Below are 55678 nucleotides of genomic sequence, written 5' to 3'. Positions count from 1 at the left end.
TGTTTAGCTAACAGTGAATCGTCGTAACGCACGTGTTGCTCAGCCGGGTTGAGTAGCGAAATTTGCGTGGTATCGCCGTCTTTTGCGAGCGCGGCAAAAATCACCCGATAGGCTAGAACGGCCTGAACGTAATCGCGGGTTTCGCGATAAGGAATGCGTTCGACAAAAAGGTCAAAGGCTTCCACACCTTGCTCTTCGAGCCACCGGTCGACACGGCTCGGCCCCGCGTTGTAGGCAGCGGTAGCGGCCAAACGGTTTCCGCCATAACGCTTAAGTTTGTCGCGCAAGTAAGTGCTGCCCAGGCGAATATTGAGCTCGGGGTCTAACACGCCATACGGGCCAGGGTCGGAGAGCCCAATTTCTCGACTGACTTGCGCCGCAGTACCAGGCATCAGCTGCATTAGCCCTCGTGCGCCAGACGGGGATAGTGCTTGGGGGTTATACGCGCTCTCGCGGCGCGCAATCGCCATCAATAAGTAGGGATCGACGCCACTTAAACGCCCCCAGTGTAAGAACTGATCCGCATAAGCTTGGGGGAAACGCCACTCAAGGGCATCCCATAGGCCCCCGGCGATAGTCGTTTGCACGAGCAGCGCGTGCCACTGCTGATGGTCGGCATAGTCTGCGAGGGCAAGAGCCTGCTCACGCGTGGCATTGCGTACGGTGTGTAGCCACTCGCTATAAGCTAAGCCTTTTTCACCGATACGCATTAGCGCCTCGGCGCGCTTGATGGCAGGAATAGCTGCCACGTTTTCGCGCGACGCGTTATCAAAACGGTGCTGCGCTAAATTCAAGCTAAATGGCTGACCTATGCGCTCGGCGGCGGCAAAACCGTAAAAGCTGCGGTCGCTCGCGGCGTTTTGATAATGCGCTTGTGCTGCGTCATGGTTATTGAGCTGCTCGTTGGCACGGGCAAGCCAGTACTGCCAACGGCTGGAAGTTTGCTGCTCGCTCTGCATGGCGGCAATCCAGTGCAGTGCATCAGCCCATTGGTGCTGGCCTAGCGCCCGGCGTACCCGCAGCTCGAGAACGCGCTCGCTATCAAGCTGGGCAAGCTGGCGGTCGACCCACGCTAGTGAGTCGGGTATTTCTCTTACCAGGGCGTAAAACGCAAGCTCTTCTTCTATGGCGTGCTGTACGTCATAGGGCAACGTAAGCGCTGGGGCAATCTCGCGCCACGTCTCAAAGGCGGAAGCGGTGTCGTCGCGAGTGAAACGCCACATGGCCGCGCGGTAAAAACTGGGTGTGGCGGCGCAGCGGGGGCCAAGACAGGCTGGCGCTTCGCGCAGCGCCTCGGCATCATTCACATCGCTTACGGTTTCTTTGGCTGTGTGCCAGTCACCATCGAGTAAGCCGCCCAGATACACTTTTAAGCGCGTCTCGCCAGCCTGCCAAGCGAGCATCTTGCGCTCCCAAATGGCGGTGGCGTCAATATCGCCGCTAGCACGTAGCCGGTTGAAAAGCGTGTCACAGGCGCTGGGCTGTGAATGGCCAACCTGCCATAGCGCTTGGCCACCCTCAGAAGCGCGCGCGGGGTTGGTTTCCAAAAGCGCGGTGTAGTAGTAACACTGACGTTCGCTGCCGCTGGGTTCGCCGTCTGCAACGGCACGCAGATCAGCCCACTGTTCGGCCTCTCCGTACTGGGAAATTGCTTGGCCGCGGAGCCACTCGCTTAAGGGGGAATCGCGGTGGGTGTCGATATAGGCGTTAACGCGTTTGGGGGATACCTCGGGAAGTTGCCCGCGTAGGCGGTGGTAGTGGATGTAGCCGCTTAAGATATGCTCGTCGACCGCTTCAAGGTCAATACGCTCCCAGCGCTGATCGCGGGCATTGGCGAGGGCCTTGCGCATATCGTCATCAGAGAGTGCAATAGCGCTGGCGGGCGCGCTTAAGGCCACAATGCTTAGCACCGTGGTTGCCCGCAGTACCCAGCGATCAAGCGTGAACAGAGAAACTAAACGTGAGCTGCGCATTAAAGTGACCTCAACATGGCGAATAGATAATCAGACTGAACGAAAATAGCCGCAGCGTTTCTCATCCGTAAATGACAGAGCGTAAAGAGAGACTATGAACCCATTATCAAGCTGGTGGCTAGTGCGTCGAATAAAATCTCGTGGCTGGGTTTTAAAACGTGTCATCCGCGCATTGAAGTGGTTTATGCCTATGACGCGCGATGTGATTCGTGGGGACTTTCGCCCTGTCCCTTGGCGTGCGTTTGGGCTGATGGCATTGGCACTAGGCTACCTGATTATGCCGTTTGATCTCATCCCGGATTTTCTTGTTCTAGTGGGAGTTCTCGATGACGTCATGATTGTCGGCTGGTTGCTTAATCGTGTTGATGGGCAGCTGGAAGCGTACCGTTTGTGGAAACAGAATAAAGACAAGCAAGACACACCGCCCTCTGCCGCTTGAAAAGCGCTGACTTAGCCCCATATTGGTTTTCACTTAACCCATTTAGCGGCGCGTGAGGCCCAGCTTTCACGCGTCGCATGTGAAAACACCCATTTAACACTCCATTTGATCGTTGAGGGCTAAGAGAATGACCACCGCGACCCACGAAGAAACGCTAGGTTTTCAAACGGAAGTGAAGCAGCTTCTTAATTTGATGATCAACTCGTTGTACTCCAACCGGGAAATCTTTCTGCGCGAGCTGATCTCTAACGGTGCGGATGCCTGCGACAAGCTGCGCTATGCCGCCCTTGATAATGATGCGCTGTATGAAGGCGACAGCGAGCTGCGCATTGAGATCGAGCACGATACGGAAGCGGGCACGGTGACGGTACGCGACAACGGTATCGGCATGGATCGCGACGATGTGATCGCCAACCTAGGGACGATTGCGCGCAGTGGCACGGCAGAGTTTCTTAATCAGCTCTCCGGCGAGCAGCAAAAAGACGCCAAGCTAATCGGCCAGTTCGGCGTGGGCTTTTATTCTGGCTTTATCGTCGCCGACGAAGTCACGGTACGCACCCGCAAGGCAGGCACCGCCGCTGATGCTGCCGTAGAGTGGCATTCTAAAGGCGAAGGCGAGTTTACCGTCGCCGATATCGAGCGTGACAAGCACGGTACAGAAATCGTTTTGCACCTCAAAGAGGATGCCAAAGAGTTTGCCGACGATTTCCGTCTGCAAAACCTCGTGCGCAAGTACTCTGATCACATCGAAGTGCCGGTACGCATGCCCAAGACTGAAACCGCTAAGGATGACGAGGGCAACGAGATCGAAGGTAGCGAAGTCACGACCTGGGAGACCGTCAACGAAGCGACAGCGCTGTGGGTGCGCCCCAAAAGCGAGATTTCCGACGACGAGTATAAGGCGTTCTACAAGCACGTCGCCCACGATTTCACCGACCCGCTGACATGGAGCCACAACAAGGTAGAAGGCAAGCTGGAGTATACGAGCCTTCTTTATGTGCCCAGCCGGGCGCCGTTTGACCTTTATGAGCGCGACGGGTCGCGCGGGGTAAAACTCTACGTTCAGCGCGTTTTCATCATGGATGACGCGGAACAATTCCTGCCGCTTTACCTGCGCTTTATTAAGGGTGTGCTAGACACGCGTGATCTGTCGCTTAACGTCTCGCGCGAGATTTTGCAGCAGGACCCGAAAGTCGACAAGATCAAGTCCGCGCTCACCAAGCGCGCGCTGGATATGCTCAAAAAGCTCGCCAAGGACAACGAGCAGTACCAGACCTTCTGGAACAACTTTGGCAGTGTGCTGAAAGAAGGCTCGGGCGAAGACGTTGCTAACCGCGAGAAAATCGCCGGGCTTCTGCGCTTCTCGACGACCCACACTGACAGCACGACCCAAGATCAGTCGCTGGCTGAGTATGTCGAGCGCATGAAAGAGGGTCAGCAGAAGATTTACTACATTGTCGCCGAAAGCTTTAACGCGGCGAAAAACAGCCCACATCTGGAAATCTTCCGCAAGAAAGGCATCGAAGTGCTGCTGCTCAATGACCGTGTCGATGAGTGGTTGATGAGCCACCTTACCGAGTTCGACGGCAAGGCATTTGCTGATGTCGCCAAGGGCGAGCTTGACCTGGGCGATGTGGAAGATGAAGAGGAAAAGAAAGCCCAAGAAGAGACCGCTAAAGCGAAAGAAGACCTCGTTAAGCGTGTACAAGAGGCGCTCGGTGATGGCGTGCAAGAAGTGAAGGTGACGCATCGCTTGACCGATTCACCTGCGTGCGTCGTGCTTCCTGAACACGAGATGGGCTTTCAGATGCGCCGTATCATGGAGGCCGCCGGCCAGCCGCTCCCCGAAGTGAAGCCGATTTTAGAGCTTAACCCCGAGCACGCGCTGGTATCACGCTTAGAGAGTGCAGACGGCGATTCCTTTAATGAGCTCGCCCATATCTTGTTGGATCAAGCGATTATCGCCGAAGGCGGGCACCTTGATGACCCAGCGGCATACGTCAAGCGCCTCAATAGTGTTTTGACGGCATAAGCGTATTGGCTTTCCAATCCGGCCCGTCAGGTTGTCCTGGCGGGCCGTTTGTTTTGGTACAGTAGCCGTCAATGAAATAGCAACACACACCAATACACGGCTTGAGTCAGGGCATTTTTATGGCAGAACAACAGATAAAAGTGGCGGTGCTGGGTGGCGGCAGCTTTGGGACGGCGCTAGCAAGTATTGCGGCAGATAACGGCGCAAAAGTGCGCCAGTGGATGCGTGATGAGGTGCTGGTCGAACAGATCAACCACGAGCACCGTAACGGTCGCTACCTGCCGAACTATGCCATTAACCCGGTGGTACAGGCCTCCACCGACATGGCTGAGGTGCTGCAAGAGGCGGAGTTAGTACTCATTGCCATCCCTTCTAAAGCGTTTCGCAGCGTAGTTCAGGCAGCTAAGCCATGGCTCACTTCAGAGCAGATACTGGTGAGTACCACCAAGGGCATTGAGCAGGATAGCTTTATGCTGATGAGCGATGTACTGGCGCAAGAGACCGGTTTCACACATATTGGCGTGATTGCCGGGCCTAACCTAGCCTCGGAAATAGCCGATAAGCAGCTTACTGCGACGGTGGTGGCAAGTGCCGATGCGCTCACCCGTACCCGCGTGCAGCAGGCCCTGGGCTGTCGCTATTTTCGCGTGTATGCCAGTGACGACCGCCACGGCGTCGAGCTTGGCGGTGCGCTGAAAAATATTTACGCCATCGCGGCCGGTATGGCCGCCGCGTTAGGCATGGGCGAAAACACCCGCAGCATGCTGATGACCCGTGCTTTGGCGGAAATGAGCCGCTTCGCCGTTGCCCATGGCGCCAACCCGATGACGTTTCTTGGCCTGGCGGGGGTGGGTGATTTGATCGTTACCTGCTCATCGAATCTTTCCCGTAATTACCGCGTCGGCTTCGCCATGGGCGAAGGGCGCACGCTGGAAGAGGCCGTCGATGCCCTTGGCCAAGTCGCTGAAGGCGTGAACACGGTGAAGCTGGTGTGCGCCAAGGCCGCTGACATTGGCGTTTATATGCCACTGGCCGAAGGACTTTACCACGTGCTCTTTGACGGTGTGCCGGCAAAAGACATGGCGCGCATGCTGATGATGGGAGAGCAAAGCAGCGACGTGGAGTTTGTGCTGCCACGCGAAGCCGTACAGCAAGCCCACCGCGAAACCGGAGGCTGGCATGGCCAATAGCTTGTTCATTATGCGCCACGGTGAGGCAAGCCCAGGCTCGCCCGATAGCGCACGGCGCCTAACCCCACAAGGCGAGCAGGAAGCTATTACCATGGCGAGCTGGCTTGCCAGTCGCCAAAGCCGTGGCCAGCTAGGGGCGCTAAAGGTGGTCGCGAGCCCCTTTACGCGCGCCCAGCAAACCGCCAACACCGTGGCCAAAGCGCTTGGCGCTAGTGTGGAAACTTACCCTAGCATTACCCCGGAGGATTCACCCCAGGCCGTGTGCGATTGGCTGGTAGAGCAAGAAGGTGACATCTTGCTCGTTAGCCATATGCCGCTCGTGGCGGCACTTGCCGGGCTTTTGGTAGAAGGCCGCATGGACCGCGGTATCGGCTTTCCCACTGCTGCCATCGCGGAGTTGGAAGCCGATGTCTGGGCCGCTGGGTGTGCGCGGTTGACCCGCTTTACTGAACCCCGGCAGGTGGTGGGGTGAGGGTTAAACGGATGTGGAAGGAGAAGGCAACCCCCCGCTCATGAAACGCAGCGGGGGGAGGTAACGCTAAAGCGCATTAGAGCTTAGCGTCGAGTTTCTCTTTCAGTAGCTTATTGACCTGCTGCGGGTTGGCGGTGCCGCGGGAGGCTTTCATCACTTGGCCAACGAAGTAGCCGATCATCTTGCCGCGTTTTTCGGGCTCGGCGTCGCAGTATTGCGCGACCTGCGCGGGGCTATCAGCAATGACCTCATCGATCATCGCTTCAATGGCGCCGGTGTCGGTCACCTGTTTTAAGCCTTTGGCCTCGATCACTTCATCCGCGCTTTTGCCCTGGTTGTTCCACAGTGCTTGGAACACTTCCTTGGCGGCCTTGCCGTTGATGGTTTCGTCCATGACGCGGCTAATGAGCTCGCCGAGCTGGCGGGCATTGATTGGGCTCTGTTCGATGCTGAGGTTTTCACGGTTTAGGGCGCCGGAGAACTCGCCCTGTACCCAGTTGGCTGCCTGCTTGGCATCGCCACAGACATCTTTGACTTCTTCAAAGAACTCGGCCATTGAGCGGCTAGCGGATAGCACGTTGGCGTCGTACGCGGAAAGGCCCAGTTCGGACTGGAAGCGCTCGCGCTTATCGGCGGGCAGCTCCGGCAGTGCCTCACGCAGATGGTCGACGTAGGCTTGGTCGAGCACCACCGGGAGTAAATCCGGGCAGGGGAAGTAGCGGTAGTCGTTAGCTTCTTCTTTGGTGCGCATGCTGCGGGTTTCATCGCGCTCAGGGTCGAAAAGTCGCGTTTCTTGGACGACGTTGCTGCCGTCTTCGATCAGCTCGATCTGACGCTCGACTTCAAAGGCAATCGCACGCTCGACAAAGCGGAAAGAGTTGACGTTTTTGATCTCGGCGCGGGTACCGTACTCCGCCTGGCCAACGGGGCGCACCGAAACGTTGACGTCACAGCGCATGGAGCCTTCGGCCATATTGCCGTCGGAAATGCCTAGATAGGTCACTATTGAGTGGATGGCTTTGAGGTAAGCCGCGGCCTCCTTGGCTGAGCGCATATCCGGCTCGGAAACGATCTCTAAAAGCGGTGTGCCGGCGCGGTTTAAATCGATGCCGGTCATGCCGTGATAGTCTTCGTGCAGTGATTTACCCGCATCCTCTTCTAAATGCGCGTGGTGAATGCGCACGTGTTTGACGGTGTCGTCATCCAAGGTGATTTCTACTTCGCCCGGCCCGACAATCGGGTGATACATCTGGCTGGTCTGGTAGCCTTTGGGCAGGTCGGGGTAGAAATAGTTTTTACGGTCGAATACCGATACCTCTGGGATTTCGGCATGCACCGCTAGGCCAAACTGCACGGCCATGGCCACCGCTTGCTCGTTCAAAACGGGCAGTACGCCGGGCATACCCAGGTCAACGGCGCAGGCTTGGCTGTTGGGCTCGGCGCCAAAGGCGGTGGAGGCGCCGGAGAAAATTTTCGATTTGGTGGCAAGCTGAACGTGGACTTCCAGCCCGATCACGGTTTCCCATTGCATTAAGCGGTCTCCTCAGCGAAAGCGGGGCGTTTTTGGTGCCAATCGGTGGCTTGCTGGAACTGGTGCGCCACGTTTAAAAGCTGCGCCTCGGCGAAGTGGGTGCCGAGAATCTGAAGGCCTACCGGGCGGTTGCCGACAAAGCCAGCGGGGACGCTGATACCGGGGATACCCGCAAGGTTCACCGCGATGGTGTAAATATCCTGCAGGTACATCGAGACCGGGTCCTTCTTGGCGCCGAGCTCAAAGGCAGTTGTTGGCGAGGCGGGGCCCATGAGCACGTCCACGTCTTTAAAGGCGTTAAGGAAATCCTGACGAATCAAGCGGCGCACCTGCTGCGCTTTCTTGTAGTAGGCATCAAAAAAGCCCTCGGAAAGCGTGTGGGTGCCGATCAAAATGCGGCGCTTGACCTCGTTGCCAAAGCCTTCGTCACGCGAACGCTTGTACAGATCAATCAAGTCTTCCGGGTTTTCGCAGCGGTGGCCAAAGCGTACACCGTCATAGCGCGAAAGATTCGAGGAAGCCTCTGCGGGGGCAATAACGTAGTAGGCCGGAATCGCGTAGTGGGTATGCGGCAGGCTCACTTCGCGTACGCTCGCGCCTAGTGATTCGTATACTTTGACCGCTTCGCGGACGGCTTTTTCTACGTCAGGGTCAAGACCATCGCCGAAATATTCGACGGGCAGACCGATTTTGAGGCCTGAAAGCGGCGCATTGAGCGCTTCCGCGTAATCTGGGACCACACGCGCCACACTGGTGGAGTCGCGCGCATCATGGCCGGCAATCACATTGAGCAGGTGGGCACAATCTTCGGCGGTGCGTGCCATGGGGCCGGCCTGGTCAAGGCTAGAGGCATAGGCGATAATACCGTAGCGCGAGACACGCCCATACGTTGGTTTTAGCCCCGTAATGCCGCAAAAAGAGGCCGGTTGGCGGATTGAGCCGCCGGTGTCGGTACCGAATGCGGCAGGCGTTAAGCCCGCAGCAACGGCAGCGGCACTGCCACCCGAGCTACCACCGGGAACTGCGCTGAGATCCCAGGGGTTTTTCACCGGACCATAGTGGCTATTTTCGTTGGAAGAGCCCATCGCGAACTCGTCCATGTTGGTTTTACCCAACGTAATACCGCCAGCTTCGTTGAGCTTCTCCACCACGGTGGCGTTATAAGGGGCGACGAAGTTATCCAGCATTTTGGAGCCGCAGCTGGTTTTTATTCCTTGAGTGCAGAAAATATCTTTCAGGGCTAGGGGAATCCCGTTTAGTAAGTTGGTTTTCCCTCTGGCGCGCGCCTGGTCGGCCGCATCGGCTTGGGTCAACGCTTGCTCGGTGGTCACGCTGATAAAGCTATTGAGCGTTGCGTCAGCCTTTTCAATGCGCTGAAGATAATGAGCCGTTAACTCTCGGCTAGAGAGCTCGCTTTTTTGTAGCGCGGCGGCGAGTTGCGTTAGCGTTTTGTCATGCATGACCCGGAAGCTCCGTTCGGGTGATGATTGAAAAGTCAAAAGACGAAATGTGGGCAGGTTTGTTTAGCCACTTTTTATTCGACGACACGAGGCACTAAGTAGAGGCCGTCTTCAACCACCGGGGCGCAGCGTTGGAACGTGTCGCGCTGATTGGTTTCAGTGACTTCATCGGCGCGTAAACGCTGCGTGGCGTCAAGCGGGTGTGCAAGAGGCGCAACACCGTCGGTATCGATACGCTGAAGCTGATCGACCATGTCCAATATTTGGCTTAAGTCATCGACAAAGCGGCTGGCTTGGTCATCGCTAATGGCAAGCCGGGCTAAATGGGCGGCTCTACGCACATGGGTCTCTTCAAGCGCCATGATCGAAAATCCTCTAAAATGAAAAGTGCGCGGGCATCAGCCTGCGCGGTGAACGTAAATAGTCTCAAAAGGTACCATATATTGGCTTGTGCGGGCAGTGTTAAGCGCGACTCGTGCTTGCTGCCAAGGGGTTGCGGTGATACCGTTTGCACCCGCACAGGGTTCCCGGTCTGCACTAGGTAACAACATCCATGTTCAAACGTTTGAGGGGGCTGTTTTCCAGCGATCTGTCGATCGATCTGGGTACGGCCAACACGCTAATTTATGTCCGCGGTCGCGGTATCGTTCTCGACGAGCCGTCGGTAGTGGCTATTCGCCAGTCAGGCAATATGCGTAGTGTTGCCTCTGTTGGGGCCGATGCTAAGCGAATGCTTGGCCGCACGCCTGGCAATATTACTGCGATTCGTCCGATGAAAGATGGCGTCATTGCCGATTTCACCGTCACCGAGCAGATGCTTCAGCACTTTATCCGAAAAGTGCACCAGAGCACCTTCTTAACACCTAGCCCGCGCGTGTTGGTGTGTGTTCCTTGCATGTCAACGCAAGTGGAGCGCCGAGCGATTCGCGAATCGGCGGAAGGCGCCGGGGCTCGCGAGGTCTTCTTGATTGAAGAACCGATGGCTGCCGCCATTGGCGCTGGCCTACCGGTGGAAGAAGCGCAGGGCTCGATGGTGGTCGATATCGGTGGTGGTACTAGCGAAATTGCGATTATCTCGCTCAATGGGGTGGTCTACTCCGAATCCATTCGCGTGGGAGGGGATCGCTTCGATGAGGCGATTACCGCCTACGTTCGCCGCCATTATGGCAGCCTAATCGGTGAGGCGACTGCCGAGCGCATCAAAGAAGAGATTGGCTGCGCCTACCCCGGTGGTGAGCTGCGCGAGATTGATGTGCGCGGGCGTAACCTAGCCGAGGGTATTCCCCGTAGCTTTACGCTCAACTCCCACGAGATTTTGGACGCTCTTCAAGACACATTGGGCGCCATTGTGGCCGCCATTAAAAGTGCGCTGGAGCAGTCTCCGCCGGAGTTAGCGTCAGATATTGCCGAGCGTGGACTCGTGCTAACCGGCGGTGGGGCGCTTCTTCGCGATCTGGATAAGTTGATTTCAGAAGAGACAGGCTTACCCGTGATTGTGGCAGAAGACCCGCTGACGTGCGTAGCGCGCGGGGGCGGGAAAGCGCTGGAAATGATTGATCAGCACACCTTTGAGTTGCTGTCGAGCGACTAACGTCAGCGGTTAATTTGCGGGGTATTGCCTATTAAACCGCTGTTTTCGCACGGTCCGTTGCCAGGGTATCGCCTGTTTTTCTGCGCGGTGGCGGCAAGCATGTTAATGTTTGCCGACCAGCGCTTTACTCGCATGGAAGAGGTGCGTGCGAATCTCTCGATGGTGGTGGCGCCGATCCAGTGGGTGGTAAGTTGGCCCAGTGACTTACTGAGTTGGGGGACCGTCGCGCTCTCTGACCAGCAAGCATTGGTTGACGAAAACCAGCGTCTGCGTGAGCAAATCCTGATGCTCTCGCACCGTGGTCAACGCATCTCCAGTTTAAGGGCGGAAAACGCCGAGTTGCGCGAGCTGCTCAATGCTGCTGCTCGGCGCGACATATCGTTTATTAGCGCCGAGTTACTCTCGCTCGATAACGACCCGTTTAGTCACCAAATGGTGGTGGATCGCGGTCATCGCAACGGTGCCTATGTGGGCCAGCCGGTGATCGACGCGTTCGGCCTTGTCGGGCAAATTACCGCAGTTTCGGCCTATTCTAGTCGTGTGCTCCTGGTGGCGGATGCAAGCCATTCCTTGCCCGTACAAATTAACCGCAACGGCTTACGTTTTATCGCCCAAGGTGCTGGGAATTATCAAACCCTCAACGTGTTACATGTGCCCGATACTGCGGATATTCGCAAAGGCGACTTGTTGATGACGTCAGGTCTCGCCGGGCGTTTCCCGCCAGGATACCCAGTGGCGCAGGTCACTGAGGTTGTGCACGATCCGGGTGAGCCTTTTGCCCGTGTGAGTGCAGAACCACTGGCGCGGTTGCAGCGTTCACGCCACTTTTTGTTGCTTTTCCCTCCTCCGCGAGAAGAAGTCGATGAGAGCGTGTGGGGCGAAAGTTTCGCTCTTTCTTCTAGCGCCTTGCGCAGTGCTGAGCAGCTAACGGCAACCCTGCGCGCCTCTTCGTCGTTTATGCAAGTAACGGAGGCTCCCTGATGGCCCGTGCACCTATTGTGCCGCTATTAGTGGTGTGGCTAACACTTTTGCTTGCCTTGTGCCTGCAGGCAATGCCTCTGGCAGAAGGTTGGCAGGTTTATCGACCTGATTGGTTGGGGTTGATGCTGATCTATTGGTGCATGCGTGTACCTGATCGCGTCGGCGTCCTGCACGGTTTTGTCCTCGGCATACTCCTCGACCTGCTTGAAGGCGTTCCTCTGGGGCAAAACGCGTTGACGCTCTCCTTATTGGCGTTTTTATGTGCCTTAGTGTACCCGCGCTTTCGCGCTTATTCGTTGGTGCAGCAGGCAGTGATCGTGTTGGTGCTACTCGGGATTGTGCAATTATTGGAACAATGGGTGCGCACCTTTTTGGGCAATTTTTCCATTCACTTGGCGTTCTTAATTCCCTCGTTGATCAGCGCGGTGCTATGGCCGTGGCTGGCTACGATGTTTTACGCGCTGGAAAAGCGCTTAGCGGGTTTATAGTGCGTGTATCACTCAGTTGCGCCGCATCTAGCGCTCAACCACACAAACGAATGTCTGTGATAAATCCTTATAAAGACAGTGTGCTATGAAAAAAGCATTGCCACAGTTGTGCTTGGCATCAGCCTCACCGCGTCGGCGGGACTTGCTTGCATCGATTGGAGTAAGCGTAGAGGTTTACCCTTGTGATATTGACGAAACGCCTCACGCGGCCGAATCAGCGCGAGACTACGTTGTGCGCTTGGCACGTGAAAAAGCCCTTACGGTGGCGCCGTTAATATCGTTGCCAACGTTAGGCTCTGATACTGCCGTGGTATTAGACGGTAAGATTTTGGGCAAGCCTACCGATCAGCACCATGCGGCCAGCATGCTCAAGGCGTTATCCGGTCGGACGCATCAAGTACTTACGGGGGTAGCCGTGAGTGGGCCGCATGGCGTTTTGACCCGCTGTGTTGAAACTCGCGTCACCTTGCGCACACTAAGTAATGTAGAAATTTCGGCATATTGGCATACCGGCGAGCCGTTAGATAAAGCCGGGGGTTATGCGATTCAGGGGCTTGCTGCGGTATTTGTTGCCTCCCTACAAGGAAGCTACTCCGCCGTTGTTGGGTTGCCTTTGTATGAAACCGCAGCGCTTTTGCGTCAGCAAGGCGTCGCGCTGTGGGACGGAAAACTCACATAAAGCATCCTCGTACAAATCGATAAGGAAATAGGCATGAGTGGTGAGGTTCTCATCAATTTAACGCCGATGGAAACCCGCGTGGCGCTGGTCGAAAACGGTGTGCTACAGGAAGCGTTGATCGAGCGTTCTCGACGCCGTGGAATCGTAGGCAATATCTACAAAGGCAAGGTGGTGCGCGTTTTGCCTGGCATGCAGGCTGCCTTTGTCGATATTGGCTTGGAGCGCGCTGCGTTTATTCATGCCCATGAAGTCATGCCGTCGGGTACGCCAAGCGAGGACCAGCAGACCATAGGTCAATTGCTGCACGAAGGGCAGGCGCTGGTAGTACAAGTCACCAAAGACCCCATTGGCACCAAAGGTGCCCGGCTGACTACGCATTTGTCGGTACCTTCGCGCTATTTGGTTTATATGCCAGACTCGCCGCATCACGGCGTTTCCCAGCGTATAGAAGATGAAAGCGAGCGTGATCGCCTCCGAGCGCTTTTAGAGCAAGGCGTGACGCAGCAGACGCTCGACGTCACGGGTGGCTTCATTGTACGCACAGCGGCAGAAGGCGTGGGTGACGAAGAGCTTGCCAGCGACATGTATTTTCTGTTGCGCCTCTGGCGCAAAGTCGGCGAGCGTAAAATTACCGCGACTCCGCCAACCGTCATTTACGACGACTTACCGCTATTTATGCGGACACTGCGCGATGTGATGCGTGATGATATCGAAAAGGTGCGTATCGACTCGCGGGAAAACTTCGCCAAGCTCGTCGAGTTTGCCGAGGAGTTTATGCCAAACGCTGTCGAGCGGATTGAGTACTACCCTGGTGAACGGCCGATTTTTGACCTCTACAGCGTAGAAGATGAGATTCAAAAAGCGCTTGGACGCAAAGTGCAGTTGAAATCCGGTGGTTACTTGGTGATTGACCCCACTGAAGCGATGACCACGATTGACGTCAACACTGGTGGCTATGTGGGGCATCGCAACCTAGAAGAGACGATATTTAAAACCAACCTTGAAGCTGCTACGGCCATTGCGCGCCAGCTGCGGTTGCGCAATTTGGGCGGCATTATCATTATCGATTTCATCGATATGGAAGATGCTGAACACCAGCGCCAAGTATTGCGGGTACTGGAAAAAGCGCTGGAGCGCGATCACGCTAAAACCAAATGCACCGGCGTCACTGAACTTGGCTTAGTGCAATTAACCCGCAAGCGTACGCGTGAAAGTTTGGAACAAACGCTGTGTGAAGCGTGCCCCACCTGTTCCGGCCGCGGTACGTTAAAAACGCCGGAAACCGTGTGCTATGAAATTTTCCGTGAAATTCTGCGTGAAGAGCGCGCCTATAGCGCCGAGACGTACATGGTGCTCGCGTCTCAGCCGGTAGTGGACCGGTTGCTTGATGAAGAATCGGCGGCGGTGGCTGATTTGGAGACCTTTATTAACAAAACCATTCGCTTTCAAGTCGAACAGCACTATTCACAAGAACAGTATGACATCGTACTGATGTGACCTCATGACCCTTTCGATGCTGCGTAAATGGTTGCTGTTAGTGCTGGCGCTCGGCTTAGGGGCGCTGGCCGTCATACTACTGCTTTTGCGCCTGCTGATGAGTCAAGCCGACTATCTGACGCCGCGTGTTGAAGCGCTGTTAGAAGCCCGAATAGGTGCGCCGGTCAGTATTGATGGGCTTTCTTTGTCTCTTGCCCGTAACGATCCGCAGTTGCGCCTTACGGGCGTCACGGCCGCCACGGAAGAAGGTGAGCCGCTTTTTACCCTAGAACGGCTGGATCTGCAGCTGGACAGCTGGACCTCCTTTTCAACCCGTACGCCGGTCTTCAGCCATGCTTACGTGCAAGGTTTTGTGGTGCACCTGTATCAAGGTAGTGGTATGCAGTGGCGGTGGCCTGAACCGGCGACACTTCCGATCGCATCTGAGCCAACGGTTGACCTAAATACGCTGGATACCTGGGTGGGCCTTTTGCTGCGTCAGCGATTACAGGTGCAAGAAACCCGCATCGTTCTGCACGGTCGCGAGGAGAGTGTCACCCTCAAGGCGCCTTCGCTTGTGCTGACTGGCGATGAGCGACGTACGCAATTAGAAGGAGAAGTGACCATTGCCTCCGGCGCTGTGGAGGAGGCGTCAGATGCGCTGCCCGCAGCGTATATGCGCGCTGAAGTGCAGCCGGGCAACCAAGGGATGCGGAATTTCTCTGCTGCGTTGCAACTCGATATGCAGCTAGATCACTTGGCGACACTGATGGAAATCATACAGCCGGTGGAAGCACCGCAATTTGCCGAGATCGATGGCGATGTGAGCTTGTGGGGGCGTTGGGGTGAGGGCGTGCTACAGGAGGTACGCCTCGACGCGGATATCCCTGAACTAACGCTGCGCCAATCACATCAGTTAGCGCTGCTGCGCAATATCAGCGCACAAGGAATCTGGCAGCGTCATGGCGATGGTGGACAAGCGTGGCTTAGCGGGGATGCCGAAAACGTCGAGTGGTCGCGCCCGGAGCAAGTGGGGGATCGACCAGCGCTACCACGCCATTGGTACCTCTCTCATCAGCCGGGGGAGTGGGAACTGCGAACCAGTGGGTTTGAGCTAGCTTCATTAGCTGCCTGGCATCGCTATATCACGCTACCCGAATCACTCACTCGCGTGTTAAGAACGCTAAACCCGCGCGGTAACGTCACAGGCTTTAGTTTAGGGCAAAGGGCGGGTGAGTGGCGAGTGGATGCTGCCGTGCGTGATCTTAAAGCGTCGCCTTGGGGAAGAGCTCCCGGGGGCGGGCCGTTTGACGCTTGGGTTCGGGCGCGCGATCAGCGCGGGCGCGTGCTCTTTTCTAGCGCGGGAGAGAGCTCGCTCAATTTCCCCGAGTTGTTTGAGGAGCCGTTGCCGCTAGATCATGCCCAGGGGGAGGTACAGTGGGTATACGACGGCCCGACCGCGCTGGTAAGCGGTAAGCAGCTAGAAATTGAGTGGAACGGCGCCTCGCTGACAGGCGGCTTTGGGCTGGTTAACGCCAAAGGGGGGGGGCGTTTTGGGTTGGATTTGGCATTTAGCGATGTCGATGCGCTAAACCGCCCGTTGAAATCGTGGTTGCCGATGGCGCTATTGGCGCCTGATCTGACCGAATGGCTGAGCCGCGACATTCACGGCTACGTGGATCATGGCAGCCTGACCGTTGGCGTCCCCTATGGTTCGCAAATAGAAGATACGTCCACTACCACTGCGCTGGATCTTGCCATCGAGCAAGGTGCCATCCCCATTGCACCCGGCTGGCCCATGTTGACGGATGTCATAGGGCAGCTGCACTGGGACTCAAGCGAGGGTCTTAGTGCTACGGTAGAGCATGCCTATAGTGAAGGAATGGTGGCGAAAAATACCCAAATTACCTTGCTCGACGAGGCGCTCCGTGTTGATGGCGATGTAGAAGCGACGGGCGCGTCGCTGCTGCGTTTTTTGCAAGCCTCACCGCTGATTTCCTCGACCGTGTTGGAGCAAATCGAGGCGAGTGGCACTATTGATGCCGCGCTGGCACTCTCTTTGCCGCTGAAAAATCCAGAAGCGCTTAGCGTGGATGTTGAAGCAACCCCCCATCTCAATACGTTGCGTTATAAACCTTTAGCGTTGTCGGTTAACGATATCACCGGGGATCTTAGGTGGCGCCAGCAAGGGGCGAGCAGTGATTTACTAGGTAGCGCCACAGGGCGGCTATTCGGAAACCAGCTCAGTGCAACATTCCAGCCGAATAAAAACATCGCCTTCGAGGGTGAAGTGGCCGTTCGCGAATTGTTAGCGGTTGCCGGGACTAACAGTAGCGCATTGCCGTTATCCGGGCAGGCGCCTTGGCAGGGCCAGCTTGATTGGGGAGGCGTGCCGCATTTACACATCGAAAGTGATTGGCACGGCGTGAGCATCGATTTGCCTCCTCCGTTACGTAAAACGGCGGACGAGCGCTGGCCATGGTCGCTCAGCGCGGATCTTTCCCGCGCGCGAATCGAGAGCTATTTGGGGGAGTTCGCTTACTTGCGTGCTCAGTTGCTAGGGGGAAATATTGCGGGTGCACTGCATCTTGGCGATGCGGCCAGCGTCGCGCCGCGATGGCCGGAACAGACGGGATGGCGCATTGACATTTTAACCGACGCGCTCAACGGGCAGCTGCGCTATGATGCCGGTGAGCGCGGTCCTGTCGATATCACGGTCAGCCAGCTCAACTTGGATAAGCTGTTAGCACTTGTTAACCAGCCCAGTCGAATCTCGTCTACGTCGGTTGCTGATGAGCCGAGCGATTGGTTACAAGAAGTGAAAACCCAAGTGCCAGCGCCGGCTTCGCTGCCTGCCTGGCTGGCTGAGCTTCCTGGTGGACGGCTGCGTATCGGGGATATTACCCTCGGCCCCGAGCGTTTTGGCCCGTTGACGGCCTATTGGCAAAGCGATGATAACGGCCTTTCTCTTTCACCGGTGGGGCTCACCCTCGGGCAGATTTCCGCGCGTGGAGAGTTATTTTGGGCCGGCAACTCAGTGACGAGTGACACCCGAGCTGATATTACCCTACAAGGAGCGGATATTGGCACAGCGTTTGAGCGGTTGAATCAACCTGTCGCGCTACGCAGCCAGCGCACTGATATCTCCGCTAATCTCACATGGCCGGGCGCTCCGTGGCAATTTTCTCTTAGCCGCGCTGGCGGCGACATTACCCTTGATCTGCGCGATGGTCGTTTTGTGACCCTCAATTCGACACCGGCACGCCTCGTCGGGCTTTTGAATTTTGACAATATCCTGCGTCGGCTGCGCTTGGATTTTTCCGATGTCACCGGCGAGGGAACCGCCTTCGACTACGTTCAAGGGCAAGCCGATGTGGCCGGAGGCGAGCTCTTGCTTCGCGGACCATTGGAGATAGAGGCGCCTGCGGCTTCCATTCGCCTGAGCGGTAGCGTGGATTTGCTCCAGCGTGAACTTGATCAACACCTTGACGTCTCACTGCCCATCAGCCAAAGCTTACCTTTTGCCGCCATTGCGGCCGGCGCGCCGGTGGTTGGTGGCGCGCTGTTTATTGCACACTCGCTGTTCGGTGATACGCTAAGCCGAGCGACAACGATTCACTATCGTGTGACCGGCCCCTGGGCCGCACCGATTGTTACTTTAGAAGGCTCTCGATGACACAACACACCTCTAATCTTGATCAGGCGGTGGCAACGCTTTTGACGCCTGGCGGCTTAGATCTCAATGGCTTAGAGACCGGCCTTAGCCACGCAATGAGCGCGGGTATTGATTACGCTGACCTCTATTTTCAACGCTCCTGGCAAGAGGGCTGGGTGCTGGAAGATGGTCAAGTCAAAGAAGCCAGCTACAACATAGACGGGGGCGTTGGTGTGCGCGCATTGGCCGGTGAGAAAACCGGGTTTGCCTACTCCAACCAGATCACCGCAGATGCCCTAATGGATACGGGTAAAACGGCGGCGAGTATCGTGCGCAGCGGCAAAAAACTGCCTGGGCAAGCGGTAACGCCGGTGAGTGCGGCAGCGTGTTATGCCAGCGTTGACCCTATTGCTGGACTCTCGGCTGACGAAAAAGTCGCCATGCTGAAGCAGGCGGACCGTGTGGCAAGGGCTTCAGACCCCAGTGTAAGCCAGGTGAGCGCGTCGCTGTCGGGTACCTATGAAGTGGTTCTCGTGCGTGCGAGTGACGGTACGCTTGCGGCGGATATTCGCCCACTGGTGCGCTTTAACGTTAGCGTGATCGCGGTGAAAAACGGCCGTCGCGAGCGCGGCAGCGCCGGCGGCGGTGGGCGCTACTCGATGGCGAAACTGCGAGATGCAGGTGTCGCGGAGCGTTATGCCAAAGAAGCTGTGCGTCAGGCGCTGGTGAACTTGGAAGCTGTTGACGCCCCCGCTGGGCAAATGCCAGTAGTCCTGGCGTCCGGTTGGCCAGGTATTTTGCTGCACGAAGCCGTCGGCCACGGGCTTGAAGGTGATTTTAATCGCAAGGGTAGCTCCGCCTTTGCTGGCAAAATGGGTCAGCGTGTCGCTGCCAAAGGCATCACGGTGGTCGATGATGCCACCATCGCCGATAGTCGTGGCGCCTTGAGCATTGATGATGAAGGCACACCGGGGCAGAACACGCCGCTGATTGAAGATGGCATCTTAACCGGCTACATGCAGGATAAGCTCAACGCACGCTTGATGGGCATGGCGCCGACCGGTAACGCGCGACGTGAGTCGTTTGCCCATTTGCCCATGCCACGCATGACCAACACGGTAATGCTGGCTGGCCAAGATAACCCCGACGATATTATTAAGAGCGTGAAACGGGGAATTTACGCTGTTAGCTTTGGCGGTGGGCAGGTCGACATCACCTCGGGTAAGTTTGTGTTTTCCGCCAGCGAAGCCTATCTGATTGAAGATGGCCGTATTACCGCGCCGGTGAAAGGCGCCACATTGATTGGTAATGGCCCGGATGTAATGGGGCGTGTGTCGATGGTTGGTCATGACATGGCGCTCGACCCCGGTATTGGGGTGTGCGGAAAAGAAGGGCAGGGCGTGCCGGTAGGCGTAGGTCAGCCGACGTTAAAAATCGACGAGCTGACCGTCGGTGGTACGCAGTCGTAAAATCTTGTGCCCTGGCTACAGTGCGGCGCTATCGCGCAGATGTTTAAACAGCTTGCGTGCGCTGGCAGGTGTTTTGCCTTGCTCACGTTCGCGTTGTGCGTTGCGTACCAGTTGGCGCAGGGTTTGGCGGTCGGCATCGGGGTAGTCGGCCATAAAGCGTTCGATACCGTCATCGCCTTCATCGATAAGTCGATCGCGCCACTTTTCCAAGCGGTGGAATGCGTGGTCACGTTGTTCGCGCTCTTGCTCGATGGCATCAAACACGGCATGTATGGCGGGCAAATCCTCTTTGCGCATGAGCTTGCCAACGTATTGCATGTGACGACGACGGCCTTCGTGCGAGCGAATTCGCGCGGTCTCGTCAATGGCGCGTAGTAGGTCATCCGATAGTGGGAAGCGGGCACGCTCGGCAGGCGACATGGCAATCAGGGTTTCGCCTAGCTGCTGCAGTTCGTGCATCTCACGTTTGAGCTGCGATTTACTCGGGCGGATGTCCTGTTCATCCATTTCGATGGGGGTCGGGCGTTTTTTCGGCATGGTGGCTCACAGCAAACAGTTAAATGAAAGGCGGCATTATAGCAGGCCGCCAGAGAATGACAGGGGTATCGCCTAAGAGTGCGGTATCCGTAAAGGAGAGTGAAGTATGGCACAGGCATTCGATGCAAATGCTCAGCAAAGCGTGCTGGCAGCGCGCGCGCAAGAGGCGCTCGCACTGGCAAAGCATTTAGGTGCTGATGCGGCAGAAGTGGGTGCAAGCGTCGATCAAGGTGTCGGCGTGAGCGTGCGTCTCGGGGAGGTTGAAACCGTCGAGCTTTCGCGCGATCAAGGTATTGCGGTAACGGTCTACGTTGGACAGCATAAAGGTAGTGCGTCTTCCACCGATGCGGGAAGCGACTCAATTCGTGCCACCGTTGAAAAGGCCATGGCGATCGCACGCTATACCGGCGAAGACCCGGCAGCGGGGCTGGCCGATGCTGAGCTGATGGCGCGCGACGTACCGGATTTAGACGTTCATCACCCTTGGGCATTAAGCACCGAGGAAGCAACTGAGTTGGCGTTAAGCTGTGAGCGCGCCGGGCGTGAGGTTTCAGGTATTACCCACTCGGACGGCGCGTCGCTATCCACGGGTGAAGGCGTGCGTGTGTATGCCAATAGCCATGGCTTTTGGGGCACGCAAAAAGGCAGCCGACACTCACTTTCCTGCATGTTGATTGCCGAAGATGACAATGGCATGCAGCGCGACTACGACTATACGTCGGTCCGTAATCCTAGCGAGCTTCGTGACCCGGCAGATGTGGGGCGCGAAGCCGCACGGCGCACACTGCGCCGTCTTGGAGCCAAACGACCGGCTACCGGGACCTTTCCGGTGCTTTTTGATCCCTCAATGGCAAGCGGGTTGGTGGGCCATTTAATGGGCGCTCTTGCGGGGGGAGCCCTTTACCGTCAGGCTTCCTTTTTATGTGACCGTCTAGGGACGCCGCTGTTTCCCGAATGGTTCAGCCTGGAAGAGCGGCCTATGGAAATGGGGGCGATGGCGAGTTCGCCGTTCGACGGCGAAGGGGTGAAAACGCGCGACAATCGCTTTATCGAACAGGGCAAGCTAGCCAGCTACATGCTCTCTTCCTATAGCGCTCGCCGCTTAGGTATGCAGACCACGGGGAATGCCGGTGGTGCGCGTAACTTACGCCTTAGGGCGCCGTTAAGCTCGTTCGAGACGCTATTACAGGAGATGGGCCGTGGCATTTGGGTAACCGAGCTAATGGGGCAAGGGGTTAACAGCGTGACCGGGGATTATTCGCGCGGCGCAGCGGGTTTCTGGGTGGAAAATGGTGAGGTGCAATATCCCATTGAGGAGTTCACGATTGCGGGAAACCTGGAGCAAATGTTTGCCGATCTGCGTGCGGTAGGAAACGATACCGATACACGGGGCAGTATCCATACCGGTAGCTGGTTGATTGATAATATGACGGTCGCGGGAAGCTAAGCGAGGCCTGTGCTACTGATCTTCATCAAACCGGGCGTCGAATAGCGCTTCAATGGCATCCAGTGCTTGTTCGGCGTCGTCGCCCTCGGCTGTCACGGTGAGCTCGGTACCACAAGGCGCTGCGAGCATGAGCAGTGCCATAATGTTGGCGGCATCGGCTTCTTTCGTGTCTTTATAAACTTTAATGTGAGCACTAAATTGCTGACCGCAGTTAACCAATTTGGTGGCGGCGCGTGCGTGTAAACCACGTCTATTATTAAGTGTTAGCGTTTTCTTTGGCACCCTGGTTCCTTCTTCCAAGCGGTGTCGTTTTTGATACGAGGCCTGCGTGACGTCGCGGGCGTGGGTGACTCACATCCCTGTTTAATGTTGCTTCTTCATTGTTGAGCAACGCCGCTTTCATTGAGGATGTATTGCAGGCCAAGCTCGCGGTGGCGCAGGTGTGCTTCACCGGTTGTGGTGATGATGCGCTGGGCAAGCTGCTCGACCAAGTAGACCGAACGGTGCTGCCCACCCGTGCAGCCGATGGCAACCGTCATATAGCTGCGTTGGCTGCTTTGGTAAGCCGGTAACCAACGGACTATCCAATCGTGAATATCTTGGCACATTGTCTCTACGATAGGATAAGCGCTTAAAAAGGCTTGAATATCATCGTCGCGCCCGTTTGACTGGCGCAGGGCAGGATCCCAATAGGGATTGGGCAGGCAGCGCACATCAAAAACGAGATCCGCATCGAGTGGAACGCCGCGTTTATAACCAAACGATTCGAACGTAATGGTAAGTTGGTCACGCTGATGATGAGCCACTTGGTCGGTGATTCGACGGCGTAAATCGTGAGCCGAGAGGCGCGATGTATCAATGGTAAGGTCCGCTAAGTCGCGTACCTCGCTTAGCGCCTCTTCCTCTTTTATGATCGCTTCTTCAAGCGTTAGGTCACTATTTCGCGTTAGCGGATGGCGTCGGCGGGTGGCGGAGTAGCGCTCAAGCAAGATTCTGGCATCGGTGGTCAGAAAAACCACTTGAAAGTGAATGTCCCGCTGCTCTAACTCGCTAAGTAAACGCGGGAGCTGCTCCAGCGCACCAGGTAAGTTACGAGCATCAATGCTGACGGCTACACGGGCTTGCTCACCCTGATCGCGGACTTCATCCACTAGCGAACCGAGCAAAACGGCCGGTAGATTATCTATCGCGTAGTAGCCAAGATCTTCCAGTGCCTGAAGGGCAATCGACTTGCCTGAGCCGGAGCGACCACTGATGATGACCAGTTGCATAGGGTGTCCCTTTGTGGGGGGCAGCAAGAACTTTTAGCTGATATGTTGGGCGCTTACACTGAATGAGCGCGTATTTTCTCGCTAATCAAGTCGAGAAGCTCGCGCTGGCTTCCTGCTTTGCGAAGTTGAGCGCGGGTGTCGACGTCGTTCATGATCGTGGCGACTTGACCGAGTAGCGCAAGGTGCGTGTCATCCGCTTCTTCAGGTACAAGCAGAATGAACACAAGGTCTACCGGGTCGCCATCAATGGCATCAAAATCAACCGCTTCGGTCAACTTCAGAAAGCTCGCAATAGGCGACGTGCAGTGAGGGCTGCGTGCGTGTGGGATCGCTACCCCGTTACCAATACCCGTGCTGCCAAGCCGCTCACGGCTTATCAGGCGGCTGAACACTTCTTGGCTATCAAGGCTGGGTGTGTTTTGGGCGATGAAGGTGCTGAAAAACTCCAGCACCCTTTTTTTGCTGCCCCCCGGAACATCGTAAAGTACGCGTTCCGGGGGAAGGATCGTTTCCAATGTCATTGAATTACCGTGCGCCAGCGCCCTGGGCGCGTGCCTGGGCTTTTTCTTTATGCTTGACGAGTTGACGGTCAATTTTATCCGCTAAAGCATCGATAGCAGCATACATGTCGATATCGGTTGCTTCAGCGTGCAAATCTGCACCGGCTGCATGAAGCGTACATGCCGCTTGTTGGCGCTCTTTCTCTACCGACAACGTTACCTGAACGGTCGTAATATTGTCGTAGTGGCGCTCAACGCGAGCCAACTTTTCGTTGACATAGTCACGCAAGGCGTCAGTCAGTTCTACATGATGACCGGTGATATTGACTTGCATTGACGTACTCCTTAATTCGTCGGACTGTCTCTCGATTGTAACCCTTTTTTCTACTAAGCAAAGCCCTTTACGGCAGATTCCGTTTAACTAGCGTAAACGGCGTCGCTCGCTAGATGAAGGAATGCCCATGGCTTCACGGTATTTCGCGACGGTGCGGCGTGCCACGTTAATGTCTTCGTTACCCAGCAGCGTGACCAGGCGGCTATCCGACAGGGGCTTTTTAGCCGGTTCATCCTGTATGAGCTTTTTGATTCGCGCACGTATTGCCGTGCTGGAATGACCGTCGCCATCTTGGCCGTTGACTTGGCTAGAAAAGAAGTACTTTAGTTCAAAAACACCGCGGGGTGTATGCACGTATTTCTGCGTGGTAACGCGTGAGATGGTGGATTCGTGCATCTCAACGGTTTCTGCGATATCGGCCAATATCAACGGTTTCATGGCTTCTTCGCCATGCTCAAGAAAGCCAATTTGGCGTGCGATGATCTCGCGCCCAACGCGCAATAAGGTGTCATTGCGGCTTGTCAGGCTTTTAATGAGCCAGCGAGCCTCTTGTAGGTGTTCTTTAAGAAATTGGTTGTCTTGGCTTTTGTCGGCACGCTTAATCAAACTGGCGTAGTCGGGCTGGACGCGTAGCCGCGGCATGGCATCGGGGTTGAGGGTTAAATGCCAGCCTTGTTCATCATGGTGTACCACAAGGTCGGGTATCACATAACCGCTTTCGGCGTTGCCAAACGTACTCCCCGGACGCGGGTCGAGGCTTCTAATCAGCTGTATCACGTCGTCGAGTTGTTCGTCATCAAGCCCTAAGCGACGTTTTAACAGGCGACGATCATCACGGCCGAGCGCTTCTAAGAATTGCCGCACTAGCCTTCGTGCAGGGATTAAAAGCGGGGTATCGTCGGGTAAGGTGGCAAGCTGAAGCATCAAACATTCGCGTAAGTCGCGGGCAAACACGCCAGTAGGCTCAAACTGCTGGAGGCGGAGGAGCACGCTTTCGATATCACGCTGGTTAAGGCCGTCCAGCTGCTGGTGTCGCAATCCATCGCGCAGCTCGTTAAGAGGCTGCAGTAGATAGCCGTTATCGTCTACAGCATCGATCAACGTTTCCGCGATGAGCTGCTCGCGTGGGCTAAAATCCGTCATTGCCAACTGCCAGATCAAGTGGCTTTGCAGGCTTTGGCTGGGCGTATCGCGCTCAAAATCGTGGGCGTTGCTGCCCACACTTGATGCGCTGCCGACGTCTTGGTAAGTATCCGACCAATCGCTATCCACGGAGAGTTCGCTGGGGATGTTTTCCTCCCAGTCAGCCTCCTTCTGCTCAGTGGTGGCTTGCTCGCTAAACTCCTCCTCTTGCTCGAGCATCGGGTTGGCATCAAGTGCTTGCTGAATTTCCTGGCGAAGTTCCAGCGTCGATAGCTGCAACAGAGCGATGGCCTGTTGCAGTTGGGGGGTCATCGTTAACTGGGTACCGACACGCAGTTGAAGGGACGCTTTCATGACCATTCGCAGGTAACCACTACACTAGAGAAAGCCTTTACCCTAAAGCCAGTTTGATTGGTGTGCAATTAGCAATAAGCATGCCATCGGCAAAAAACGTGCCACGATTGGTATATCGGTTAGTGTATTAGAGGCGGAAGTCCTCACCAAGGTAGACTTCGCGTACTTCTTGGTTATCTAAAATCGTGTGGGGAGAGCCGCTAGCAATAATGTGGCCGTCACTAACGATATAGGCGGTATCGCAAATATCCAGCGTTTCGCGCACGTTGTGATCCGTGATTAACACACCAATGTTGCGTGCTTTCAGGGTGCGAATAATCGACTTGATATCGCCCACCGAAATGGGATCAACCCCGGCGAAGGGTTCATCAAGTAAGATGAAAGCGGGTTCCGTGGCTAGCGAGCGGGCTATTTCAACCCGGCGGCGCTCCCCACCGGAGAGGCTCATCCCTACGTTATCGCGGATATGGTCGATATGAAAATCGTCTAGCAAGTGCTCAAGGCGCTCTTCGCGCGCCGCATGATTGAGGTCTTTGCGGGTCTCTAAAATCGCCATAATGTTATCGGCGACGGAGAGCTTGCGAAAAATTGAGGCTTCTTGGGGGAGGTAGCCAATTCCGGCAATCGCACGTTCGTGCATGGGTGCGCGAGAGAGGTCCAGATTATCAATGCTGACCTTACCTGCATCGGCTTTAACCAGCCCGACGATCATGTAAAACGAGGTGGTTTTGCCCGCACCGTTAGGACCGAGTAGCCCAACAATACTGCCCTGTGCGATATCGAGATTGATATCCTTGACCACACGGCGGCGTTTGTAGCTTTTGGCTAGATGGCGTGCGCTAAGCGTTTTGCCCGGCGTTGGTGTTTGGCTCGTAGCGGTAATATCGTCGAAAGACACCCGGTCGCTTCTCCTATTTAGACGGCTTTTCTGGCTGGAGCGTCATGCGAATACGCTGGTTTTCGCTACCTTCAACGTCAGAGCGGGCCTGGACGACTTCGCGGTCGATAAAGTACTCCAGTCGACCACCGGTAAAGCGATCACCTGCTTGGGTCAATTCGGCGCGGTTGATGAGTTCGACGCGGCGCTCAGCAAGATGATAAATAATCTGCCGTGCCTGGCCTTCCATCAGCTCTTCTTGCCCATCGGGGCGGTGGCGCATGTAGGCGCGATCACCGATGGCGGTGGCACGCGAGAGCTCGCCTGCCTCGTTACGCTCAATTTCGACTTGGTCGCCACGTAGGCGCATTTCCCCTTGGCGGATTTCGACATTGCCGCGATAAACGGCGGTGCCAGCGCGTTGATCAATGTCTAACTGATCGGCTTCAACGTGAACAGGATCGCTAGGAGCAGCGTAAACAGTGCTGGCTGACAACACTAGCGCCAGGGAAAATAGTGACCCATAGAAAAAAGCGTTGGCTTTCATGGGGTGTTGTCCTCGTTGTCGACTTCTATGGGATGGTAGCCGCGCACGTTTCCGGTTAAGCGCAAGGCATCTTCATTGAGCCATACATCCATGCGCTGGGCTTGCATGTGTTGCGGCGGTTGCTGTAAACGCACGGGCAACTCGCTGTAAGCATGCGCTGCATTGCTATCGTAGTGTAACCGTTCGGTGCCAAGCTTCCAGCCTTCCTCTGGGGCACGGATTTGTGCGTTGCCAGAGAGCGTAAGATGTTCTTGCCGATCAATGGTGCCGTGTTCAGCACTGACATGCCAGCGACGTTGCTGGCTATCAAAAAGCGTCGCGTCAGGGGCGGATAGTTGCGTGATAGCAAGTTCGGGCGTGTGCGTTAATTGTGGCGTCCTGAGGACTTGATGACGTTCACCGCTGTCATCAAAAAGCGTCAGTGTGGCGTTTTTCACCACGTGACTAGGCTCTTGTGCCCGCGCTTTGGGGTCTCTGGTAACTGAGTCAGCGTCATACACATCCAGCCAAGCCAATAGGGCTCCAAGGCCCACCACAAGCGCCAGTAGCAGAAAACGTTTTTGCAAGCGCCGCATCCGCATGGGCATTACGCAGACGGTAGGCCGTGTAAATAGGTATCCACTACCGCTCCCCAGTGTCCCTGAGCATCAAGCAGCGTATCGCAGATTTCACGCACCGCACCGTGACCGCCCAAACGCTCGGTTACCCAATCCGCATGCTTGTGCATGTAGTCCGGAGCATTAGGCACGGTGATGCCGACGCCGGCCCGCTTGATCGCGGCCAAATCGGGTAAATCGTCGCCGCAGTAAGCGGTTTGATCTAACTCGAGGCTCAGCCGCTGGCAGAGGCTACGCAGCGTGGCAAGCTTATCTTCGCAGCCTTGGTAAACGTGCGAGATGCCGAGTGCCGCCGCCCGTTGGCTTACCATGGGGGAGTCTCGCCCAGTAATGATGGCGACGTGAAGGCCAGCACGCTTGAGCAGTTTTAGCCCGTGGCCATCTTGGGTGTGGAACGCTTTGATTTCGATACCGTCGGCCTGAAAGTAGAGGCGGCCATCGGTTAAAACACCGTCAACGTCCAGGGCAAGTAAGCGCACGCGGCGCAGCTGATCAATAAGCGGGACAGGTAGGGCCATACAGACTCCAGTTAAAAGTGACATCAAGGGCGATTAAATAACGCCACTGACGAGTAAATCGTGCATATGGAGGGCGCCGATGGGGCGCTGCTGGTCATCCACAACGGCAAGCGCTGTGATTTTACTCTCTTCCATCAAGTGTACGGCTTCTGCCGCCAGAACGTTGGCCGCAATGCGCTTGCCGGGGCGTGTCATCACCTCATCGACGCAGAGAGTGCGTAGGTCGTGGTGTTGATCCAGCGTGCGACGCAAATCACCATCGGTGTATACACCAGCTAGGCGTCCTTGATCATCAGTGACACAAGTAAAGCCTAGCCCTTTGCGAGTGATTTCTAACAGTGCATCGCGTAGCGGGCTGCCAAGCGAGACTTGGGGCAAGCGTTCACCCGTGTGCATGACGTCTTTTACTCGTAGCAGCAAGCGTTTGCCCAGCGTGCCGCCCGGGTGGGAAAGGGCGAAATCTTCAGCTGTAAAGCCCCGCGCTTCCAAAAGTGCTACCGCAAGCGCGTCACCTAGTGCCAGCGCTGCGGTCGTCGAGCTGGTGGGGGCGAGATCCAGCGGGCATGCTTCTCGCTCAACGCCGCTGTCTAAATGCGCCTCTGCATGGCGTGCAAGGGTTGAGTGCATGCGCCCAGTCATGCTGATAAGCGGCACACCCAAGCGCTTTAGTAAGGGCAGAAGGGCGTTGACTTCCGCCGTTTCCCCCGAATTCGACAAGGCAAGCACCACATCGCTGCGCGTAATCATGCCCAAATCGCCGTGACTGGCTTCACCGGGGTGAACGAAAAATGCTGGGGTGCCCGTACTTGCCAGTGTGGCGGCAATTTTTCCTGCGATGTGGCCGGATTTTCCCATGCCCGTCACCACAACACGCCCATGGCAGGCGAGGATCAGCTCACAGGCACAGTCAAACTGAGTGTCGAGTTTGGCCTGTAAACCCCCGATGGCGGCTTGCTCAATTTGTAAAGTGCGCAGCGCGCTCTCGCGTAGTGGACTAGTCGACATGGTGGTATAAGCCAAGTGGATAAAGGGCATGGTAAAATATTACATGATAATTGCCGCCACTTAAGACAACAATTGTTTTGAGAAGCGATTGTTTTGGCAGCGTCATGCAGAGTTAGGATACAATGTTCGATAATCTTTTTGAACGCTGTTAACACGGTAGATGCATAGCGTTTGCCCCGAAACAGCGCCACGCGCCTGGAACGAGTGTTTTTTGCTATGACGGATGCTGGCTTTATTGAAATTGAAAATGTTCACTTTTCCCGCGGAGATACTGACATATTCCGCGGCGTCAGTTTATCTATCCCGCGCGGCAAAGTAACGGCGATCATGGGCCCTAGTGGCACGGGTAAAACCACGCTTTTGAAGTTGATTGGCGGGCAATTAGCGCCCGATAGCGGCCGCGTCATTATTGACGGCCAAGATGTGCATCAGCTTTCACGCAAAGCGCTTTTTAGGCTGCGTAAAAGGATGGGGATGTTGTTTCAAAGTGGAGCACTGTTCTCGGATTTAGATGTTTTTGAGAACGTGGCGTTTCCCATCCGCGTGCACACCGACCTACCCGATGCCATGGTGCGCGATATCGTGCTGTTGAAGTTGCAAGCGGTCGGGTTGCGCGGTGCCCGCCATTTGATGACATCGGAACTCTCCGGCGGGATGGCGCGCCGTGTCGCACTGGCTCGCGCGGTGGCGCTCGACCCGGAACTGATACTCTACGATGAGCCGTTTGTGGGCCAAGACCCCATCTCGATGGGAGTGTTGGTGCAACTGATCAAGCGTTTGAACCAAGCGCTTTCGTTGACGTCAGTAGTGGTATCACACGACATTAAAGAGACGCTGAGTATCGCTGACTACTTGTACTTAATCGCCGACGGCGAGGTAGTGGCTCACGGTACACCACAAAGCTTGGATGTTCATGACGACCCGCGCGTTAGTCAGTTTATGCACGGCGAGCCGGATGGTCCCGTTCCTTTTCACTACCCAGCGAAATCGCTTTATGACGATATTCTCAGTGAAGACGCAACCATAAGGGTCGGCTAAATGCCTGAACATGTTTCACAATCGCTCGCGCGAATTACCCGCCTAGGCCGTAGATGCTGTGATGTATTGGAGGCACTCGGTCGCGCTGGCCTGTTTCTTGTGCAATCGGCTTTTAGCATGCCTTCGCGCGAAGGTTTTAGACTATGGCTGCGTCAGATGCATTTTGTGGGGGTGCTGTCGCTAGCGATTGTGCTGGTGTCAGGGCTTTTCATCGGTATGGTGCTGGCGCTGCAGGGGTACACCATTTTAGTCGACTTTGGCGCTGAACAAGCCTTGGGCCAAATGGTGGCGCTCTCGCTTTTGCGCGAGCTAGCACCGGTCGTGGCGGCGCTGTTGTTTGCTGGGCGGGCTGGGTCAGCGCTAACAGCAGAAATTGGCCTGATGAAAGCGACCGAGCAGCTCACCAGTATGGAAATGATCGGCGTTGACCCGCTACGGCGAGTGGTAGCGCCGCGGCTGTGGGCTGGTTTCATCTCATTACCCATTTTAACCGTGGGCTTTAGCGTGGTGGGCATCTGGGGTGGCTATCTTGTCGGCGTTGAGTGGCTAGGGGTCTTTGAAGGCTCCTACTGGAGCAATATGCAAGCGAACGTGACGTTCATAGACGATATTGGCAACGGCATCATCAAAAGCTTGGTCTTTGCTGTCGTCGTCACCTGGATCGCGGTGTTTCAAGGTTACGATCTGGTGCCTACCTCGGAAGGCATTTCGCGTGCTACGACACGTACCGTGGTTTACTCGTCGCTGGCCGTGCTGGGCCTAGATTTTGTTTTAACCGCCGTCATGTTCGGCGGCCTCTAAATGCTGGAGCAGATGCATGAAACGCAGTAAAACCATGGAATTTGGCGTGGGGCTCTTTATGCTGGCAGGCATCGTAGGGCTCGTTTTCTTGGGCTTGCGTGTTAGCGGGCTAAGCCTTTCTGCCCCGACGGAGACGTTTCGTCTAGAGGCTAATTTCGCCAATATTGGCGGACTAAAGCCGCGCGCGCGGGTCACAATGGCGGGCGTCACCGTCGGGCGAGTAGAAGCGGTTGAGCTGGATACCGAGTGGTACGACGCCCGCGTTGTGATGAGCCTGGACAGTGAGCTGGAAGGGCAGCTTTCGCGCGATACCACGGCCGCCATACTAACCGCTGGGTTGCTCGGCGAGCAGTACGTCGGGTTAAGCGTGGGCGGTGATCCCGAGGTGTTAGAAAACGGCGATAGCATTCGCGATACGCAGTCCGCCTTGGTGTTAGAAGAGCTGATCCAACAGTTTGTATCCACGATGGCTAAAGGTTGAGTCAAGACGACGTAATGAATTAAGCATCGGCGCCTTAAATAGAGTGAGGAAACTATGAATACGTTAAAAATTAAAAGGTTAAGTATAGTGCGTGGTGTGGTTGCCTTCTGTGCTGCGTTAATGTTGGCATTGCCGCTCACGCTGCACGCCCAAGAAAAAGGACCAGTGGAGGTTGTGCGCGATAACATCGAGTCCTTTGTGTCGAAGTTAGAAGAGCGTGAGTCGTATTATCAAGAGAACATCGATGAGCTAAAAGCCGAGGTGGATGAGAGTCTTGAATCCGTCGCAGATTTTCGCTACATCGGCGCCAGCGTCATGGGTAGCTACTTTCGCAATGCAACGCCAGAGCAACGCAGCCGTTTTGTCGAAGTGTTTCGTCAAACGCTAATTGATACCTATACCCAGGGGCTTGTGACGTTTGACTACGACGAAATTCGCGTTCTTGAGAACCAAAGTGAGCAGCGTTTCGAAGACCAGGCCAGCGTCGATATGGAAATAGTAGCCACCAATGGCGAAGTTTTTCCGGTGAGTTATACGTTGCGCCTTTCCGATGGCCAGTGGCGCGTGGTTAACGTTATCGTGAACGGCATCAACTTAGGCTTAACCTTCCGCAACCAGTTTGACCAAGCGATGCACGATAATAACCGTGACTATGATGCTGTCATTCAGGGGTGGTCACCGGATGTTGGCGTTGAGGAACTTGAACAAGGAGGCGGCGCGTGAGCGCGTTGTTCTCAGAGCAAGACGTAAGGCTTGACCAGCAAGAGGGTACGTTGAGCGTCAGCGGCGACGTGGGGACCAATGTCGCTGCTGCCTTAGCCGCAGCGGGAGGCAAATGGATAGCCGAAACCTCACTTAGTGCGCTGCATATAAACTTTGATGGCGTTGAGAAGGCCAGTAGTGCGGCAATCAGTGTGCTTTTGCAGTGGTTGCGTATGTGTCAGCAACGCCACATCGCTATCCTCTCGGTGTCACTATCTGTTCCTCTTCAACGCTTGGCGCATCTGGCAGAGCTGGATGCATTGTTGCAAGACCCCACACGTGAAATGGCTACTTCGGCAACATAACAGTTTTTTTGCCGGTGATGGTCTCTTGGCCGTGCTTGTTTTGTCGGGTGTGTTGCAACGCATCGCCAAAGCCGCGGCTTTTCTTTATCATTGGCCCCACTTTCCCCGACGTTTTTCATAGGAGTTTTTCTACTCATGCAACCCAGTGAGGTAAAAGCACTACTTGAGTCGCGCCTTGACGGATGCCATTTCCACATCCAGGGCGAAGGCTGTAATTTTCAAGTGGTAGCGGTCGGTGAGGCGTTTGAAGGGCTGTCGCCCGTTAAGCGTCAGCAGCTTGTCTACGCAGCATTAAGCGATGAGATCGCTTCAGGCGCGCTTCATGCGATTAGCATCAAAACCTACACGCCGGCGCAGTGGGAAAATGCGCCAGAAAACGCCCAATAAAGGCGGGCTGTATGGATAAATTACTGATTACAGGCAATGGGGTGGTAGACGGCGAAGTATGGGCCAGCGGCGCAAAAAATGCCGCATTGCCTATCCTCTGTTCCAGCCTGTTGGCCGACGGCCCCGTGGTGATCGGCAACCTGCCGCACCTGCAGGATATAACCACCACGCTTGAGTTGCTCGGACGTATGGGCGTGGAGCCCGTGATGGGCGAAAAAATGAGCATTCAGCTCGATGGCTCCCAGGTCACACACTGCCACGCGCCTTATGAACTCGTAAAAAAAATGCGTGCTTCCATCTTGGTGCTGGGCCCACTGCTGGCCCACTTTGGTCATGCAGATGTGTCGCTCCCCGGCGGCTGCGCGATAGGTTCGCGCCCGGTCGATTTGCACATTCGTGGCCTTGAGGCGATGGGCGCGGAAATTCGCGTTGAAAGCGGCTATATTCGCGCACGGGTCGATGGTCGTCTAAAAGGCGCGACGATCTTTTTCGATACCGTGACGGTGACGGGCACTGAAAACTTGCTGATGGCCGCAACGCTGGCTGAAGGTAAAACGGTGCTGGAGAACGCTGCACGCGAACCCGAAATCGTCGATTTGGCCGAGTGCTTAATCAAAATGGGCGCGCGGATTGAGGGGCATGGCACCGATACTATCGTGATTGAAGGCGTCGAGCGCCTGCACGGCTGCGAGCACGACGTGATGCCTGATCGTATCGAAACCGGGACGTTTTTGGTCGCTGCCGCGATGACGGGTGGCCGGGTCAAAGTGACGCGGACCCGGGCGGATATTCTTGAAGCCGTGTTGGCCAAGCTTGAGAGCGCCGGTGCCAGCATTGCCACGGGTGATGATTGGATCGCACTGGATATGCAAGGCAAGCGTCCCAGGGCTGTCAATATCCGTACAGCGCCATATCCGGCGTTTCCAACGGATATGCAAGCACAGTTTGTGGCGATGAACGCGGTGGCCGAAGGGAGTTCACGGGTCGTAGAGACGATCTTTGAAAATCGCTTTATGCACGTGCAAGAGCTCAACCGCATGGGCGCCAATATTGTCTTAGAAGGCAATACGGCCCTGATCACAGGGGTTGAAAAACTCTCAGGTGCGCCGGTGATGGCAACCGACTTGCGCGCCTCTGCATCGCTTGTGATCGCCGCGATGATGGCCGAAGGGGAAACTCTGGTTGACCGCATTTATCACATTGATCGTGGCTATGAGTGCATCGAAGAGAAGCTACAGCAGCTAGGGGCGCGTATTCGCCGTATTCCGGGCTAAGCCACGCACTAACCATTGGCAATGACGATGAGTAAGCAACTGATTTTGGCGCTCTCTAAAGGGCGCATTTTGCAAGAGACACTTCCCTTATTGGCCGATGCGGGTATCTCGCCAGCAGAAGACTTGGGCAAAAGCCGTAAGCTTTTGTTTGATACCAACCTGCCCAATGTGAAGCTGGTGGTTATTCGGGCGACCGACGTGCCTACATACGTACAGCTCGGCGCTGCCGACTTGGGTGTCGCGGGTAAAGACGTGTTGCTTGAACATGGCGCCGAGAACCTTTACGAGCCGCTAGATTTAGACATTGCACGTTGCAAGCTAATGACTGCAGGGACAGCTGGTGAAGCGCCTGGCCGTGCTCGGCGTCGTGTGGCGACCAAGTTCATTAACGTGGCGCGGCGCTATTACGCTGAGCAGGGGATTCAAGCGGAAGTGATTAAGCTCTATGGTGCGATGGAACTGGCGCCAATAATGAACCTTGCCGATGAAATCGTCGATATTGTTGATACCGGTAATACCTTGCGTGCCAATGGCATGGAGCCGCGCGAGCTGATCGCGCCGATCAGCACCCGGTTGGTCGTGAATAAAGCGTCAATGACGATGAAACATGCGCAAATTAAACCGCTTATCGAGCGCTTAAGCGAGGCGGTTAAAAAGCGCCAAAATCAACCGGTCAGTCCCTAACATCGAGGAGTGGTAGCGATGAGTGCGACGGTAGCAGCACAGACGGTGGCGCGGCTTTCTACCCGTGATGCTGATTTTTCGCAGCGTTTGGATACGTTGCTCGATTGGGATGGCGTGTCGGATCAAGCGGTTCAACAACGCGTGGACGACATACTGACTCAAGTTAAGCAGCGTGGCGATGCGGCGGTGGTGGAGACAACGAATCGCTTTGACCGCCTGTCGGTCAGCTCGATGAGCGAGCTTAAGCTGACCCCCGAGCAGCTCAAGCGGTCTTTTGACTCTCTTCCTGCGGCACAGCGGGTGGCGTTATCCGCTGCAGCAGAGCGTATCCGTAGCTACCACGAGCGGCAAAAGCCCGAATCTTGGCAGTACACGGAAGCCGATGGCACGGTGCTAGGGCAGAAGGTCAGTCCGATAGACCGGGCAGGGATTTATGTTCCGGGTGGCAAGGCAGCTTACCCCTCCTCGGTACTGATGAACGCGATTCCGGCGCACGTGGCAGGCGTCAACGAGATCGTGATGGTGGTGCCGACCCCCGATGGTGTGCTGAATGACATGGTGCTCGCGGCGGCTCACTTAGCAGGCGTGGACTACGTTTTCACCATTGGTGGGGCTCAAGCAATCGCCGCGCTTGCGTATGGCACTGAAACAGTCCCGCGCGTGGATAAAATTGTGGGGCCGGGTAATATATACGTGGCCACCGCCAAGCGTGCGGTATTTGGTCAAGTTGGCATTGATATGATTGCTGGACCATCGGAAATTTTGGTGGTGAGCGATGGGCTAACAGACCCTGATTGGCTTGCCATGGATCTCTTCTCCCAGGCGGAGCACGATGAGGATGCCCAGGCGATCCTGGTCAGTTGGGATGCCGAACACCTGCAGGCGGTAGAGGCCTCAATCGAGCGTTTGCTGCCTACGCTTGAACGTGAAGAGATCGTTCGCGCCTCATTGCGTCGGCGTGGTGCACTGATAGCGTGCCAGGATAAGCAAGAGGCCATCACGCTTATCAACCGCATTGCCCCTGAGCATTTGGAACTCTCTGTTGCTGAGCCGCAAGACTGGTTAGAGGGAGTGCGTCACGCCGGCGCGATCTTCATGGGGCGTTACACAGCTGAAGCCCTTGGCGACTACTGTGCTGGGCCCAATCACGTGCTACCGACCTCCGGCACCGCACGTTTTTCATCACCGCTTGGGGTCTACGACTTCCAGAAGCGCTCGTCCATTATCCACTGCTCAGCAGAGGGCGCATCATCGCTGGGTGGAATAGCCTCGGAGCTCGCCCGAGGTGAGTCGCTAACCGCGCACGCGCGCTCAGCAGAATACCGTATTCGCCGTTGAAGACATCTAACATGCCGGGTTTCTTAAGGGGTGTCAGATAGACGGCGAGGCGTGGGGGGCGCTGGTACGGGACGCTCCCCAACTTCGAGCATAACTTCCATAATCTCACCGCCGCGTACAACCGTCAGCGGTAGTTTTGTGCCGGGTTCGATATCGGCGATGTCGCTCATCGTAGCGCGAGCATCGAGTACAGGTTGGTCGTCGACAGCGAGCAGTACATCGCCGGGCTGCAGTCCCGCGCGGGCAGCAGGGCCGCCTTGGATAACCCCCGCGATAATGACGCCTTGTGGTGTGCGTAGTCCAAACGAGGTCGCCAACTCCCGCGATAAAGCCTGAGCTTCTATGCCCAGCCATCCGCGTATGACCCTTCCTTTAGTGACCAGCTCATTCAGAATGTTATGCGCAAGATTGGCCGGAATCGCGAATCCAATCCCTTGAGAGCCACCTGAGCGAGAAAATATCGCCGTGTTGATGCCCACTAGGGCGCCATCTGAGTTGACGAGGGCGCCACCCGAGTTACCTGGATTAATAGCTGCATCGGTCTGGATGAAATCCTCGTAGGCGTTCAAACCTAAGTGACTGCGCCCAGTGGCACTAATAATACCCATAGTGACCGTCTGGCCCACACCAAAGGGGTTGCCAATGGCGAGTGAGACATCGCCTATGGCAACATCGGCTGAATCGGTTAGTGCGATAACGGGAAGATCGTCTAGAGGAATATGAAGGACGGCCAAGTCGCTTTCCGGATCGGTGCCGATGACTTTGGCAAGGGTTTCGCGTCCGTCACGCAGTGCGACCTGTATTTCATCAGCGCCGTTAATGACATGATGATTGGTTAAAACGTAGCCATTTTCACTCACGATGACGCCGGAGCCGAGACTTGAAAGCATTCGTTGTTGCCGTGTGGCATCGTCACCATCAAAAAACTGTTGGAAAAAGGGGTCCGACATTAAGGGGTGTTGATCACGCTCGACAATGCGCGATGAATAAATATTAACGACGGCCGGTGCGGCGCGGTTAACCGCGTCAGCGTAACTCGTCGGTCCTTCGTTGCGTGTTAAGGGGGGCGCTTGTTGAACGTCCGGCTTGGGCCGCTGGTTTTCTGATTCTGTTTCAGATGAGGTGACAAGCGCGGTTTCATCGGGTGTAGAGGATGACGATTCGAAGGGGATTGAGTCAGGAAATACCGCAAGAAACAGTGCTGCGAGCAATATGCCGGAAATAATGGGCCATATGTAAGGCAGCACGAAGCGTTGCATGGGCGTTCCTTAGTTCGCAGTCTGTTAGGCGATGCTGTTTGCGTTGAAAAGCGCGCGTTGGAAGTGGGTGATGATAACATTCCTTACGGATATTCCGCAGGTGTGGCTATTGGTTAATCAAACGCATTGAAGGAGAGCAAAATGGTGGAGCGGGATGTGCTAGTGGCTGCGTGTGAGCACAAACTAAGCGCCAGCCGTTTTAAAGACTTTACCCTGAATGGGCTTCAGGTCGAAGGGCGAGGGCGTATTCAGCGAGTTCTCACCGGCGTGACAGCGTGCCAGGCGCTTTTGGATGAAGCCGTCGCATGGGAGGCCGATGCCATTGTCGTGCATCATGGTTACTTTTGGAAAAATGAACCCATTGCACTAACGGGGATGAAGCAGCGACGGATCAAAACCCTGCTTAGCCACGATATGAATTTGTTGGCGTATCATCTGCCGCTCGATGCCCACCCAGAGCTTGGCAACAATGCACAGTTAGCCAAGCGGATGGGATGGCAGTTTGAGCGCTGCCTGGATGGTGCATTAGGCGAAGGGCTTTTGTGGTTGGGTAATACCGCGCCAGCCTCGCTCTCGGCTTTATCGCAACGCGTTGCGCATGAGCTAAAACGGGAGCCTTTGGTCATTGAGGCTGCGGGTACCGGTGATATCGAACGCGTGGCGTGGTGCACCGGCGGGGCGCAGGATATGATTACCCAAGCTTATGAAGGGGGCGCGCAATTTTTTCTCTCAGGCGAGATATCAGAGCGCACCACCCACCTAGCGCGCGAAATGGGCATCCACTATATGGCCGCGGGTCACCATGCGACTGAACGTTATGGCGTACAGGCGTTAGGCGAGTGGTTGGCCGCAGAGTTTGGCATTGAGCACCGTTTTGTGGATATTGATAACCCTGCGTGACGGGAGGTGAGTTTTTGCACGTTATGAATTCGTCGACGTAGGGCTAGTAGCGTGGCGGCTGTGGCGGTGTGTCAGTTTCTTTTAGGCCAAAGTCTTCTGATAAAGTGCCGCTTTGGCCATCTGCGTAGTCGCGGGGTGCGCCAGTAGCGGCAGACGAGTTAGTGGTAGACGGTGCAGTGGCACTTTCTTCGCTTGCTTGTGTGGTGCTCAAGCCGCTTAGGTCGAGATGAGGTAGTGTGTCATTGCCCAAATTCCAGTGCTGCGCTTCTTGATTGAGTTGCTTTTCAAGCTCGCTCGCTTCATCACGAATGGTGTCGAGACGTTGCTGAAAGTCGAGCAGATGTGAACCCATACGGCTTTTAAGCTCGGCCACTTGGCGCTCGCTTTCCAGGAACTTTTGCTGCATGGCAACGACATTATGCTGACTTTTGCTGGCAAAGCGGTAACCAACCGCGCCGACAACAATACCTAAAACAGCGCCAATAAAGGCAAACATCAGCTCAGTACTTACTTCCACATTTATCTCCCTAGCACCTGGTGTGTGCTCTATCGTAGTGACTTTTGCTCAATGATTTTGTCTCAATGACTTTGTCTCAGTAACATCTCGACTACAGTAATGCGTTTTGCGGCTATTATAGGCGTCTTTCAGGCGTTTGGGTCAATCCGTCCATGTGCTTTGTGTGTCTTCGGCGTATAATCTCGCGCCATTGGATATTGAGGCGCTGATAAAATCGGCTCAAAACGCGCTGCAGGAGATTAATGCTATGCCATCCACCTCTGGCCATGGAGACACTGTGACACGTCCGCCCACCCCCATGGAGCGCTATCGCGCAGACCTTGAAAGAGATGACTTTCAATACGATGCCGCGCAACAAAAGGCCGTCGAACACCTGCAGCGGCTGTATGACAATCTCATTAGTGCGCCCACCACCAAGCCGAAAAGTGTTATAGCTAAGAAAGGTATAAAAGCAAAGATGGCGGGATTAATGGGGAAATCCACGCCAGGGCACTCGCAACCTGCTATGCCCAGGGTTCAAGGGCTCTATTTTTGGGGGGGAGTGGGTAGAGGTAAAACGTATCTCGTTGACACCTTCTACGAAGCGCTGCCATTTGCCGATAAGATGCGTACGCACTTTCACCGGTTCATGCAGCGTGTACATAATGAGTTGAATCATTACAAAGGCGAAAAAGACCCCCTTAAGCTGATTGCGGAAAAGTTTGCAGTAGAGGCGCGCGTTATTTGCTTTGACGAATTTTTTGTCAAAGACATCACCGATGCGATGATTTTGGCCAACTTACTAGAAGCGCTTTTCGAGCATGGTGTTGTCTTGGTTGCTACCTCCAATATTGTGCCGGACGACCTCTATAAAGAGGGGCTGCAGCGCGCGCGTTTTATCCCGGCGATTGAGCTTCTCAACCGTCACTGTGAGGTCGTAAATGTTGACTCAGGGATTGACTACCGCTTACGCGTTCTTGAGCGAGCCGAGATTTTTCACACCCCGCTTGATGCTGAGGCGGAAACCGAGCTACTGCGGAGTTTTCGTGAAATATCCGGCCATGAAGGGGAGCTTGATGCGCCGCTGGAGGTAAATCACCGTGTGCTGCATACGCGCAGAGTGCATGATGATATCGTCTGGTTCGAGTTTCGAGAGCTATGTGATGGGCCGCGTAGCCAGAATGACTATATTGAGTTGGCGCGCGAATTTCACACCGTGCTGGTTTCCAATGTCACGCAAATGGACGCGAAAAAAGACGACCAAGCCCGGCGCTTTATCAATATGGTGGATGAGTTTTATGATCGCGGCGTCAAACTTCTGATGTCCGCAGAAGTGCCCATCGCGTCGCTTTATACTGACGGTAAACTCAACTTTGAGTTTCAGCGGACGCTGTCGCGCTTGCAAGAGATGCAGTCGCACGACTATCTCGCGCTGGCCCATAAGCCATAAGGCGATAGGTTCGATTTGGCAGTTCACGCCACAAATGCGAAAAAGCCTTTAACTGAGCGCTTCTCTTACTGTAGAATGCCGCCTCGCTCAACGTTGCTTTCTGATTTTGGCAAGCAACCAAGAAAAATAGGGATGGTGCTAAGCTTTTGCGTTTTTAGATGGAAAGCTGATGACACCCAACACACTTAAATCTGGTGAATTTCATTCATGAAGACGTTCAGTGCTAAGCCGCAGTCCGTCCAGCGCGACTGGTATGTCGTCGACGCGACGGATAAAACGCTCGGTCGTCTAGCTACCGAGATTGCTCGCCGCCTACGTGGCAAGCATAAGCCCGAATTTACTCCTCACGTTGATACCGGCGATTATATCGTCGTCATCAATGCTGAGAAAGTCCAAGTGACTGGCAACAAAGCCAAGGCGAAGACTTACTACCGTCACACCGGTTATCCGGGTGGCCTGCGCTCAATGACGTTCGATAAAATGATCGATCACGCGCCTGAGCGCATTATTGAGTCTGCCGTTAAAGGTATGCTGCCGAAAGGCCCTCTGGGTCGCGCTATGTACACCAAGCTGAAAGTCTATGCTGGTGCCGAGCATCCGCATGCTGCTCAACAGCCGCTTGAACTGAACATCTGAGGAAATCTTCGCCATGACACAGCAGTATTACGGTACCGGGCGCCGCAAAACTTCTACCGCCCGCGTTTTCCTTAAGCCGGGTTCCGGCAAGATCACTGTCAATAACCGCGAGCTGGATCAATTCTTTGGTCGCGTTACTGGCCGCATGGTAGTTCGTCAGCCTCTCGAGTTGACTGACACCCTTAACCAGTTCGACGTCTATGTGACTGTTGCTGGTGGTGGCGGTTCAGCACAAGCCGGTGCTATCCGTCACGGTATTACTCGCGCACTGATGGACTATAATGAAGACTTGCGCCCGGTGCTGCGCGAAGCGGGTTACGTTACCCGTGACGCTCGCCAAGTAGAGCGTAAGAAAGTCGGTCTGCGTAAAGCACGCCGTCGTCCGCAGTTCTCTAAGCGTTAATTTTAGCGCAATGCGGCAAAACGCCCGGGTCACTGGCCTGGGCGTTTTTTTGTTTAAATATCAGTAAATTGCGCTTTTTCTTCCACCTTGGTCAAGGGCGGTTGTTCTTGTGCAGAGCGCTTAGTTTTTTTACCATAGAGCGCATTTGGTATTTGTCGCCGCAATATGCCTTTGTGGCGGTACGAGTAAGCTGATGGGAGAAACCAGAAATGGCAGATAACGGCGTAAACAAAGGTCGGCGCCGTTTCCTCGTAGGTGCCACCTCCGTAGTGGGTGCGGTGGGTGCAGTCGGGGTTGCGGTTCCCTTTGTGGCTTCTTGGCAGCCTAGTGCCAAGGCAAGAGCGGCGGGTGCCCCCGTCCAGGCGGATGTGTCCAAGTTAGAACCCGGTCAGCGAATGACGGTGGAGTGGCGTGGGCGTCCTGTGTGGATTATCAATCGCACGCCCGAAATGATTGAGCGTACGGAATCAATAGATACCGCGCGTTTGGCTGACCCGAATTCTGATGTACCCCAGCAGCCTAGCTATGTGACCAACATGCTGCGTTCTATCAAGCAAGATATTGGCGTCTTGATTGGTATTTGTACGCACTTGGGCTGCTCTCCGCTTTATCGCCCCGAGCCTGATGCAGAAGGGGTAGGCGTGGATAACTGGCCGGGGGGCTTTTTCTGCCCTTGTCACGGTTCTCGGTTTGATTTGGCTGGGCGCGTATTTACCAATGTGCCTGCACCAACCAACCTTGAAGTGCCGCCGTATCGCTTTGAAAGCGACGATATTATTATCGTTGGCGAAGATGAGGAGACTGCCTGATGGGTAATCCAAATAAAGCCAAAGCTGAAAGCGGCATCATGCGGTGGGTTGATGATCGTTTTCCCGCTACGCAGATGTGGCAAGAGCATCTATCGAAGTACTACGCCCCGAAGAACTTTAATTTCTGGTATTTCTTTGGCTCGTTAGCTCTACTCATGCTGGTTAATCAAATTTTAACCGGCGTATGGCTGACCATGAGCTATAATCCCTCGGCAGAAGGTGCCTTTGCTTCTGTTGAATATATTATGCGCGATGTGGAGTGGGGCTGGTTAATCCGCTACATGCACACTACTGGCGCCTCTGCCTTTTTCCTCGTTGTATACCTGCATATGTTTCGTGGTCTGCTTTATGGCTCGTATAAAGCGCCGCGAGAGCTGGTATGGATCTTTGGTATGACGATTTATCTGGCGCTGATGGCAGAAGCCTTTATGGGGTATCTGTTGCCATGGGGGCAGATGTCCTACTGGGGCGCTCAAGTCATTATTTCGCTGTTTTCTGCTATTCCGGGCATCGGTCCTGACCTTGCGCAGTGGATACGGGGTGATTTTCTGATTTCCGGTATTACGCTCAACCGCTTCTTTGCGCTCCACGTTGTTGCGGTGCCTATCGTCATTTTGGCATTGGTGGTGCTACACATTATTGCGCTGCACGAAGTTGGGTCTAACAACCCGGACGGCATTGATATCAAGAAGAAAAAGGATGAAACCGGCAAGCCGCTTGATGGTATCCCGTTCCACCCTTATTACACCGTGAAAGATATTGTCGGTGTGGCGGTTTTCCTGTTTGTCTTCTGTGTGGTGGTCTTCTACTTCCCTGAAGGTGGTGGCTATTTCATTGAAAAGCCCAATTTTGAGCCCGCGAACCCACTGCAGACGCCAGACCATATTGCGCCGGTTTGGTACTTCACTCCGTTCTACGCCATCTTGCGTGCGATTACGTTCTCTATCTTTGGCCTCGATGCTAAGTTCCTGGGCGTTATCTTTATGGGCGGTGCGATTGCCGTACTGTTTGTTCTGCCGTGGCTTGATCGTAGTCCGGTGCGCTCTATGCGCTATAAGGGCTGGATATCAAAACTGATGCTTCTGTTGTTTGCTATCAGTTTTATCATCCTCGGGATATTGGGTGTGCTGCCGTCAACCGGTGGTCGTACCATCCTGGCTCAAGTATGTACAGCCATTTACTTCGCTTTCTTCCTGCTTATGCCGATTTATACCAAGCTGGAGAAGACTAAACCCGTTCCGGAAAGGGTGACTGGCTAATGAAAAAACAACTATTTGCACTGCTATTTGCGCTGCTCCCAGTAACGGCAATAGCCGCTGGTGGTGCCAGCCTGCCGTATTCCATGGAGCCAGACTTGGCAGACAAGGAATCTTTGCAAAACGGCATGCAGATCTATACGAACTACTGCATGGGGTGTCACTCACTTGAGTATCAGCGTTTCTCCCGTGCGGCAGAAGATCTGGGTATGCCGCAAGATCTTGTTGAAGAGAATCTGATTTTTTCGCCGGATCTTGGGTTTAACGACCAAATGCACATCGCCATGAATAGCGGCGATGCAGAAGGTTGGTTTGGTGCGCCGCCGCCCGATTTGTCGCTTGAAGCCCGTCTACGCGGCACAGACTGGATCTACTCTTATCTGTTGAGTTTTTATAAAGATCCGAGCACTACGACAGGTGTCAACAATGCGGTGTTTCCTTTGGTGGCCATGCCTAACGTCTTAGAGCCTTTGCAAGGCGTTCAAGAGAAGGTTTGCGCCCAGACAGACCGGCACGTTGAAGGGTCTGAACTTGATCCGCTAACGGGCAAGTATCAATCCTGCGAAGTGTTGCAAGTCACACAGCCAGGCAAGCTAGAGCCGGAAGAGTTTGAAGAGGCCGTTTATGACCTGACCAACTTCTTGGCTTATGTGGGTGAGCCATCTAAGCTCCAAGCGCAAGCGCTTGCGCCGAAGGTGCTGATTTTTATCTTCATTTTCGGTGTGATTGCTTACTTGCTGAAGCGTGAGTTCTGGCGCGATATTCACTAAAAGAGTGTGGCGCGTAGCAAGGGGCGTGCGGCATGTGCCGCGCGCCCTTTGTGTTACTAGCGGTAATACATCCGTCTGTTTTACCCTGTAAAGATAATTGCGTGTTATGATCTCAAGTTGGTTTGATGCGAGGATGATTTCATGGGTGTAGTGGCCAAACGGTCGTCGATGATCTTTTATTCAGGTAATGATGATCACTTTAGCCATCGGGTACGTATTGTGTTGGCTGAAAAAGGTGTTGCAGTAGAAATTGTCGATGTAAATGAAGAGCAGCCTCCGGAAGAACTAGCGGACTTAAATCCCTACAATAGCGTGCCGACGCTACTGGATCGTGATTTGGTGCTCTACGAATCTAAGGTAATGATGGAGTACCTAGACGAGCGTTTCCCACATCCGCCGCTTTTGCCGGTATACCCCGTCGCGCGTGCGCAAAGTCGCCTATGGATGCATCGTATTGAGCGCGAATGGTGCCCAAAGGTTGAGCAGATTCGTACCGGGGGCAAAAAAGAGGCGGATAAGGCACGTAAAGAGCTACGCGAAAGCTTAGTGGGTATTTCGCCGATTTTTGAAGATATGCCTTTCTTCATGAGCGACGAATTCACGCTGGTTGATTGCTGTTTAGCTCCCATTTTGTGGCGCCTGCCGGAGCTCAATATTGAGCTGCCAGAAAAGCAAGTGCAGCCACTGATGAGTTATATGGCGCGTGTTTTCGAACGTGAGGCATTTAAAGCCTCGCTTAACGAGCACGAAAAAGAGATGCGTGCATAATTTACTGATGTAAGCGATAGGAGGGGAACCCGATGCGTTCCAGTCGCCCCTATCTGGCGAGAGCACTTTATGAATGGCTGGTCGATAACGAGTTGACGCCTTATCTGGTAGTCGATGCCACCCAGCCGGACGTGGAAGTGCCTAAACAATTTGTGCAAAACGGCCAGATTGTTCTTAACGTGGCCCCTACGGCGGTGCGCGATCTTTTTATGGAGAATCAGGCTATAGGCTTTAACGCACGTTTTGGCGGTCAGCCTATGCAGGTGATGATTCCGATAACTGCGTTAATTGCTATCTACGCGCGCGAGAATGGTGCTGGCATGGTCTTTGGTCATGAGCCAGAACTTGATTCACCGGAAGAAGAGCAGACTGAGTCCGAGAGCCAGAGTGGTGTGTCCGGTAAGCCGGAGCTTTCGGTTGCGGAACCTGCCGAGCAAACTAGTGACGATGAAGGTACGGGAAAAGATAGCGAGAGCGCAGATAAAAATTCTTCGTCTGCTTCGTCTTCCAAGACAACGTCTTCTAAGTCCGGCTCTTCGAGCAAGAAGAAAAAGCCTACGCTGCGGGTGATTAAATAAAGTACCCGTCGCAACCTGCGATTAGTGCTTAAACCAGCAACGCCTCGACATATGTCGAGGCGTTGCTGGTTGAGAGACAATCTTATTTAATGAACGACAAGATATCGTCTCTTATGGCGTGCTAGTCTAGGTATTCAAAGACTTTAACAATTCGCTGTACGCCTCTTACGTTTGATGCGGCGGCTACAATACGGTCTGCTTCGCCACGCGAGACAATGCCCATGAGGTAAACGCTTGCGTTTTCGGTTGTCACTTTTAGTTTAGACGAGTCGATGCGGTCATTTGTGGCTAATTGGCTGACCACGTTGGTGGTTAGCCAGCTATCGGTCAAACGCTGGCCTGCAGGTAAGCGAGCAGCGATTGTTAGCTCGTTATGAACTTCTTCAACGCCGCGGATATCACGGGCGACGTTGCCTGCCATCTCACGAAGTTCTTCGCTCGGGACTTGTCCCACTAATAAAACGACGCCGTTGTAGCTGTGGGGGCGGATGCGTGCATCGTCAAGGCGGCCATCGGTGCGTGCTAGGGCTTTATCGACCTCCTGTTCAATGACTGAATCGACCGCTTCTACATCGCTGCTGCGGTTGCCGTAGTTAGAGGGGTTTGACGCAGTATGAGTCGCGCATCCACTAAGAATTAGCATCCCGCAAAGCAAGGTAATTATTAACCAGCGTGATGAAAAAAAAGCAAAGGGCATAGGAAGCTCCTTAAAATTTTGAAGTATCACGTTTTTTAGCAGTGCAATACGTGATGGTGGGGTAGCCAGCCATATTAGACGGCGCCACCAAAGAGTTGTTCATCAATTAAATCACATAAGCAGTGAATCACTAATAGGTGTACTTCTTGGATGCGTGCAGTCGACGTAGCAGGTACGCGGATTTCACAGTCATCTTGCCCCAACAGCGATGCCATATCGCCACCGTCACGCCCGGTTAACGCGACAACGGTCATTTCTCTATCGTGCGCGGCTTGTATCGCCTGGACAATATTAGCTGAATTGCCGCTGGTGGAGATGGCGAGCAAAACATCGCCCGGCTGCCCAAGCGCACGAATTTGCTTGGAAAATACCTCGTTATACGTGTAGTCGTTGGCAATCGACGTGAGTGTCGAAGTGTCTGTTGTAAGTGCCAGCGCGGGAAGGCTTGGGCGTTCGCGCTCAAACCGGTTCAGCAGCTCAGAGGAGAAGTGTTGACTGTCGCCCGCGCTTCCGCCGTTGCCGCAGGCAAGAATTTTGCCCTCAGTGACCAAGCTCTGCACCATCATTTGGCTGGCGACTTCAATGAAAGGTGGCAGCACTTCACTGGCATACGTTTTAGTGTCAATGCTGGCGTTAAAGTGACCAAGTATTCGCGACTGAAAATCCATCTAAAGGTCCTGATTGCTGGCGTCAAAATGCATCGAAGGCGGCTTTTACCCACTCGAAAGTTAAATCAGGCGGCGAGCCAACGACGCTTAGGATATCAAAGCGGCACGGGCAGTAAAGTTGCCGTTTAGCGAGATAAACCCGTGCAGCATGTACTAGGCGACGCTGTTTTTGTGCCGTCACGGCTTCGAGCGGATGGCCATACTGAGTGGTAACACGATGCTTGACCTCGACAAACACCAGGGTGTCGCCATCTTGCATGACCAAATCAAGCTCACCGCCTTTTGCGTACTGATTGCGACCTAAAAGCGTTAGCCCGCGCAGCTGCAGCCACTCGGCTGCTTGCTGTTCCATCGCTGTTCCGCGGGCCCGGGCCGTTTGTGCACTATTCCTCATCAGGTGTCGATAGCCCCGGAATAAGAATTGGCGCCGGGATTCCATTTTGGAATTTAGCCCAAGGCAATTCACGGTAGACGCGACCGTCTGCGGTTAAGTAAAGCCGGCCGGTTGCGCCACTAAGGCTTTCTGCACCAGTTAATACTGTCAAATTGGTTGCGATTTCGAAGGCGTCTACCCCCATGGCCATTAGGCTGAACATGGAAGCATCGCTCTCTTCGCGCAGTGTTCGGTACGTGGAGTAAAAGGGTAGGACTTCTTCACCACCTACGGCCGCGTCCGGAATCTGCCAGGGGATATCCATAAACATCACGTCGTCGAGGTCTTGATCCAAGCGCGGCTGGCGCTGCCCGTCGTGTAGATGAGACGTGGCATAAATAGGTAAATTCGGCGCGTAGTAGTAGTCGAGGGTAGGGGGGACTTGGCGTGCATAGTCAGGAACGGCGAGAAGAAAGAGCGCGTCAATATTATTCAGTTGAGCGCGCTCACCGCGGACATTGAGTGCGGTCTTAACTGAATTGGAAACCGAGCTCTCGGGGTTGTAGCGCACCGCGTTAGTAACGTCTCCGCCTTGCGCGCTCCACTCGTTCCAGAAAGCTTCGCCAACCCGGCGGCCCCAGTCATTATTGGGTACCATGATCACCATTTGCCGGTGTCCATCTTGCCACGCGCGCTGTGCCGCTTGGCGGGCTTCGTCTTCGGCGGAAAGGCCAAACTGAAATAGCCGCGTCGCTTGATTATTTCGACTTTTACCGTAATTGAGCGCCAAGGTGGGTAGCGGCACACTTTGGCGCTGTTCAAGCGATGTCACTTGATTTTTGTCGAGTGGCCCGATGACGACTTGAGCCCCCATTTGCTCGGCGCGCTGGTAAAGCGCGTCGAGTCCGTGTTGAGAGGCATCGATAAAATGTAGCTGTACATCGCTATTTTGCACGTCGTGATGCTGGCGCATCGCAGTGGCAATCGCTGAGGCGACATTGTCCAGCGGCCCGGATTCGGGTAAATACACCGCAATACGCTCTACATCTGTGCTGAATTCGGGTAATGCAAAGCGCTCAGGGTCAAGTTGGTCAAGCGCATCCTGCGCCCAGCGTCTGCGCTCTTGCAGGGTTTGCTGCTGCTCAGCCGACATGCCTAATTCTTGATCGAGCACTGTGGTGGCTTTCAAAACAGCGCGAGGCTCATCAAGTGCGCGAGCAAGCCCGGAGTAGAGTAGCGCCCAGCGCACGCGGTCGGATTCGGACAATTTCTGTGGATCCAATTCATCCGCTGTGGCAAAGGCTTTATCGCGCTGCCCTTGTCGAGCGTAGATGTTAGCGGCTTCTAGGCGGGTTTGTGCTGCTTGGTCTGGTGCTTGTTCTTGCGCCTGGCTAAGTAGGCGATTCGGGTCCTGATCCGGGACGCGGTCAACCACGCTAGGTGGCTGTTGAAGAGCGCAGCCCGACATAAAAAGGGCAGTAAGCGTCAGGGTGAGTAAGCCACGATATAGCGGTTTCATGTATCCTTCCTTAGTTGCCATTGGCGCTGCCATTTTTTCGTTTACCAGGAGTTTAGATGACACACGGCCATCTGGGCACATTGCATCCAGGAACATTGTACGTGGTTGCTACGCCGATTGGGAATTTGCAGGACCTCTCGCCCCGCGCTGCCCAAACGCTGGGTAGTGTAGCGCGAATTGCTGCGGAAGATACGCGCCACAGTGGACGGCTTCTGACGCATTTAGGGCTCAATGTGCCGATGCTGTCACTGCATGACCATAATGAGTCCCATCGTATAGAGCAGGTCGACCGCTATCTCGTGGCAGGCGAAGATATCGCTTTGATTAGCGATGCCGGCACGCCGTTAATTAGCGACCCCGGCTTTGTGCTCGTGAGAGCGTTGCGCGAGCGGGGGCGCCGCATCGTACCTGTACCTGGCCCGTCAGCGCTGATTACAGCGCTATCAGGGGCAGGACTTCCCACCGACCGGTTTACCTTTGCAGGTTTTTTGCCTGCTAAGCCCGCGGCGCGAAAACAAGCGCTTGAGCAGTGGTTGGCGCACGAAGCCACGCTGGTGTTTTACGAATCGCCACACCGCATTGTGCATACGCTGACGGCGCTCAGTGAGGTGATGGGGGCGCGCGACGTAGTGCTCGCTCGCGAGCTAACCAAAACATTCGAAACCTTTTTGAGCGGCACCCCTGGCGCGCTGTTGGCTCAATTAGAAGAAGACCCCAATCAAGCCCGGGGCGAGTTTGTGGTGATGGTTCAAGGCGCGCCGCCCAATGTCGAGCAAACCCAGCAGGCTTTTTCAGAAGATACGTTATTAAATGCGCTGTTAGCGGAGGGTGTTGGCGTGAAACAAAGTGCTGCCGTGTCGGCCCGCGTGTTCGGCGGACGAAAGCAAACGTGGTATGCCCGACTACAAGCAATGAAAAGTGAGGATTGAGGCCAAGCGGGGGCGCTGGTATGCTTGCCGCCGGAGTTGGCCAGACAGTCGCCGCTGCCTTTACGGGCAGGGGAGGAAAGTCCGGGCTCCATAGGGCAGAGTGCCAGGTAACGCCTGGGCGGTGTGAGCCGACGGAAAGTGCAGCAGAGAGTAGACCGCCTACGCCTTTCGAGGCCGGTAAGGGTGAAAGGGTGCGGTAAGAGCGCACCGCGCGCCTGGCAACAGTGCGTGGCAAGGTAAACCCCACTCGGAGCAAGACCAAATAGGGACCCAATGGCGTGGCCCGCGCTGGGTCCGGGTAGGTTGCTTGAGCGCTGGGGTAACGCAGCGCCTAGAGGAATGACTGTCCACGACAGAACCCGGCTTATCGGCCGACTCCCCAATCAAACAAAGAGCGACTTAGCGCGCTCTCCTGACAATGCCATGCACCTCCCAAGCCTAAGGGTTAGGTCATCGTTCTGTGTGAGAGCTACATGCCATCATCAGAGGCTGAAAAAGCCGTTAATCGCTTCCGTCATACCAGTGTGTTGCTTGACGGTGCTGTCGATACGCTCGTGCATCAGCCCGATGGCGTCTATTTTGATGGCACTTTTGGGCGTGGCGGGCATTCCCGGGTTATTTTATCGCGTTTAAATGAGGCGGGTCGTTTGATCGCGCTAGACCGCGACCCCCAGGCAGTCGCGGCGGCGGCAGAGATCAATGATTCACGCTTTACCATGGTGCAGCGCGATTTTGCGCGCTTAGCCGACGTGGCCCGTGAGCAAAACGTCCACGGCGAACTCGCCGGGATTTTGCTCGATGTGGGGGTGTCCTCGCCGCAGCTTGATGACCCGGAGCGCGGTTTTAGCTTTATGCGCAATGGCCCACTTGATATGCGCATGGATCCTACACAAGGCGAAAGTGCGGCAGAATTCCTTGCCCGTGCCAGTGAAGCCGATATTGCCCACGTGTTCAAAACCTACGGCGAAGAGCGCTTTGGCAAACGCCTCGCGCGTGCCGTCGTAAATCGGCGTCGAGAGCAGCCCTTTACCCACACCGTTGATCTTGCCGAGGTGCTCAAAACCGCCCACCCGGCATGGGAAAAGGGGCGCCACCCAGCGACCAAAGCGTTTCAAGGTTTGCGTATTTACTTAAATGGCGAGCTAGAGCAGCTAGACGCCGCACTTGATGCCGCCCTTGAAGCGCTTGCTCCCGGTGGTCATTTGGTGGTGATCAGCTTCCACTCGCTGGAAGATCGGCGGGTGAAGCGTTTTATTCGTCATCACGTGCGTGGATACACTCATTTACCACGTGGTGTGCCTATTCGCGACGATCAACTCAACCGTCGCTTAGAGGCGCTGGGGAAAGGCCAGCGCCCCTCTGAGGTAGAAGTGGCGGAAAACCCACGTGCGCGTAGCGCGGTCATGCGTGCAGCGCGTAAGCGGGCGTAAATAATGGCTAGGGTTAATGTTCAGCAGTGGGCGGCATCAATGCGAGCCGAGTGGCCATTTCGCTTACGCTGGCGGTTTTGGCCCATTTTTAATGCGCTATTGTTTTTGGCTTGCCTCGGCAGCGGTCTTGCCGTGGTTCTTACCACGCATCAAACGCGCGTTGCGTTTGCTGAGCTTCAGCGCTTAGAACAGGAAAAAAATCAGCTGCACACCGAGTGGGGGCAATTGTTGCTTGAAGAAGGTGCATGGTCGACCCCGGCTCGGGTGGAGAGAATTGCGACCGAACGGTTGAATATGCGCATTCCTAATGTCCATGACGTTGAGGTGATTCGCCCGTGAGTCGCCAAGCCCGAGGTGTCTCCTCGCGTGCCGCCCCCATCGCACCGCCGCTTGCCGGCGGACGCTTTCTGTTAGTGTTATGCGCCATCGTCGTGGTCGCCGCTGTGCTCATTGGGCGTATTACGCTGCTCCAAGTCATTGATCGTCCCTTTCTTCAAAGCCAAGGCGACGCCCGTACACTGCGCCATGAAACCATTCCCGCACACCGCGGCATGATCACTGATCGCAACGGTGAGCCGTTGGCAATTTCAACGCCGGTGGTGACGCTATGGGCAAACCCACAAGAGTTAACCGAAGACCCGGTGCGGCGAGTCGTGCTGGCGCAGGCCCTAGGCATGAATCTGCTTGATTTCGAGGCTCGCTTGGCGCGCTTTAGCGAGCACGAGTTTATGTACTTGCGCCGGCATATGACCCCCCAAGCCGCCCAACGTATTTTAGATTTACGCACTCCCGGGGTGTACGCTCAGCAGGAGTACAAGCGCTATTATCCTGCCGGTGAGGTCGCCGCTCAGCTTCTGGGAGTGACCAATGTGGATGACGTAGGGCAAGAGGGCTTAGAGCTTGCTTATCAGTCTTACTTGGCTGGCCACCCTGGGCAGCGGCGTGTTCTTAAGGATCGTCGTGGCCGTTTGATCCGTGAACTCGGCGTGGTGGAAGAGGCAGAGCCCGGCGGAAAGCTTACCCTTGCCATTGACCAGCGCCTTCAGTACATGGCGTACCGCGAGCTACGCGCGGCGGTCGCAGAGCATCGCGCGGACGGCGGTGTGGTGGTAATGATGGACGCGCGCAATGGCGAAGTGTTGGCGATGGCGAATTTGCCCTCCTATAACCCCAACAACCGTGCAGGTCTTGACCCACGGGGGCTGCGCAATCAAGCAGTAGTGGATGTGTTTGAGCCAGGGTCAGTGGTAAAACCGCTGGCCATGGCGGCTGTATTGGAAAGCAACCAGTTTGACCTCACTACCGTCGTGGACACCTCTCCCGGTTGGATGCGCTTGGATGAGTTCACCATTCACGACATAAGTAACTATGGCAAACTGGATTTAGCCGGGGTTTTAGAGAAATCTTCAAATATTGGAATGTCGAAACTGGCGTTAGCGCTTGACGATATGGCGATTTGGGAGAAATACAATCAACTGGGATTTGGACATAACCCAGGAACAGGTTTTCCCGGTGAGTCGGCAGGGAGTTTGCCCGCGCCAGTTCATTGGTCGCGCAGCGAGAAAGCCTCGCTATCGTATGGCTACGGGTTATCCGCCTCAGCGCTACAGCTAGCGAGTGCGTATACGGCGATTGCCAACGACGGCGTTAGGCTACCGCCTTCCTTGTTGCGGTTAACGCAAGCGCCTGAAGGTATCCCCTCTATTGAGCCTGATGTGGCGAACGATTTGTTGCATATATTGGAAACATCAATTGGTCCTGACTCAGGCGGGCGACGTGCGCGAGTGGAAGGCTACCGTGTAGGGGGTAAAACCGGCACAGCGCGTAAAACGGGTGTGTCGGGGTATACCGATAACGCCTACCGAAGCGTATTTGCGGGTGTGGCCCCCATTTCTGACCCGCGCATTGTTACCATTGTTATGATTGATCACCCCAAAGCCGGTGAAATTTACGGGGGGGCTGTGGCCGCCCCGGTTTTTTCAAGTGTCACTGGCAACGCGCTGCGGCTGTTGGATGTACCGCCGGATCATGAGGCGCCCTAGGTTGGAAGGAGAAAGCATGACGTTAAGTTCACGCGATGTAATCACGGCGCTCAAGCGGGTATGGCCAGCGGCGAAGCTGCCTGACACATTGCTAGAGTTGACCGATAACGTGCGGCTGATCACCGATTCACGCTTAGTTAAGCCAGGTGATATTTTTGTCGCGGTTCCAGGGAGCCAGCGCGACGGGCGCGATTTTATCGAGGCGGCGCTAGAGGCCGGTGCGGCGTTGGTGCTAAGTCACGCGCGCAATGGCGAGGTGTACCTCGACGGGCGCGTCCTTGTTATGCCCCATTTGTCGCTGCGCTTAGGTGAACTTGGCCGCGCTTTATTTAACGTGCCAAGCAGCCTTGATGTAATTGCGGTAACCGGCACCAATGGAAAAAGTTCGGTGACGCATTATATCGCCGATTTGAGTGAACAGTTGGGTGTGCCGGCTGGCGTGGTGGGTACGCTGGGGGTGGGGCGTACCGGGACACTCGCCGACAGTGGCTTAACCACGCCAGGGCCACTAGCGCTACAAGCGACTCTTGGTGAAATGGCGCACGAAGGCATACGCCGTATTGCCTTGGAAGCCTCTTCCCATGCGCTTGATCAAAACCGCCTTGATGCGGTGGATGTCAAAGTTGGTGTTTTTACGAATCTCACCCGGGACCACCTGGATTACCACGGCAGCATGGCAGCGTATGCCGCCGCGAAATCCAAGCTCTTTCGTCGTGCCGAGCTTGAAAGTGCGGTGGTTAACGGCGATGACCCCTTGGTTCGGTTGATGCTTGCAGGTTGTGTTGACTCGGTACGGGTATTGGCCACTGGGCAAGATGAAGCGGTGACGTTACGTGTGCTTGAATGGCAGCCGCACGCCAAAGGGCAGCATGCCGTTATCGCCACGCCTGATGAAGAGAAAGTGCTCAACCTAGGGCTAATGGGGCGCTTTAATCTCGATAACATATTACTGGCCATGGCTACGCTTTATGGCTTGGGCGAGACTATCGATTCGCTAGTGGAGGCCGCCGCGAATATTGCCCCGGTGCCGGGGCGTATGGAGTTATATCAGCGCGATGGCGCTCCAAGCGTGGTGGTTGATTATGCGCACACGCCGGATGCGTTGCATAACGCGCTTGAGGCGTTAAAGGCACATTTGGGCCATTCCAGTCATCTGTGGTGCGTGTTTGGCTGTGGCGGTGATCGTGATACTGGCAAGCGGGCCGATATGGCGCGAGTCGTGGAGGCGCATGCCGATTACTCTGTGGTGACCGATGACAACCCACGTAGCGAGTCCGCAGCGGCGATCCGCCAAGAGATTATGGCGGGCTTTTATCAATTGGAAAACGTTACCGAGATAGGCGATCGCCGCGCGGCGATCGCGCATGCGGTGGCCAGTGCCGCGCCGAATGATGTCATTTTAGTCGCCGGTAAAGGGCATGAAACCTACCAAGAGATTAACGGCGTGCGTGAGCCGTATCGGGATAGCGACGAAGTACAAAAGGCGTTAGATGCAAGGGGCCAGGCATGACAACGCTCTCGCTGGATGATGTGGCTATTGCGGTGGGGGGTGACTGCCCAGCAGGCGATGCCGCGCTTAGTGTGACGACGGTAGCGACGGATTCGCGTCAAATCGTACCGGGGTGTTTGTTTGTCGCCCTTAAAGGTGATCGATTTGACGGCCACGCCTTTCTCGCTTCGGCGTACGAGCAGGGCGCTGTAGCGGCGCTGGTAGCCGAGCGCGATGAACATTGCCCGTTGCCCCAAGTTACCTGTGCGGATACGCGCTTGGCACTGGGGCTGCTGGCCCAAGCGTGGCGAAGGCGCTGGCAGGGTCCGGTGGTAGCCATCACGGGAAACAGCGGCAAGACCACGGTAAAAGAGATGACGGCCGCGCTATTGAAAGCGCATGGCATAGTACACGCAACGCATGGAAACCTAAATAACGACATTGGCGCTCCGTTAACCCTTTTGGGGTTAAACGATGAGCATCGCGCGGCTGTCGTCGAGTTGGGTGCCAATCATTTGGGTGAAATTGCCTGGACGGCCCCCCTGGCGTCGCCCCAGGTCGCGGTGATTACCAATGTCACTGGTGCGCACGTGGGCGAATTTGGCGGGATGGGGCAAATTGCCCAGGCCAAAAGCGAAATTCTGCACGCTTTATCGGCCGAGGGTATCGCGGTACTTAACCGGGATGATCGTTACTTTCACTTTTGGCAGCAGTGTGCCGCGCCAAGGCAAGTGATAAGTTTCGGTCTGCACCCTGACGCCGAGGTGACGGCCAAGGCGCTTTCTTGTGATGCCCAGGGGCGTTATGCTTTTACGCTTGTAAAAAAAGGGCAAACGTTAGGCCATGTGACCCTGGCGCTGGTGGGCGAGCATAATGTACTCAATGCCCTGGCGTCGGCAGCCGCCGCGCTGAGTCTGTCCGTGCCGAGCGATGAGGTTGTTGCCCGTTTGTCGTCGTTATCGACGTTGCCGGGGCGCCTACAGGTAGTGTCGCATCAACAAGACGGGCAGCTGTTGGACGACTCCTATAACGCTAATCCCGGAGCGGTAAAAGTAGCGCTAGATGCGCTCATGTGCTTTCCAGGGCCACGTTGGTGTGCTTTAGGTGCGATGGGGGAGCTGGGGGCTGATTCGTCGGCATTACACGCAGACGTAGGGGCTTATGCGGCAAGGCTAGGAGTTGATCAGCTGCTGACCTTGGGTGAAGCGGCTAAGTCTGCCAGTGAGGCGTTTGGTAAGGGGCTGCATTTTGACGACTATGCGGCGCTAGAGCAGTATCTCATGAGCACGTTGCCGCCCAACGCCAGTTTATTGGTCAAAGGTTCACGTAGTGCTGGCATGGAGCGCCTGGTTGAAGCGCTGCGCCATGACGCTACACAAGCAGATACTTCATGTTAACCATATAAGGTAACCGCCGTTCATGTTACTCCATTTGGCGAATTTTCTAACGCAATATCAGCCGGGTTTGCAGGTGTTTAACTATCTGACCCTGCGCGTTATTTTAGCATCGCTAACCGCGCTGCTGCTCTGTTTATGGCTTGGCCCTTGGGT

The 55678-nt window shown here is 55.2% G+C and carries 58 protein-coding genes and 1 other RNA gene (2 of these 59 cut by a window edge); 38 read left to right on the top strand and 21 right to left on the bottom strand.

Features of this window, described 5'->3' with window-relative positions:
- On the bottom strand, positions 1-1973 hold the 5' portion of the coding sequence (locus HZS81_RS00560; protein WP_179928611.1) for a transglycosylase SLT domain-containing protein. The gene continues 4 nt to the left of window position 1, outside the view; the window shows 1973 of its 1977 coding nt (coding positions 1-1973); it begins with the start codon at positions 1971-1973; the stop codon falls past the left edge of the window.
- 184 nt (positions 1974-2157) lie between these two features.
- On the opposite strand from HZS81_RS00560, the gene HZS81_RS00555 reads away from it, so the two are divergent.
- The 4 genes from HZS81_RS00555 to sixA all read left to right on the top strand — a co-directional run bounded on the left by HZS81_RS00555 (position 2158) and on the right by sixA (position 6106).
- Positions 2158-2412: a YkvA family protein gene (locus HZS81_RS00555; RefSeq protein WP_338401798.1), complete on the top strand. Its 255-nt coding sequence runs from the start codon at positions 2158-2160 to the stop codon at positions 2410-2412.
- Between the two features lie 127 nt (positions 2413-2539).
- The gene (gene htpG, locus HZS81_RS00550; RefSeq protein WP_179928609.1) at positions 2540-4444 is read left to right on the top strand and encodes a molecular chaperone HtpG; all 1905 of its coding nucleotides are present in this window, start codon (positions 2540-2542) and stop codon (positions 4442-4444) included.
- Positions 4445-4563: 119 nt separating this feature from the next.
- On the top strand, positions 4564-5634 hold the full coding sequence (locus HZS81_RS00545) for an NAD(P)H-dependent glycerol-3-phosphate dehydrogenase (protein WP_179928608.1): 1071 nt from the start codon (positions 4564-4566) through the stop codon (positions 5632-5634).
- Positions 5624-6106, top strand: a complete 483-nt coding sequence (gene sixA, locus HZS81_RS00540; protein WP_179928607.1) for a phosphohistidine phosphatase SixA — start codon at positions 5624-5626, stop codon at positions 6104-6106. Before HZS81_RS00545 ends, sixA begins: the two co-directional genes overlap by 11 nt.
- A 76-nt stretch (positions 6107-6182) precedes the next feature.
- Here the strand turns inward: sixA and gatB are convergent, their stop codons facing one another.
- The 3 genes from gatB to gatC all read right to left on the bottom strand — a co-directional run bounded on the left by gatB (position 6183) and on the right by gatC (position 9459).
- Entirely contained in the window at positions 6183-7637 is a 1455-nt protein-coding gene (gene gatB, locus HZS81_RS00535) for an Asp-tRNA(Asn)/Glu-tRNA(Gln) amidotransferase subunit GatB (RefSeq protein ID WP_179928606.1), read from the bottom strand.
- A complete protein-coding gene (gene gatA, locus HZS81_RS00530) occupies positions 7637-9097 on the bottom strand; it encodes an Asp-tRNA(Asn)/Glu-tRNA(Gln) amidotransferase subunit GatA (protein ID WP_179928605.1) in 1461 nt (486 codons plus the stop codon). The genes gatB and gatA overlap by 1 nt, the downstream gene beginning before the upstream one ends.
- Before the next feature lie 74 nt (positions 9098-9171).
- Positions 9172-9459, bottom strand: coding sequence for an Asp-tRNA(Asn)/Glu-tRNA(Gln) amidotransferase subunit GatC (gene gatC, locus HZS81_RS00525; RefSeq protein WP_179928604.1), 288 nt, complete (start codon positions 9457-9459; stop codon positions 9172-9174).
- A gap of 191 nt (positions 9460-9650) precedes the next feature.
- Here gatC and HZS81_RS00520 point away from each other — a divergent pair, with 191 nt between their 5' ends.
- From HZS81_RS00520 to tldD, 7 genes are all read left to right on the top strand, one after another.
- Positions 9651-10688 carry a rod shape-determining protein gene (locus HZS81_RS00520; RefSeq protein WP_179928603.1) on the top strand — a complete coding sequence of 346 codons (1038 nt, stop codon included), beginning with the start codon at positions 9651-9653 and terminating at the stop codon, positions 10686-10688.
- 24 nt (positions 10689-10712) lie between these two features.
- Positions 10713-11669 carry a rod shape-determining protein MreC gene (gene mreC / locus HZS81_RS00515; protein ID WP_179928602.1) on the top strand — a complete coding sequence of 319 codons (957 nt, stop codon included), beginning with the start codon at positions 10713-10715 and terminating at the stop codon, positions 11667-11669.
- Positions 11669-12157, top strand: a complete 489-nt coding sequence (mreD, locus tag HZS81_RS00510) for a rod shape-determining protein MreD (RefSeq protein WP_179928601.1) — start codon at positions 11669-11671, stop codon at positions 12155-12157. Before mreC ends, mreD begins: the two co-directional genes overlap by 1 nt.
- An 85-nt stretch (positions 12158-12242) precedes the next feature.
- Positions 12243-12836: a Maf family protein gene (locus HZS81_RS00505; protein WP_277814957.1), complete on the top strand. Its 594-nt coding sequence runs from the start codon at positions 12243-12245 to the stop codon at positions 12834-12836.
- A 33-nt stretch (positions 12837-12869) separates the two neighbouring features.
- Positions 12870-14333, top strand: coding sequence for a ribonuclease G (gene rng, locus HZS81_RS00500; protein WP_179928600.1), 1464 nt, complete (start codon positions 12870-12872; stop codon positions 14331-14333).
- Between the two features lie 4 nt (positions 14334-14337).
- On the top strand, positions 14338-17988 hold the full coding sequence (locus HZS81_RS00495; protein ID WP_179928599.1) for a YhdP family phospholipid transporter: 3651 nt from the start codon (positions 14338-14340) through the stop codon (positions 17986-17988).
- Positions 17985-19436: a metalloprotease TldD gene (gene tldD / locus HZS81_RS00490; RefSeq protein ID WP_179928598.1), complete on the top strand. Its 1452-nt coding sequence runs from the start codon at positions 17985-17987 to the stop codon at positions 19434-19436. The genes HZS81_RS00495 and tldD overlap by 4 nt, the downstream gene beginning before the upstream one ends.
- A 15-nt stretch (positions 19437-19451) precedes the next feature.
- Here the strand turns inward: tldD and yjgA are convergent, their stop codons facing one another.
- The gene (gene yjgA, locus HZS81_RS00485) at positions 19452-19973 is read right to left on the bottom strand and encodes a ribosome biogenesis factor YjgA (protein ID WP_179928597.1); all 522 of its coding nucleotides are present in this window, start codon (positions 19971-19973) and stop codon (positions 19452-19454) included.
- 106 nt (positions 19974-20079) lie between these two features.
- Between yjgA and pmbA the strand changes: the two genes are divergently transcribed.
- Entirely contained in the window at positions 20080-21420 is a 1341-nt protein-coding gene (gene pmbA, locus HZS81_RS00480) for a metalloprotease PmbA (RefSeq protein WP_179928596.1), read from the top strand.
- A gap of 12 nt (positions 21421-21432) precedes the next feature.
- Here pmbA and HZS81_RS00475 read toward each other — a convergent pair whose 3' ends face one another.
- The 10 genes from HZS81_RS00475 to HZS81_RS00430 all read right to left on the bottom strand — a co-directional run bounded on the left by HZS81_RS00475 (position 21433) and on the right by HZS81_RS00430 (position 28586).
- Complete coding sequence (locus tag HZS81_RS00475; protein WP_179928595.1) at positions 21433-21702, bottom strand: HPr family phosphocarrier protein; 270 nt, start codon at positions 21700-21702, stop codon at positions 21433-21435.
- Between the two features lie 95 nt (positions 21703-21797).
- Entirely contained in the window at positions 21798-22691 is an 894-nt protein-coding gene (gene rapZ, locus HZS81_RS00470; RefSeq protein WP_179928594.1) for an RNase adapter RapZ, read from the bottom strand.
- 53 nt (positions 22692-22744) lie between these two features.
- On the bottom strand, positions 22745-23212 hold the full coding sequence (locus HZS81_RS00465; RefSeq protein ID WP_179928593.1) for a PTS sugar transporter subunit IIA: 468 nt from the start codon (positions 23210-23212) through the stop codon (positions 22745-22747).
- Between the two features lie 4 nt (positions 23213-23216).
- On the bottom strand, positions 23217-23525 hold the full coding sequence (hpf, locus tag HZS81_RS00460; RefSeq protein ID WP_179928592.1) for a ribosome hibernation-promoting factor, HPF/YfiA family: 309 nt from the start codon (positions 23523-23525) through the stop codon (positions 23217-23219).
- Between the two features lie 87 nt (positions 23526-23612).
- On the bottom strand, positions 23613-25028 hold the full coding sequence (locus HZS81_RS00455; protein ID WP_179928591.1) for an RNA polymerase factor sigma-54: 1416 nt from the start codon (positions 25026-25028) through the stop codon (positions 23613-23615).
- Positions 25029-25149: 121 nt separating this feature from the next.
- A complete protein-coding gene (lptB, locus tag HZS81_RS00450; RefSeq protein WP_179928590.1) occupies positions 25150-25920 on the bottom strand; it encodes an LPS export ABC transporter ATP-binding protein in 771 nt (256 codons plus the stop codon).
- Between the two features lie 13 nt (positions 25921-25933).
- Entirely contained in the window at positions 25934-26446 is a 513-nt protein-coding gene (lptA, locus tag HZS81_RS00445; protein ID WP_179928589.1) for a lipopolysaccharide transport periplasmic protein LptA, read from the bottom strand.
- Positions 26443-27012 (bottom strand): LPS export ABC transporter periplasmic protein LptC, encoded by a 570-nt coding sequence (gene lptC / locus HZS81_RS00440; protein WP_422141197.1) that lies wholly within the window; start codon positions 27010-27012, stop codon positions 26443-26445. Before lptC ends, lptA begins: the two co-directional genes overlap by 4 nt.
- A 20-nt stretch (positions 27013-27032) precedes the next feature.
- Positions 27033-27581, bottom strand: a complete 549-nt coding sequence (locus HZS81_RS00435; protein ID WP_179928588.1) for a KdsC family phosphatase — start codon at positions 27579-27581, stop codon at positions 27033-27035.
- A gap of 33 nt (positions 27582-27614) precedes the next feature.
- Positions 27615-28586 (bottom strand): KpsF/GutQ family sugar-phosphate isomerase, encoded by a 972-nt coding sequence (locus tag HZS81_RS00430; protein WP_179928587.1) that lies wholly within the window; start codon positions 28584-28586, stop codon positions 27615-27617.
- A 216-nt stretch (positions 28587-28802) separates the two neighbouring features.
- On the opposite strand from HZS81_RS00430, the gene HZS81_RS00425 reads away from it, so the two are divergent.
- The 9 genes from HZS81_RS00425 to hisD all read left to right on the top strand — a co-directional run bounded on the left by HZS81_RS00425 (position 28803) and on the right by hisD (position 35656).
- On the top strand, positions 28803-29624 hold the full coding sequence (locus HZS81_RS00425; protein ID WP_179928586.1) for an ABC transporter ATP-binding protein: 822 nt from the start codon (positions 28803-28805) through the stop codon (positions 29622-29624).
- Positions 29625-30425, top strand: coding sequence for a lipid asymmetry maintenance ABC transporter permease subunit MlaE (gene mlaE / locus HZS81_RS00420; RefSeq protein WP_179928585.1), 801 nt, complete (start codon positions 29625-29627; stop codon positions 30423-30425).
- 16 nt (positions 30426-30441) lie between these two features.
- On the top strand, positions 30442-30906 hold the full coding sequence (gene mlaD / locus HZS81_RS00415; RefSeq protein ID WP_179928584.1) for an outer membrane lipid asymmetry maintenance protein MlaD: 465 nt from the start codon (positions 30442-30444) through the stop codon (positions 30904-30906).
- Between the two features lie 120 nt (positions 30907-31026).
- Positions 31027-31629: an MlaC/ttg2D family ABC transporter substrate-binding protein gene (locus HZS81_RS00410; protein WP_241697344.1), complete on the top strand. Its 603-nt coding sequence runs from the start codon at positions 31027-31029 to the stop codon at positions 31627-31629.
- The gene (locus HZS81_RS00405) at positions 31626-31973 is read left to right on the top strand and encodes an STAS domain-containing protein (RefSeq protein WP_179928582.1); all 348 of its coding nucleotides are present in this window, start codon (positions 31626-31628) and stop codon (positions 31971-31973) included. The genes HZS81_RS00410 and HZS81_RS00405 overlap by 4 nt, the downstream gene beginning before the upstream one ends.
- A gap of 135 nt (positions 31974-32108) precedes the next feature.
- Positions 32109-32360 (top strand): BolA family protein, encoded by a 252-nt coding sequence (locus tag HZS81_RS00400; RefSeq protein WP_179928581.1) that lies wholly within the window; start codon positions 32109-32111, stop codon positions 32358-32360.
- Positions 32361-32371: 11 nt separating this feature from the next.
- Positions 32372-33634: a UDP-N-acetylglucosamine 1-carboxyvinyltransferase gene (gene murA, locus HZS81_RS00395; protein ID WP_179928580.1), complete on the top strand. Its 1263-nt coding sequence runs from the start codon at positions 32372-32374 to the stop codon at positions 33632-33634.
- Positions 33635-33661: 27 nt separating this feature from the next.
- Positions 33662-34318: an ATP phosphoribosyltransferase gene (hisG, locus tag HZS81_RS00390; RefSeq protein WP_179928579.1), complete on the top strand. Its 657-nt coding sequence runs from the start codon at positions 33662-33664 to the stop codon at positions 34316-34318.
- Positions 34319-34336: 18 nt separating this feature from the next.
- Positions 34337-35656, top strand: a complete 1320-nt coding sequence (hisD, locus tag HZS81_RS00385) for a histidinol dehydrogenase (protein WP_179928578.1) — start codon at positions 34337-34339, stop codon at positions 35654-35656.
- A gap of 23 nt (positions 35657-35679) precedes the next feature.
- Here the strand turns inward: hisD and HZS81_RS00380 are convergent, their stop codons facing one another.
- A complete protein-coding gene (locus HZS81_RS00380) occupies positions 35680-36915 on the bottom strand; it encodes a Do family serine endopeptidase (RefSeq protein WP_179928577.1) in 1236 nt (411 codons plus the stop codon).
- A gap of 141 nt (positions 36916-37056) precedes the next feature.
- Between HZS81_RS00380 and HZS81_RS00375 the strand changes: the two genes are divergently transcribed.
- A complete protein-coding gene (locus HZS81_RS00375; protein WP_179928576.1) occupies positions 37057-37815 on the top strand; it encodes a Nif3-like dinuclear metal center hexameric protein in 759 nt (252 codons plus the stop codon).
- Between the two features lie 43 nt (positions 37816-37858).
- On the opposite strand, the gene HZS81_RS00370 is transcribed toward HZS81_RS00375, so the two are convergent.
- Positions 37859-38332 carry a ZapG family protein gene (locus HZS81_RS00370; protein ID WP_179928575.1) on the bottom strand — a complete coding sequence of 158 codons (474 nt, stop codon included), beginning with the start codon at positions 38330-38332 and terminating at the stop codon, positions 37859-37861.
- A gap of 247 nt (positions 38333-38579) precedes the next feature.
- On the opposite strand from HZS81_RS00370, the gene zapE reads away from it, so the two are divergent.
- The 8 genes from zapE (at position 38580) to HZS81_RS00330 (ending at position 44981) form a co-directional block, all read left to right on the top strand.
- Positions 38580-39761 carry a cell division protein ZapE gene (gene zapE / locus HZS81_RS00365; RefSeq protein ID WP_241697326.1) on the top strand — a complete coding sequence of 394 codons (1182 nt, stop codon included), beginning with the start codon at positions 38580-38582 and terminating at the stop codon, positions 39759-39761.
- Between the two features lie 207 nt (positions 39762-39968).
- Positions 39969-40397: a 50S ribosomal protein L13 gene (gene rplM, locus HZS81_RS00360; protein WP_179928574.1), complete on the top strand. Its 429-nt coding sequence runs from the start codon at positions 39969-39971 to the stop codon at positions 40395-40397.
- Between the two features lie 13 nt (positions 40398-40410).
- Positions 40411-40800 carry a 30S ribosomal protein S9 gene (rpsI, locus tag HZS81_RS00355; RefSeq protein ID WP_179928573.1) on the top strand — a complete coding sequence of 130 codons (390 nt, stop codon included), beginning with the start codon at positions 40411-40413 and terminating at the stop codon, positions 40798-40800.
- 209 nt (positions 40801-41009) lie between these two features.
- Positions 41010-41609, top strand: coding sequence for a ubiquinol-cytochrome c reductase iron-sulfur subunit (gene petA, locus HZS81_RS00350; protein ID WP_179928572.1), 600 nt, complete (start codon positions 41010-41012; stop codon positions 41607-41609).
- Positions 41609-42868 (top strand): cytochrome b, encoded by a 1260-nt coding sequence (locus tag HZS81_RS00345; protein ID WP_179928571.1) that lies wholly within the window; start codon positions 41609-41611, stop codon positions 42866-42868. The genes petA and HZS81_RS00345 overlap by 1 nt, the downstream gene beginning before the upstream one ends.
- Complete coding sequence (locus HZS81_RS00340; RefSeq protein ID WP_179928570.1) at positions 42868-43635, top strand: cytochrome c1; 768 nt, start codon at positions 42868-42870, stop codon at positions 43633-43635. Before HZS81_RS00345 ends, HZS81_RS00340 begins: the two co-directional genes overlap by 1 nt.
- 141 nt (positions 43636-43776) lie before the next feature.
- Positions 43777-44403: a stringent starvation protein SspA gene (sspA, locus tag HZS81_RS00335; protein ID WP_179928569.1), complete on the top strand. Its 627-nt coding sequence runs from the start codon at positions 43777-43779 to the stop codon at positions 44401-44403.
- Positions 44404-44435: 32 nt separating this feature from the next.
- Positions 44436-44981: a ClpXP protease specificity-enhancing factor gene (locus HZS81_RS00330; RefSeq protein WP_179928568.1), complete on the top strand. Its 546-nt coding sequence runs from the start codon at positions 44436-44438 to the stop codon at positions 44979-44981.
- A gap of 121 nt (positions 44982-45102) precedes the next feature.
- Here the strand turns inward: HZS81_RS00330 and HZS81_RS00325 are convergent, their stop codons facing one another.
- The 4 genes from HZS81_RS00325 to HZS81_RS00310 form a co-directional block, all read right to left on the bottom strand.
- A complete protein-coding gene (locus HZS81_RS00325) occupies positions 45103-45678 on the bottom strand; it encodes a BON domain-containing protein (RefSeq protein WP_179928567.1) in 576 nt (191 codons plus the stop codon).
- A gap of 74 nt (positions 45679-45752) precedes the next feature.
- Entirely contained in the window at positions 45753-46346 is a 594-nt protein-coding gene (locus HZS81_RS00320) for a phosphoheptose isomerase (protein ID WP_179928566.1), read from the bottom strand.
- Positions 46347-46368: 22 nt separating this feature from the next.
- Positions 46369-46740 carry a YraN family protein gene (locus tag HZS81_RS00315; protein ID WP_179928565.1) on the bottom strand — a complete coding sequence of 124 codons (372 nt, stop codon included), beginning with the start codon at positions 46738-46740 and terminating at the stop codon, positions 46369-46371.
- A complete protein-coding gene (locus HZS81_RS00310; RefSeq protein ID WP_179928564.1) occupies positions 46730-48238 on the bottom strand; it encodes a penicillin-binding protein activator in 1509 nt (502 codons plus the stop codon). Before HZS81_RS00310 ends, HZS81_RS00315 begins: the two co-directional genes overlap by 11 nt.
- A 56-nt stretch (positions 48239-48294) precedes the next feature.
- On the opposite strand from HZS81_RS00310, the gene rsmI reads away from it, so the two are divergent.
- The 8 genes from rsmI to mraY all read left to right on the top strand — a co-directional run.
- Entirely contained in the window at positions 48295-49167 is an 873-nt protein-coding gene (rsmI, locus tag HZS81_RS00305; protein ID WP_179928563.1) for a 16S rRNA (cytidine(1402)-2'-O)-methyltransferase, read from the top strand.
- Positions 49168-49199: 32 nt separating this feature from the next.
- Positions 49200-49550, top strand: an RNA gene (gene rnpB / locus HZS81_RS00300) — RNase P RNA component class A.
- A gap of 90 nt (positions 49551-49640) precedes the next feature.
- On the top strand, positions 49641-50597 hold the full coding sequence (gene rsmH / locus HZS81_RS00295; protein WP_179928562.1) for a 16S rRNA (cytosine(1402)-N(4))-methyltransferase RsmH: 957 nt from the start codon (positions 49641-49643) through the stop codon (positions 50595-50597).
- A gap of 3 nt (positions 50598-50600) precedes the next feature.
- Complete coding sequence (gene ftsL, locus HZS81_RS00290) at positions 50601-50936, top strand: cell division protein FtsL (RefSeq protein ID WP_179928561.1); 336 nt, start codon at positions 50601-50603, stop codon at positions 50934-50936.
- The gene (locus HZS81_RS00285) at positions 50933-52639 is read left to right on the top strand and encodes a penicillin-binding transpeptidase domain-containing protein (RefSeq protein ID WP_179928560.1); all 1707 of its coding nucleotides are present in this window, start codon (positions 50933-50935) and stop codon (positions 52637-52639) included. Before ftsL ends, HZS81_RS00285 begins: the two co-directional genes overlap by 4 nt.
- Before the next feature lie 16 nt (positions 52640-52655).
- A complete protein-coding gene (locus HZS81_RS00280; protein ID WP_179928559.1) occupies positions 52656-54149 on the top strand; it encodes a UDP-N-acetylmuramoyl-L-alanyl-D-glutamate--2,6-diaminopimelate ligase in 1494 nt (497 codons plus the stop codon).
- Complete coding sequence (locus tag HZS81_RS00275) at positions 54146-55525, top strand: UDP-N-acetylmuramoyl-tripeptide--D-alanyl-D-alanine ligase (protein ID WP_179928558.1); 1380 nt, start codon at positions 54146-54148, stop codon at positions 55523-55525. The genes HZS81_RS00280 and HZS81_RS00275 overlap by 4 nt, the downstream gene beginning before the upstream one ends.
- A gap of 22 nt (positions 55526-55547) precedes the next feature.
- Positions 55548-55678 carry the beginning of a phospho-N-acetylmuramoyl-pentapeptide-transferase gene (gene mraY, locus HZS81_RS00270; RefSeq protein WP_179928557.1) on the top strand. The gene runs 952 nt beyond the window's last position, so only the first 131 of its 1083 coding nucleotides appear in the window; its start codon is at positions 55548-55550; its stop codon lies off the right edge, out of view.

This window comes from Vreelandella salicampi (assembly GCF_013415105.1).
Classification (GTDB): Bacteria; Pseudomonadota; Gammaproteobacteria; order Pseudomonadales; family Halomonadaceae; genus Vreelandella; species Vreelandella salicampi.
Note: the sequence above shows the minus strand (reverse complement) of the source record. Positions and strands in the feature narration are given on the sequence as shown.

Coding starts and splice junctions, on each gene's coding strand:
- rapZ (WP_179928594.1), bottom strand. CDS start 22,691: ATGCAACTGGTCATCATCAGTGGTCGCTCCGGCTCAGGCAAGTCGATT.
- mlaE (WP_179928585.1), top strand. CDS start 29,625: ATGCCTGAACATGTTTCACAATCGCTCGCGCGAATTACCCGCCTAGGC.
- HZS81_RS00330 (WP_179928568.1), top strand. CDS start 44,436: ATGCGTTCCAGTCGCCCCTATCTGGCGAGAGCACTTTATGAATGGCTG.
- HZS81_RS00380 (WP_179928577.1), bottom strand. CDS start 36,915: ATGCAACGCTTCGTGCTGCCTTACATATGGCCCATTATTTCCGGCATA.
- HZS81_RS00345 (WP_179928571.1), top strand. CDS start 41,609: ATGGGTAATCCAAATAAAGCCAAAGCTGAAAGCGGCATCATGCGGTGG.
- HZS81_RS00430 (WP_179928587.1), bottom strand. CDS start 28,586: ATGTCGACTAGTCCACTACGCGAGAGCGCGCTGCGCACTTTACAAATT.
- hisG (WP_179928579.1), top strand. CDS start 33,662: ATGAGTAAGCAACTGATTTTGGCGCTCTCTAAAGGGCGCATTTTGCAA.
- gatA (WP_179928605.1), bottom strand. CDS start 9,097: ATGCATGACAAAACGCTAACGCAACTCGCCGCCGCGCTACAAAAAAGC.
- HZS81_RS00340 (WP_179928570.1), top strand. CDS start 42,868: ATGAAAAAACAACTATTTGCACTGCTATTTGCGCTGCTCCCAGTAACG.
- zapE (WP_241697326.1), top strand. CDS start 38,580: ATGCCATCCACCTCTGGCCATGGAGACACTGTGACACGTCCGCCCACC.
- petA (WP_179928572.1), top strand. CDS start 41,010: ATGGCAGATAACGGCGTAAACAAAGGTCGGCGCCGTTTCCTCGTAGGT.
- HZS81_RS00545 (WP_179928608.1), top strand. CDS start 4,564: ATGGCAGAACAACAGATAAAAGTGGCGGTGCTGGGTGGCGGCAGCTTT.
- HZS81_RS00465 (WP_179928593.1), bottom strand. CDS start 23,212: ATGACATTGGAAACGATCCTTCCCCCGGAACGCGTACTTTACGATGTT.
- HZS81_RS00280 (WP_179928559.1), top strand. CDS start 52,656: ATGACGTTAAGTTCACGCGATGTAATCACGGCGCTCAAGCGGGTATGG.
- gatC (WP_179928604.1), bottom strand. CDS start 9,459: ATGGCGCTTGAAGAGACCCATGTGCGTAGAGCCGCCCATTTAGCCCGG.
- murA (WP_179928580.1), top strand. CDS start 32,372: ATGGATAAATTACTGATTACAGGCAATGGGGTGGTAGACGGCGAAGTA.
- tldD (WP_179928598.1), top strand. CDS start 17,985: ATGACACAACACACCTCTAATCTTGATCAGGCGGTGGCAACGCTTTTG.
- HZS81_RS00325 (WP_179928567.1), bottom strand. CDS start 45,678: ATGCCCTTTGCTTTTTTTTCATCACGCTGGTTAATAATTACCTTGCTT.
- rpsI (WP_179928573.1), top strand. CDS start 40,411: ATGACACAGCAGTATTACGGTACCGGGCGCCGCAAAACTTCTACCGCC.
- HZS81_RS00425 (WP_179928586.1), top strand. CDS start 28,803: ATGACGGATGCTGGCTTTATTGAAATTGAAAATGTTCACTTTTCCCGC.
- HZS81_RS00320 (WP_179928566.1), bottom strand. CDS start 46,346: ATGGATTTTCAGTCGCGAATACTTGGTCACTTTAACGCCAGCATTGAC.
- mreD (WP_179928601.1), top strand. CDS start 11,669: ATGGCCCGTGCACCTATTGTGCCGCTATTAGTGGTGTGGCTAACACTT.
- sspA (WP_179928569.1), top strand. CDS start 43,777: ATGGGTGTAGTGGCCAAACGGTCGTCGATGATCTTTTATTCAGGTAAT.
- rplM (WP_179928574.1), top strand. CDS start 39,969: ATGAAGACGTTCAGTGCTAAGCCGCAGTCCGTCCAGCGCGACTGGTAT.
- yjgA (WP_179928597.1), bottom strand. CDS start 19,973: ATGCCGAAAAAACGCCCGACCCCCATCGAAATGGATGAACAGGACATC.
- HZS81_RS00310 (WP_179928564.1), bottom strand. CDS start 48,238: ATGAAACCGCTATATCGTGGCTTACTCACCCTGACGCTTACTGCCCTT.
- HZS81_RS00275 (WP_179928558.1), top strand. CDS start 54,146: ATGACAACGCTCTCGCTGGATGATGTGGCTATTGCGGTGGGGGGTGAC.
- HZS81_RS00315 (WP_179928565.1), bottom strand. CDS start 46,740: ATGAGGAATAGTGCACAAACGGCCCGGGCCCGCGGAACAGCGATGGAA.
- HZS81_RS00455 (WP_179928591.1), bottom strand. CDS start 25,028: ATGGTCATGAAAGCGTCCCTTCAACTGCGTGTCGGTACCCAGTTAACG.
- rsmH (WP_179928562.1), top strand. CDS start 49,641: ATGCCATCATCAGAGGCTGAAAAAGCCGTTAATCGCTTCCGTCATACC.
- rsmI (WP_179928563.1), top strand. CDS start 48,295: ATGACACACGGCCATCTGGGCACATTGCATCCAGGAACATTGTACGTG.
- ftsL (WP_179928561.1), top strand. CDS start 50,601: ATGGCTAGGGTTAATGTTCAGCAGTGGGCGGCATCAATGCGAGCCGAG.
- sixA (WP_179928607.1), top strand. CDS start 5,624: ATGGCCAATAGCTTGTTCATTATGCGCCACGGTGAGGCAAGCCCAGGC.
- HZS81_RS00400 (WP_179928581.1), top strand. CDS start 32,109: ATGCAACCCAGTGAGGTAAAAGCACTACTTGAGTCGCGCCTTGACGGA.
- HZS81_RS00505 (WP_277814957.1), top strand. CDS start 12,243: ATGAAAAAAGCATTGCCACAGTTGTGCTTGGCATCAGCCTCACCGCGT.
- HZS81_RS00495 (WP_179928599.1), top strand. CDS start 14,338: ATGACCCTTTCGATGCTGCGTAAATGGTTGCTGTTAGTGCTGGCGCTC.
- HZS81_RS00375 (WP_179928576.1), top strand. CDS start 37,057: ATGGTGGAGCGGGATGTGCTAGTGGCTGCGTGTGAGCACAAACTAAGC.
- pmbA (WP_179928596.1), top strand. CDS start 20,080: ATGGCACAGGCATTCGATGCAAATGCTCAGCAAAGCGTGCTGGCAGCG.
- gatB (WP_179928606.1), bottom strand. CDS start 7,637: ATGCAATGGGAAACCGTGATCGGGCTGGAAGTCCACGTTCAGCTTGCC.
- rng (WP_179928600.1), top strand. CDS start 12,870: ATGAGTGGTGAGGTTCTCATCAATTTAACGCCGATGGAAACCCGCGTG.
- HZS81_RS00520 (WP_179928603.1), top strand. CDS start 9,651: ATGTTCAAACGTTTGAGGGGGCTGTTTTCCAGCGATCTGTCGATCGAT.
- hisD (WP_179928578.1), top strand. CDS start 34,337: ATGAGTGCGACGGTAGCAGCACAGACGGTGGCGCGGCTTTCTACCCGT.
- mlaD (WP_179928584.1), top strand. CDS start 30,442: ATGAAACGCAGTAAAACCATGGAATTTGGCGTGGGGCTCTTTATGCTG.
- htpG (WP_179928609.1), top strand. CDS start 2,540: ATGACCACCGCGACCCACGAAGAAACGCTAGGTTTTCAAACGGAAGTG.
- HZS81_RS00555 (WP_338401798.1), top strand. CDS start 2,158: ATGCCTATGACGCGCGATGTGATTCGTGGGGACTTTCGCCCTGTCCCT.
- lptA (WP_179928589.1), bottom strand. CDS start 26,446: ATGAAAGCCAACGCTTTTTTCTATGGGTCACTATTTTCCCTGGCGCTA.
- HZS81_RS00435 (WP_179928588.1), bottom strand. CDS start 27,581: ATGGCCCTACCTGTCCCGCTTATTGATCAGCTGCGCCGCGTGCGCTTA.
- HZS81_RS00410 (WP_241697344.1), top strand. CDS start 31,027: ATGTTGGCATTGCCGCTCACGCTGCACGCCCAAGAAAAAGGACCAGTG.
- hpf (WP_179928592.1), bottom strand. CDS start 23,525: ATGCAAGTCAATATCACCGGTCATCATGTAGAACTGACTGACGCCTTG.